This window comes from Prauserella endophytica (genome assembly GCF_005146945.1).
In the GTDB taxonomy this organism is placed as follows: Bacteria; Actinomycetota; Actinomycetes; order Mycobacteriales; family Pseudonocardiaceae; genus Prauserella_A; species Prauserella_A endophytica.
Genome location: NZ_SWMS01000003.1, coordinates 280,852 through 337,708, shown reverse-complemented (window position 1 = coordinate 337,708; position 56,857 = coordinate 280,852). Strand labels below are relative to the sequence as shown.

Here is a 56,857-nt window from a genome sequence, read left to right as displayed (position 1 = left end):
GGTTCCGCTCGGCGGCGGCAGGCACGCCGTGCTCCACTCCGGCAGGCTCGCGGTGCTCGACGAGGCCACGCGGTCGCTGACCCCGGTGGCGCCCGAGCTGACCGAGTGGGCCACCTCGCCCGCGGTGTTCGACGGCGGCGTCGTCGGGATCGCCGCCGGGCCCCGGCGGGACATCGCCGTGGTCCACGTCGACCTCGGCACGGGGACCGTCACCGACCTCACGCCGCAGCCACCGCTGCCGCCCGCCGGCTACCTGCCGGTTCCGCGGGCGCGGACGTTCCACACCGCGGACGGCGAGCCGGTGCCCGCCTACGTCTACCCGCCGGCGAACCCGGAGTTCACGGCGCCCCACGGTGAGCTGCCGCCTTACGTCGTGCACGCGCACGGCGGCCCGACCGGGCGGAACTACCCGGTGTTGTCGCTGGACTTCGCCTACTTCACGAGCCGCGGCATCGGAGTGGTCGCGGTCGACTACGGCGGCTCCACCGGCTACGGCAGGCAGTTCCGCGAGCGGCTGCGGGAACGCTGGGGCCTCGTTGACGTCGCCGACTGCGCCGCCGTGGCCGGGGCACTCGTCGCCGAGGGCACGGCCGACGGCGAGCGGATCGCGATCCGGGGCGGCAGCGCGGGCGGGTTCACCTCCGCGGCGTCGATGACGACGGTGCGCACGTACAGCGCGGCAACGATCAAGTTCCCGATCCTCGACCTGGAGCCGTGGACCGGCGACGGCGGCGAGACCCACGACTTCGAGTCCCGCTACCTCGACGGGCTGATCGGCCCGCTGCCGGAGACCGCCGAGCGCTACCTGAAACGCTCCCCCATCAACAACATCGGCGCCCTCGCGGGCCCGGTGCTGTTGCTGCAGGGGCTGGAGGACGAGATCTGCCCGCCCGAGCAGGCCGAGCGGTTCGTGGAGTCGCTGCGCGGCACCGGCATCCCGCACGCGCACCTGACGTTCGAGGGCGAGCAGCACGGGTTCCGCAAGGCGGACACGATCGTCACCGCGCTCGAGTCGGAGCTGGCGTTCTACGGTCAGGTGTTCGGTTTCGCCACGCCCGGCGTGCCGCCGGTGGACCTGCGGCGGTGAGGACGGCGCTGCGTCCGGGTGACACGGTCGCACTCGTCGCACCCGCCGGTCCGGTGCCCGCCGACCGGCTGGACGCCGGAGTCGCCGTACTGCAGACGTGGGACCTGCGGGTTCGATGCCTTCCCGGCGTGCGGGCGCGGCACCCGGAGCTGTCCTACCTCGCGGGAACCGATGTCCAGCGGGCGGCCGAGTTCCAGGAGGCGTGGCTCGATCCGGAGGTCGCGGCGGTGTTCGCCGCGCGGGGCGGCTACGGCTGCCAGCGCATGCTCGGCCTCGTCGACTGGGCGGCACTGCGCGCGGCGGGACCGACACTGTTCGCCGGCTCCAGCGACACCACCGCACTGCACGACGCGATCGGCGTCCACCTCGGGCTGCCGACGCTGTTCAGCCCGATGCCCGCGACCACGCATTTCGACGCCGTGGGCGCGGAGGGGCTGCGGGCGGCGCTGTTCACGCCCGCAGCCGGGCGCGTGCTCCGGGGGCCGGATGCGGAGACCCTCGTACCGGGTCGCGCACGCGGCACGCTGGTCGGCGGCAACCTCAGTCTGCTGGCCGCCGGCCTCGGCACGCCGGAGTGCCGGCCGGCGAGGGGTGGCATCGCGCTGCTGGAGGACGTCGGCGAGGAGCTCTACCGGATCGACCGCATGCTCACCCACCTGCTACGCGCGGGCTGGTTCGACGGCGTCCACGGCATCGCGCTCGGCTCGTGGAGCGGCTGCGCCTCGCCGGACTCCGTGCGTGCGCTGGTGCTGGACCGGCTCGGCCCGCTGGAGGTGCCGATGGTGTGGGACCTCGGTTTCGGCCATCACCCGGGTGCGCTGACCGTCCCACTGGGAGTGCCCGCGCAGCTCGACGCGGACGCCGCCAGCCTGGTGCTGGAGGGCTAGCCGACTGCAGTGAAGGCCACCTTCACTGCGTTGAACGCAGTGAAGGTGGCCTTCACTGCAGTCCGGGGAGGTGGGCTCCGCCTACCCTGAGTGGGTGCGGTTGGACGAGCGGGAGGCGCGGCGCCGGTTCGCCGCCGCGCGGGTGGCCAGGCTCGCCACGGTCGGACCGGAGGGCGCGCCGCACCTGGTGCCCGTGACCTTCGCGGTCGTGGGCGACACCGTCGCGTTCGTCATCGACGCCAAGCCGAAGAGCACCACGAACCTGCGCCGCCTGCGCAACATCGCCGCCAACCCCAACGTCTCGTTCCTCGTCGATCACTACGACGACGACTGGAACCGGTTGTGGTGGGTCCGCGCCGACGGCGCCGCGACCGTGGTGCCCGAGGACGCGCGGATGCTGGCCGCGTTGCGCGACAAGTACCCGCAGTACGTCGAGACTCCTCCGGAGGGGCCGCTCGTGCGGGCCGGGATCAGCGCGTGGCGGGGCTGGTCGGCTCGTCCATGACCGACGGCTCCGGCTCGGCGGGCCGCTTCGGCTCCCTGCGCCACGCGGCGATCAGGCCGAGCGGGTCGGGGCGCAGCAGCGACGCGGCGCCGTACAGGCTGGCCGCGATCACGATCGCGATGAACCACCAGTCGTAAAGGCTCTGCTCGCCGGTCGGGTAGTACACGAGCACGAGGAACATCGACACGCCGACCATCCCGGCCAGGTGCAGGCGCTTCCACGGGAACGCCGAGGCGATCACGAAGCCCCAGGTGAGGTACCACGGCAGCGTCGGAGGCGCGAGGATCGCGACGGCGAGCAGCGACAACGCCATCCGGAAGATCGCCTCGGTGCCGCCGTGCCGCGAGAGCCACCACTGCCGTACCAGGAACGCGGCGAGCACGACCCAGGCGATGCCGCGCGCCACGGTGACGAACGGCGACGCCTGCACGTCCACCACGACGTTGACGAGCGTGTAGAAGATCTCGCCGATGCCGGTGGGGAAGTTGAGCCAGTTCGCGATGATCTGCGGCGCCTGCAGTCCGGTCACCCAGCCGAGGTTGAACGACCCCAGCGACAACCAGGTGCCGACCACGAACACGGCGCCGAACGCGGCCAGCGACGGCACGACCGCCTTGACGAAGCGCCGGAACAGGCTCTCCTCCGCCGGCAGGTGGTTGGCCCACACCCACACCAGGAACGGCAGGGCGATCGCGGCGGTCGGCTTGATGAGCATGCCGATGGTCACGAGCACGACGGCGAGCAGGTGCCTGCGTTCCAGCGCGGCGAGCACGCCGAGGGTGAGCAACCCCAGCATCAGCAGGTCGTTGTGCGGACCGCCGACGAGGTGGATCACCATCATCGGGCTGGCAACCGCGAGCCACATCGTCACCGGCAGCTTGCCGCCGAGGTGCTTCACGAGCCTCGGCAGTGCCCACAGCATCGCGCCGAGCCCGACCAGCAGCACGAGCCGCGTCACGATGACGCCGAGGATCATGTTGTTGCCGGTGAAGGACACGATGCCCTTGGCGACCAACAGGAACAGCGGCCCGTACGGCGCGGGTGTGGTCTGCCACAGCGGGTGCACGTTCTGCACCACGTCCGGCAGCGTGTCCAGCGCGGCGGGGCCGTAGGCGTAGGGGTCGAGCCCGTGCAGCAGCTGCGCGCCCTGTCCCAGGTAGGAGAAGACGTCGCGCGTGAACAACGGCGGCGCGACGAGCAGCGGCACCATCCAGCACAGCGCGGCCACGACGACGGGCCTGGCCCCGATGCGCCCGGCGAGCGCGTGGCGGCCTAGCCTGACCCACGCCCACACGACCAGCCCGAAACCCGCGTAGAGCAGCACCGTGGCGAGCGCCTTGCCGTGGCCGTACCGGATCCACGACAGCGGGCCCGTGCCGAGCACGGGATCGCGGACGAGCACGCCGGCGGCGCCGAACGAGGCGAGCAGCACCAGGATGCTTCCCACGACGCCCATCGCGATCGTGCGGTACGGGAACCGCGACGGCTCACGAACATCGGCCAGCGCCGCTTCGGCAGCAGGCCGGTCCGCGTCGGTGCCTGGGTTGGGCACGGGGTCTGTGGTGGTGGCCATGTCGAGCTTCGAGGTTACACACCGCGTTCGGACGCACGCGCCGTACCCGTCGGCAGGGCGGCGAGCAAGGACTTCGTGTACTCGTGCCGCGGTTCGAGCAGCACCTGTTCCACCGGGCCCACCTCGACGAGCTCACCCCGGTACATCACGGCCACGCGGTCGGCGATGTTCCACGCGAGTCCGAGGTCGTGGGTGATGACGAGCGCGGCGAGCCCGAGTTCCCTGCGCAGGCGCAGCAGCAGCCCGAGGATCTCGCCCCGCACCGACGCGTCGAGCGAGGCCACCGGCTCGTCCGCCACCAGCACACTGGGCCGCAGCGCGAGGGCGCCCGCGATGACGACGCGCTGCCGCTGTCCGCCGGAGAGCTCGTGCGGCAACCGGGACAGGTATGTCTCCGCAGGTCGCAGCTCGGCCGCCGCGAGCGCCTCCAGCACGAGCGAGCGCTCGTCGCCGGTGAGCCCGTGGATGCGCGGGCCCTCGGCCACGGCCTCGTAGACGGTGTGGCGGGGGTTGAGCGCGCTCGCCGGGTCCTGGAGCACGAGCTGTACCTGGCGGCGGTACTCCTTCAGCCCCGCCGACGACGTGGGCACCAGCCTGCCGTCGTATAGCACGGAGCCCGCGGTGGGCCGTTGCAGGCCGAGCAGGGTCCGCGCGAGCGTGGTCTTGCCGGAGCCGGACTGGCCGACGAGCGCGACGATCTCGTCGCGGCGCACGTCGAGGTCGACTCCGGCGACGGCGTGGACGGCCTCGCCGCGCCGATCACGGAACGTGACCCTGAGATCCCGTGCGGCCAGCAGTCCGGGCGTCTCCTCGTCGGGTGTGGCCCGGTCCGGTTCGGGCGGCAGGGGGTTCGCGGTGGCGGGGGCGAACCGGGAGGCCGGGTCGCCGACCGTCGGGAACGCGGCCGCGAGCGCCCTGGTGTGCTCGTGCCGGGGCCGCGCCATCACCTCGTCGCCGGGTCCCTCCTCCACCACCTCGCCCCGGTACATCACGGCGATGCGCCGGCACGTCGCCGCGAGCACCGACAGGTCGTGGGTGATGAGCACGAGCCCGATGCCGCGCTCGGCGACGAGCTCGCCCAGCAACGCGAGCACCTGTGCCTGCACGATGACGTCGAGCGCCGTGGTCGGCTCGTCGGCGAGGATGAGCCTCGGTTCACACGCGAGCGCCATCGCGATCATCACGCGCTGCTTCTGCCCGCCGGAGAGCTCGTGCGGGTAGGACCGGGCCTTCTCCGATGGCAGGTCCACCTGCTCGAGCAGTTCGGTCACCCGCGCCCGCACCTTCGGTTCGGGCAGGTCGGTGTGCAGGCGGATGGGCTCTGCGATCTGCTCGCCGACGCGGCGCACCGGGTTCAGCGCGTGCATGGCGCCCTGGAACACGACCGAGGCCGACGACCAGCGCACCGCCCGCAGCCTGCCCCAGCGCATGGTGGTGACGTCCTCGCCGTCGAGCAGGATCTCGCCGGTGACGTTCGCGGACCTGGGCAGCAGCCGCAGCACGCTGAGCGCGACCGTGGACTTGCCGGAGCCCGACTCCCCCGCGATGCCCAGGGTCTCGCCGGGCGCAAGGGCCAGGTTCACGCCGCGGACGGCCTGCACCGCCTCGCCGCCGGTCGAGTATGTGACGCCGAGGTTGCGCAGTTCGAGCAGCTGACTCATCTTCCCGCCTTCAGGCGCGGGTTGAGCACCGTCTCCAGTGCCCGCCCGACGAGGGTGAACGACAGCACGATCACCACGATCGCCAGCCCCGGCGGGAGTAGGTACCACCAGGCGCCGGCGGTGACCGCGCCGGAGGACAGCGCCGTCTGCAGCATCGAGCCCCACGACACGGAGGTGGGGTCGCCGAGGCCGAGGAACGACAGCGTCGACTCCGCGATGATCGAGCTGCCGACGACGAGGGTGGTGTTGGCGAGCACGAGCGGCAGCACCGCCGGCAGCACGTGCTTGCCGATGAGGTGGGCGTGCCCGCCGCCGAGCGCCTTCGCGCGCTCGATGTAGGGCCTGCTCTCGATCGTCAGTGTCTGCGCCCGGACCAGCCGCGCCGTCGACGGCCACGACGTGACGCCGATGGCGAGCACGATGGTCCAGACGCCCTTGGTCAGCACGCTGGACAGCGCGATGGCCAGCACCAGCGAGGGCAGGACCAGGAAGAAGTCGGTGACGCGCAGCAGCACGGCGGATGGCCAGCCCTGGAAGTGCGCGGCAACGATGCCCACGAGTGTGCCGATGAACACCGACAGCACCGTCGCGGCGAAGCCCACGAGTAACGACACCCGCGCGCCCCAGAACGTCAGCAGCAGCACGGAGCGGCCGTCGACATCGGTGCCGAGCCAGTACTCGCCCGACGGTGGCTGGAGCGGGGTTCCGGTGGCGCTGATGACGTCGAGCCCGCTCTCGTCGGTGATGAGCGGGGCCAGGACGGCGAGCACGACGATCGCCGCGAGCACGCACAGTCCGACGAGCCCGCCGCGGTTGGTGCGGAACTCCCGCCAGAGGTCCCTCGCGGCGGTGCGCCGCCGCTGCCACGCCGGTGAGGTCATGCCGCACGCACCCGTGGGTCGAGCACGCGGTAGAGCAGCTCGGCGAGCAGGTTCATGACGATCACCGATCCGGCCAGCACCACGAACACTCCTTGCAGCAGCGGCAGATCCGGTCCCCGCAGCGCGTCGTAGGTGAGCAGTCCGAGCCCAGGCCACGAGAACACGGCCTCGACGGTCACCGTGCCGGACACGACCATTCCGAACTGCAGGAACACGAGCGTGACGGCGGGCAGCAGCGCGTTCGGCACGGCGTGGCGGCGCCGCACGAGGTCGTCGCGCAGGCCCTTGGCGCGCGCGGTGGTCAGGTATTCCGAGCCCATCTCCTCCAGCAGGGAGGAGCGCATCACGAGCATGTACTGGGCGTAGATCACCGCGAGCAGCGTCAGGCACGGCAGGGTCAGGTGCCAGGCGACGTCGAGGGTCTCGGCGAGGAAACCCTCCGGCAGGTCCGGCGAGCGCATGCCACGGCTGGGGAACAACCCCTGCGTGGCGATGAGCAGCAGCAGGCCGAGCCAGAACTGCGGCACGGACCAGAGCGTGAGCGCGACGCCGGTGTGCACGCGGTCGAACGTGCTGTCGCGCTTCCACGCGGCCCTGACGCCCAGCCACATGCCGAGCGCGACGGCGAGCACGGTCGCCGTGCCCACCAGCAGGATGGTGGGCCACAACCGTTCGCCGATCATCGTGGCGACCGGACGGTTGTACAGGTACGACGTGCCGAGGTCGCCGCGCAGCAGGCCGAGGGCGTAGTCGAGGAACTGCCGCCACAACGGCTCGTCCACGCCGAGTCGTTCGCGCAGCCGCGCGAGCTGCTCCGGGCTCGTCGGGCGGTCGCGCGTCATGGTGGCCACGGGGTCACCGGGGATCATGCGGAACAGCAGGAACCCGAGCACCACGACGAACACCAGGCTGGCGAGCGCGCCGCCGACCTTCCCCGCGACGAACCGGGACGTCGAGGTCCCGGCCCGGCGCTCGTCGAGGTCGGCGGCGGGCGGGCCGCCGGTCGTGCTGGTGGTCAAGGCCGGCTACTCCCGGTCCTCGGCGGGTGTCCTGCGGCGGGCGAGTGCCGTGCCGCCGCCGACGAGCAGCAGCGCCCCCGCACCGATCGCCACCCACGCGCCCGCGGGCAGTCCGCCGTCGTCACCGCCCCCGCCGCCCTCGACGGGCCGGGCGCCGTAGAAGCCCCAGTAGCCGGTCTGCTCCATGATCTGGCCCTCGCCGGCCGGCTGCCGGACGAAGCCGGTGAACCGGTCGGAGCGGTAGGCCTCCAGCACGTTGTCGTAGTCGAGCACGAGGCTCGGCGCCTGCTCGTAGTAGCGGGCCTGCGCCTGCCTGACCAGCTCCGCACGCTTGGTCCGGTCGGTCTCCGCGGCCTGCCGGGCGTAGAGGTCGTCGTAGACGGCGTCGCAGAAGAACGCGTTGCTACTGCTGCTGCCCGAGGTGGCGGGCAGGCTCGCGCAGGTCTGCTTGCCGAGGATGTAGTCCGGGTCGGGGTTGGTGCCCCAGCCCGACAGCGCGAGGTCGTAGTGGCCGGACGACGTGGTCTCGTCCACCTCGTTGTCGGAAACCAGGTGCTTGGTCACGGTGATGCCGATGTCGCCGAGCCAGCCGGCGATGTAGTCGCTGGCGCGCAGGCCGTAGTCCTCGCTGGAGCGCGCGGTGAGCCGGAACTCGAGCTTCCGGCCGTCGGGGCCGACGCGGACGCCGTCGGGGCCCTCGCGGTAGCCCGCGGCGTCGAGCTCACGGCCGGCCGCGGCGGGGTCGAACGTGTACTTCTCGCCGGCGGGCGGCGTGTAGTGGAAGTCGGAGTAGATCGGCGGGACGAGGCCGCCGGGCAGCTCGCCGTAGCCGCCGAGCACCTTGTCCACCAGCACCTGCGGGTCGATGGCCTTGGCGATGGCGCGCCGCACGCGGACGTCGCGCAGCGCGGGGTGGCCGTCGCCGATGGACTGGCCCTCGATGTTCTTGGCGCCGGGGTTCATCAGCAGCTCGCGGTAGCGGCGGCCGGAGGCCTGGTTGGTCTCGATGCCGTCCTCGCCCTTGAGGCTGTCGAACTGCGCCTGGGTGAGCCGGTTGACGAAGTCGATCTCGCCGTTCTTCAGCGCGGCGACGGCTGCGTCGGCGTTCTCGAACTTGACGAACTGCAGCTCGTCGATCCTCGGCGCGCCGCGCCAGTAGTCGGGGTTGGCCTTGAGGGTGACGATCTCGTTGGGCCGGTACTCGGAGATCAGGAACGGTCCGCTGCCGACGCCGACCACGTCGACGCTGTCGGTCTCCGGATCGGCCATGTCGTCGATACCGGACCAGACGTGCTCGGGCACGATCGGCACGTCGAGTGCCGTCATGCTGGCCTGCGGCTTCTTGATCTTGATGACGAGGGTGCGCGGATCGGGCGCGGTGACGCGTTCGAAGTTCTCCACGTAGCTGCCGTTGGCCTCGGCGGCCCTGGGGTCGCTCATGATCCGGTTGAAGGTGAACGCGGCGTCCTTGGCGGTCACCGGCTTGCCGTCGGACCACGTCATGCCCTCGCGGATGGTGAACGTCCACGTCAGCTTGTCGGGCGAGGTCTCCCAGCTCTCGGCGACTCCCCCGGTCGGCGTGGCGTCCTCGGCGGAGGGCAGCGTGAGGAACTCCCACGCGAAGCGGCCGATCATGGTGCTCGACGCGAAGCTCGCGGTGAACGGGTTCAGATGGTCGATCTCCTGGACGAGCGCGACGCGCAGCACCGTGTCGGACTGGGCCTGCGCCTGCGGCGATGGCGGCACGGCCACCAGGAGCGGAACCGCGAGCACGGCGAGCGCCGCTCTCGCCCTGCGGAGACGACTGAAACCCACTGTGCACCCCTCGTTGCTGTCCGAGATCCCGAAGCGGAAAAGTAACCACTTCCCGCTTCGTCGTGTCAACGATTTGCCGAACCGAATGCCAACCCGTGACCGACGCAGTAGGTTTGCCCCATGCGGATCATGGTCTCGGCGGACATGGAGGGCGCCACCGGAGTCACCTGGACCGACGACGTGGTGCCGGGAACGGAGCAGTGGCAACGGTTCCGCCGCCTGTTCACCGGCGACGTCAACGCCACGATCGCGGGACTGTGCGACGCGGGCGCCGACGACGTGCTCGTCAACGAGGCCCACTCCTCGCAGCGCAACCTCCTGCTCGAGGACCTGGATCCGCGGGCGCGCATGCTCACCGGGCGGCACAAGCCGCTGTCGATGATGGAGGGCATCGACTCCGGCGTCGACGGCGTGGTGTTCCTCGGCTACCACGCCGGCGCCGGCTGCGACGGCGTCCTGTCGCACACCTACCTGCCCAACCAGATCACCGGCGTGTGGCTCGATGGTGTGCCGGCGAGCGAGGGCAGGCTCAACGCGGCGCTGGCCGCCGAGTACGGCGTGCCCGTGCTCGTGGTGAGCGGCGACGACAAGACCGTCGAGGACGCCCGCGACTACGCATCGGACGCCGCGCTGGTGGCGGTGAAGCAGTGCGTGAGCCGCTACGCCGCGATCTGCAGCCCGCCCTCGGTCACGGCGGCGCTGCTGACCGAGGCCGCCGCGACGGGCATGAAGCGCGCGGGCCGTGTCGAGCCGGTGACCGGCCCGCACCGGATCGAGGTCGAGTTCGACGCCAGCCACCTCGCCCAGGCGGCCGCGGTGGTGCCGACAGTCGAGCAGACCGGGGTGCGCAGGGTGGGCTTCGACGCGCCCGGCATGACCGAGGCGATGAAGGCGTTCAAGGTGGTGACGGCCATCGCGGACGGCGCGGTGCAGGGCAAGTACGGCTGAGCGGGCGAGGCACGATGAACACCGACCTGACCGACCTGACCGACACCGTGGAACTGTGTGCGAGGCTGATCCGCTTCGACACCACCAACCACGGCAACGGGGACTCCGAGGGTGAGCGGGAGGCCGCCGAGTTCGTGGCCGAGGTGCTCGCCGCCGCGGGCGTCGAGTCGCACACGTACGAGTCGGCGCCGCGCAGGGCCAACGTCGTCGCGCGGGTGCCGGGTGAGGACCTGTCGCTGCCGGCGCTGCTGGTGCAGGGCCATCTAGACGTCGTGCCCGCCGACGCCGCCGACTGGAGCGTCCACCCGTTCTCCGGCGAGGTGCGCGACGGCTTCCTGTGGGGCAGGGGCGCCGTGGACATGAAGGACTTCTGCGCGATGGTGCTCTCCGTCGTGCACTCGCTCGCCGCCTCAGGGCGTCGCCCGCGCCGGGACCTCGTGCTCGCGTTCGTGGCCGACGAGGAGGACCAGGGCGGCTACGGCGCGCACTGGCTGACCGCGGAGCACCCGGAGCTGTTCGCCGACTGCGCCGCGGCGATCAGCGAGTCGGGCGCCTACAGCTACCACGTGCGCGCTGCCGACGGCACGCCCGTGCGCCTCTACCCCATCGGCACCGCGGAGCGCGGCACCGCCCACCTGCGGCTCACGGCGCGAGGGCGGGCCGGGCACGGTTCGCGCCGCAACGAGGAGAACGCCGTGGTGCGGCTGGTCAACGCGCTGCACGCGCTCGCGGCGCACACGTGGCCGGTGGTGCTCACGCCCTCGGTGCGGGCGTTCCTCGAGCGCACCGGCGAGGCGCTGGGCGTGGAGATCGACCTCGCCGATATCGACGGCACGCTGGCCCGGCTCGGCCCCGCGGCCGGGCTGGTGGAGTCGACGGTGCGCAACAGCACGACGCCGACGATGCTGCAGGCCGGGTACAAGGTCAACGTCATCCCCGGCATCGCGAACGCCCTGGTGGACACACGCGTGCTGCCGGGCACAGAGGAAGGGCTGCTCGCCCAGGTCGACGCGCTGCTCGGCCCTGGCGTGGAACGCGAGTTCGTGTCGCACCAGCCCGCCGTCGAGGCTCCGGTGGACTCGCCGTGGTTCGACGCGATGGCCGCGGCCCTGCGTGCCGAGGACCCGGAGGCCGTGGTGGTGCCGTACTGCATGGGCGGTGGCACCGACGCGAAGGCGTTCGCCCCGCTGGGCATCGACTGCTACGGCTTCGCCCCGTTGTGGCTGCCCGAGGGCTTCGCCTACCGGGCGATGGCGCACGGCGTGGACGAGCGGGTGCCCGTGGAGGGCCTGCGGTTCGGGACGCGCGTGCTGGAACGCCTGCTCGTGTCGGTCTGAGCGGTTCCCGCGATCGCCACTACGGTGACTGGCGTGGTGGCCACCGAGTTCTTCTCCTCGTTCGAGGACGGCGACCCACAACCGGGCACGGGCCAGCGCCTGCGCACCCACGTCGGAACCGGTCCCGTCCGGCCGCTCGCCGCGACGGCGGGCGCGGGATTCACCGGCACCAGGGCGCTGCACTACGCGACCGGCGTGGCCGGTCCGGCGCGGGCCGGCCTGTTCACGGTCGAGGTGCCGATCACCGAGCACACCGAACTGTCCTACGTGGTGTGCCCGGAATCGGACGGGACGCCGCCGAGCTACCGGAGCACCTTCGTGGGCGTGGATCTCGAGTTCGCCGACGGCACCACGCTCGGCGAGCTGGCCCCGCACACACGGGCCCGCGCGCGAGGCGAGTCGAAGGAGCTGTACGTCGACCAGTGGAACCTCGTGCGCGTGCCGGTGGGCGCGGTCGCCGCCGGCCGCACGGTGCGGGCGATCGTGCTCGTCACCGACGTGCCCGGTGAGGGTCCCGAGCTGACCGGCTGGCTCGACGACATCCGCCTCGCGGATCGCCCTTCCGTCGCCAGGGAGCCCGTCGAGCACGTCCGCACCACCAGGGGCACACACTCCAGCGCCCGCTTCTCGCGGGGCAACTGCCTGCCCGCGACCGCGCTGCCGCACGGCTTCAACCTGTGGACCCCGGTGACCGACGCCCGCGCGCTCGACTGGGTCTACGAGTACCACTCCGGGAGTCGCCCGGCATTGCAGGCGCTCGCGCTGAGCCACCAGCCGAGCCCGTGGGTCGGCGACCGGCACACGTTCCAGGTGATGCCGGGGATGGGCGAGGTGGTGACCGATCCGGCTGCGAGGGCGCTCGCGTTCTCGCACGACGACGAGATCGACCGGCCCCACCACTACGGCGTGCGGTTCGCGTGCGGCATCACCGCCGACATCGCACCCGCCGACCACGGCGCGATCCTGCGCTTCACGTTTCCCGGCGAGGGCGGCTGGCTGCTCTTCGACAACGTCCGCAACCGGGGCGGGCTGCGCGTCGACGTCACCAACCGCACGGTCACCGGCCACACGTGGGTGCGCAGCCGGTCGTCGGCGGGCGCGCGCCGCATGTTCGTGTACGCCACGTTCGACGAGCAGCCCAGCGGGGGCGGGCGGAACCGGAAGCCGTTCTGGCGGACCGTGACCGGCCACGTGCGGTTCACCGCCCGGGAGGTGACCATGCGCATGGCCACCTCGCTGATCAGCCTCGAGCAGGCCCGGCGGAACCTGGAGCTGGAGGTCGCCGCGCCGCTCACCTTCGCCGACGTGCGCGACCGGGCCCGCGAGGCGTGGGGGGAGCTGCTGGGCCGGGTCGAGGTCGAGGGCGCCACCGACGACCAGCTGGCCACCCTCTACTCCAGCCTGTACCGGCTGTTCCTCTACCCGAACTCCGGGCACGAGGACACCCCGCGCGGCGTGCGGCACGCGAGCCCGGTGGTGTGCCGCCGGTGGCCCAGCACTCGCACGCGCACCGGGGCGAAGGTGCTGCACGGGCCGATGTCGGTGAACAACGGCTTCTGGGACACCTACCGCACCACGTGGCCCGCGCTCGCCCTGCTCACCCCTCGCCGCTGCGGTGAGCTCATCGAGGGGTTCGTGCAGCAGTACCGCGAGGGCGGCTGGATCGCCCGCTGGTCGGCGCCCGGCTACGCGAACTCCATGGTCGGCACCAGCTCCGACGTCGCGTTCGCCGGGGCCTACCTCAAGGGCGTGCGCGGCTTCGACGTGCGCGCCGCGTACGAGGCGGCCCTGCGCAACGCCACCGTCGCCCCGCCGAACCGCGCCGTCGGCCGCAAGGGCCTCACCGAGTCGGTCTTCCTCGGCTACACGCCACTGTCCACGCGGGAGGGACTGTCGTGGGCCTTGGAGGGCTGCGTCAACGACTCCGGCATCGCCGCGCTCGCGAGGGCGCTCGGCGACGAGGACAACGCCGTCTACTTCGCGAGCAGGGCACGTAACTACGTGCACCACTTCGACGGCAGGACCGGGTTCTTCCAGGGCCGGAGAGCCGACGGCCGCTGGCGCCGCGACCCCGGCCACTACGACCCCGCCGAATGGGGTCACGACTACACCGAGACCAACGGCTGGAACACCGCGTTCTCCGCGCCGCACGACGGCGAGGGGCTCGCCGCGCTGCACGGCGGGCGCGCGCGTCTTGAGTCCATGTTGGACCGTTTCTTCGCGACACCGGAGACGGGGCTGCGCACCGGGTCTTACCACAAGGTGATCCACGAGATGACCGAGGCGCGCGACGTGCGGCTCGGCCAGTACGGTCACTCGAACCAGCCGTCCCACCACATCCCGTACGTCTACGCCCACGCCGGCGCGCCCGCGAAGACGCAGCGGATCGTGCGCGAGGTGCTGCGCCGCTGCTACCTCGGCGGCGAGATCGGCCAGGGCTACCCGGGCGACGAGGACAACGGCGAGCTGTCGGCGTGGTACCTGTTCAGCGCGCTGGGCTTCTACCCGCTGGACCCCGGGGGCACCCGGTACGTGCTCGGTTCTCCCCTGTTCCCCCGGACGGTCGTGCACCTGGAGAACGGCAACGACCTGGTGATCAACGCGCCCCGCGCGGGTGAGGGGGACGTCTACGTCCAGGGCCTGCGCATCGACGGCGAGCCGCACGACACACCATGGCTCGACCACGACGTGCTCACGGCGGGCGCGGTGCTGGACGTCCAGCTGGGCCCCGAGCCGAGCGACTGGGGTGTGCTGAGCACGGCACCGGAGCCACCGGCCCCGTTGCGTGACCTGCCGGGTCCGGCACACTGCCTCGACGGCACCGACGTGACCGCCCTGCGCGACGACACCAGCCGCACCGAGGTGACGTTCTCCTCCGCGACCCCGGTACTCGGCCACGTCGCACCCGCACCGGCGACGGTGCGCTGCTACACGCTGACCTCGGCCGGCCGCGAGGGCGACCCGTGCTCGTGGGTGCTGGAGGGCTCGGCCGACGGTACCGAGTGGACGGTGCTCGACGCGCGCCGCGACGAGATGTTCCCCTGGCGCAGGCAGACCCGCGCGTTCCGCGTGGCCGAGCCGAAGCCGTTCCTCCAACACCGGCTGCGGATCACGGAGGCACGCGGGGGCCTGCGGCTGGCCCAGTGGGAGCTGCTCGCATGATCGCCACCGCGCTCGACCGGCTGCGCGCCTCCGACCCCGGGCTCGTGCGGGTGCGGTCCGCCGCGTCGGCGGTGCTCGGCATCGGGATCGCGGCGGGCGCGCTCGTGGCCCTCGGCCAGCCGCTGACGGTCGTGCTCGTCGGCGCCATCGCGGCGATGATGTCGGCGTTCACGGTCACCGACCCCGAGCCGGGACAGCAGGCCGTGACACTGGCGCTGGGTTTCGCGGTCGGCGCCGCCGCGCTCACGGCGGCAAGCCTCGGCCAGGCCGCGCCGCCGCTGGACGGCATCGTGTTCGTGCTGCTCATCTTCGTGGCCGTGTACGCGCAGCGGTTCGGACCACGCGGGATCGCGCTGGGCTCGCTGGCGTTCTTCCTGTTCTTCTTCGCGATGTTCCTGCAGACCAGGGTCGGACAGGTGCCGGTGTTGCTGCTGGCGCTCGCGGTGGGACTCGGCGCGAACGCGCTCGTGCGGTTCGCGTTCCTGCCGCGCAGGCCGGAGCGGGAGCTGCTGAGCGTGCGCAGGGCATTCCGCGCCCGGCTCGGCGCGGTCGTGCGCGCGGCCATCGCCCACCTCGCCTCCGGCGGCTCGGCCCGCAGCGACAAGCAGCTGCGGCGCGCGGGCGACCGGCTCCACGAATGCGTGCTGCTGATCGAGGACACCGCCGAGGACGTGATCGACCCGGCCGCGGCCGCCCTCCTGCGCAGGCGCGCCATCGAGGTCGAGCTCGCCGTGCAGTGGCTCACGATCACCACCCGCCGCACGTGCGCCGACACCCTGGACGAGGCCGTGCGCGACGACCTGCTGGCCCGGCTGCGGCGGCTGGGCACGCTCATCGAACGCGATCCGCGCGAGCTGCCCGTGATCAGCGAGACCGACGAGTTCAGCAAACTGCTCGTCGAGGGCAGCAGGCTCAGCGATCAGCCCCGGCCCGGCGACGAGCTGCGCAGGGCCATGGCCGAGCTCGCGCTCGCCGACGTCAACGCTCAGCGCATCGCCGAGCGCGACTACTCCGCCGAGACCGAGCCACCCGAGCCGGAGGAGGCCGAGCGCACCCGGGTCTTCGCCTGGGACAACCGCACCCGCAGCGCGCTGCAGGCCGTGATCGGCGGCGGGCTCGCGGTCGTCGGCGGCGAGTTGGTGTCGCCCCAGCGGTGGTACTGGGCGGTGCTGACCGTGTTCGTCGTGTTCGTCGGCACGTCGAGTGCGGGCGCCACCCTGGTGAAGGGCGCCCGCCGGTTCGCGGGCACGCTGGTCGGGATCTTCGCCGGCGCCCTGTGCGCGCTGCTCGTCACCGGCAGCACCACGGCGACGATCGTGCTGATCCTCGTGTGCGTGTTCGGCACGGCGTTCGTCGCCAGGGTCTCGCAGACGGCGATGGCGTTCTTCATCACCACGACGCTGGGCCTGCTCTACAGCCTGCTGGGCACGTTCAGCCTTGAGGTGCTGGGCGTGCGGCTGGCCGAGACGGCCGTTGGCGCGCTCGCGGGCATCCTGGCCGCCGTGGTGATCGTGCCGGTGCGCACCAGGTCGGTGCTGCTCGAGGACGTCGCCGCAGCGCTGGAGGATCTCCGCGAGTTCGTGGTGCAGGCCGACGCGCTGCTGACCGGGCGGGAGAACGTCAACGTCATCGAGCTCTCCCGGCAGCTGGATCGGGCGGTGGAACGCCTGCGCGCGACCGTCGAACCGCTGACCCACCCGATCAACCTCCGCGGCGCGCGTCGCGACTACGGCTGGTACGTGCTGAACACGCTCGAGGCCATCGCCTTCCGTGCCCGCAACATCGCCGCCAGGGCTCAGCCCGGCCTGCTCGCGCTCGACGGGCGGCTGCCCGCGCTGATCGAACGGCTCACCGGCAACATCGACGTGCTGCTCGAGGTCGTCGGCGGCGGCACGGAGCAGCGGGCGCTTGCCGAGGCCGGGGGCGCGCCACCGGGCGACCTGGCAGACAGCGCGCAGGCCCGGACCGTGCTGTCGAGCCTGGGCAAGCTGGACGAGGCAGTGCTCGCGCTCGGCAGGGCCTTCGACGTGGAGACCTCCGCCGCTCAATCGGTACAGGTGAGGCGACGCACCCACCCATCCGGAGCAGCGGCCGATAACATCCCCGATACAAGAACAGAACCCGTCAGCAGGAGAACGTTATGACCCAAGCCCCTGTCAACGTCACCGTCACCGGCGCTGCCGGCCAGATCGGCTACGCGCTGCTGTTCCGCATCGCGTCCGGTCAGCTGCTGGGTCAGGACACTCCGGTGAAGCTGCGGCTGCTGGAGATCCCGCAGGCGGTGAAGGCGGCCGAGGGCACCGCACTGGAGCTGGAGGACTGCGCGTTCCCGCTGCTGGCCGGAGTCGACATCTTCGACGACGCGAAGCAGGCGTTCGAGGGCGTCAACGTGGCACTGCTGGTGGGCGCGCGCCCGCGCACGAAGGGCATGGAGCGCGGTGACCTGCTCGAGGCCAACGGCGGCATCTTCAAGCCGCAGGGCGAGGCCATCAACGCCGGCGCCGCCGACGACGTGAAGGTGCTCGTGGTGGGCAACCCGGCCAACACCAACGCCCTCATCGCGCAGTCGCACGCGCCCGACGTCCCGGCCGAGCGGTTCACCGCGATGACCCGCTTGGACCACAACCGCGCGATCGCGCAGCTCGCGAAGAAGCTGGGCGTCGCCGTTTCCGACGTGAAGAAACTGACCATCTGGGGCAACCACTCGGCGACCCAGTACCCGGACATCTTCCACGCCGAGGTGGGCGGCAAGAACGCGGCCGAGGCCGTGAACGACAAGGCGTGGCTGGCCGACGAGTTCATCCCCCGTGTGGCCAAGCGCGGCGCGGAGATCATCGAGGCCCGCGGCGCGTCGTCGGCGGCGTCCGCGGCGAACGCGGCCATCGACCACGTCTACGACTGGGTCAACGGCACCCCGGACGGCGACTGGGTCTCGATGGGCATCCCGTCGGACGGCTCCTACGGCGTCCCGGAGGGCATCATCTCGTCGTTCCCCGTCACCTGCAAGAACGGCAAGTACGAGATCGTCCAGGGCCTGCAGATCGACGACTTCTCCCGCGAGCGCATCGACGCCTCCGTGCGCGAGCTCACCGAGGAGCGCGACGCCGTCAAGCAGCTCGGCCTCGTCTGAGCGCTTCCCCATCCGCAGTGAAGGCCACCATGCCTGCGTTCAACGCAGTGATGGTGGCCTTCACTGCATTCTGGCTCAGGCGCCGGTGAGGCCCCGGCGCTTCAGCAGGGGTTCGATCTCGGGGTCGCGGCCGCGGAAGGCGCGGAACGCCTCCATCGCGTCCACGCTGCCACCCCTGGCGAGCAGCTCCCGGCGGTAGTGGTCGCCGTTCTCGCGGGTGAGCCCGCCGTTCTCGCGGAACCACTCCACCGAGTCGGCGTCCAGTACCTCGCTCCAGATGTAGGAGTAGTACCCCGCCGCGTACCCGGTGCTGAAGATGTGGGCGAAGTAGGTGCTGCGGTAGCGCGGCGGAACCGTCTCCAGCGCCACGCCCGCCTTCTCCAGCGCGTCCGCCTCGAACCGCCGCACGTCGCCGATGGCGGAGTCCGCGCCGATCAGGTGCCACGAGAGGTCCAGCAGCGCGGCCGCGAGGTACTCCGTGGTCGCGAAGCCCTCGCCGTACTGCCGTGACTCCTCCAGCCGCTCCACCAGCCGCGCGGGCAGCGGCTCGCCGGTGCGGTGGTGCCGGGCGTAGTTGGTCAGCACCTCCGGCCACAGCGCCCACATCTCGTTGACCTGCGAGGGGAACTCCACGAAGTCACGCGGCACACTCGTACCCGAGAACGTCGGGTACTCGACGTCGGAGAGCAGCCCGTGCAACGCGTGCCCGAACTCGTGGAACGCCGTGGTCACCTCGTCGTAGGTCAGCAGCGTCGGCTCCCCCGCCGGCGGCTTGGCGATGTTCAGGTTGTTCACCACCACCGGCCGCTCCCCCAGCAGGCGGGACTGGTCGACGAACGTGTTCATCCACGCGCCTCCGCGCTTGGAGTCCCGCGTGTAGTAGTCACCGAGGAAGAGCCCGAGCGGGCTGCCGTCGGCGTCGGTCACCTCGAACACGCGCACGTCCGGGTGGTACTTCGGCAGATCGTGGCGCTCGGTGAACGTGAGCCCGTACAGCCGGCTCGCCGCGTAGAACACACCGTCGACGAGCACCCGCTCCAGCTCGAAGTACGGCCGCAGCTCCGCGTCGTCGAGGTCGTAGCGGCGACGCCGCACGCGCTCGGCGTAGTACGCCCAGTCCCACGGCTGGAGGGTGAAGTCCTCGCCGGACGCAGTGTCGTTCTCGATCTCCTCCTGCAGCTCGGCAGCGTCGGCCTGCGCGTTGGCGACGGCCACGGGCGCGAGCCGCTGCAGGAGCGACAGCGCCGCGTCCGGGGTCTTCGCGGTCTGGTCCTCGATCACGTACGCGGCGTGGTGCGGGTGCCCCAGCAGCGCTGCCCGCTCGGCGCGCAGCGTGGCGATCCTCGCCAGCACCTCGGTGTTGTCGTACTCGTTGCCCCGGTTGCCGCGCGAGGTCGACGCGCGGAACACCCGCTCGCGCAGGCCGCGATCGTGCAGCGACGCCAGCGCGGGCTGAGCCGTCGGCAGGCCGAGCTTGATCAGGTACTTGCCGTCCTCACCGCGGGCGGTGGCCGCCGCGGCCGCCGCGGCGATCGCGTCCTCCGACAGCCCGGCCAGCTCGTCGCGTGTGGACACCACGACGGCGAGGTCGTTGGTGTCGCCGAGGAGGTTGTCCTGGAAGCGCGTGGACAGCGTGGACAGTTCCTCGTTCAGCGCGCGCAGCCGGGTCTGGCTCTCCTCGGGCAGCCCGGCGCCCGCCCGCTGGAAGTCCAGGTGGTAGCGCCGCAGCAGCCACGCCTGCTCCGCGCCGAGCCCGAGGGAGTCCCTGCGCTCGTAGAGGTCCTCGATGCGGGCGAACAGCTCCGGGTCGAGGTGGATGGCGTCGGAGTGGGCGGCCAGCTTCGGCGCGATCTCGGCCTGCACGGCCTGCAGCGTCTCGTTCGTGTTGGAGGCCGCGAGGTTGAAGAACACCGACGACACCCGGCCGAGCAGCCGGCCGGCCCGCTCCAGCGCCACGATCGTGTTCTCGAACGTCGGCGGCTCCGGGTTCGTCGCGATCGCGCGGACCTCCTGCGCGTGCTCGGCGATGCCGGCCTCGAACGCGGGCAGGTAGTGCTCGTCGGCGATGCGGTCGAACGGGGGCAGGCCGTAGGGCAGCTCGCTCGGCGCCAGCAGGGGGTTGTCGCGGCTTGTCACGATCGTTCCTTTCTTCCCGTCGACCCTCCGACCTCCGCGTCAGAGGACAGCTTCTTCGACCTGCGCCGTTTCTTGGGCTCCGGCGGCACGATCCCGCCGAGGTCACCGGCGAGGTCGTTGACGCGCAGCACGAACGGGCGCGTCTCGGTGTAGCGCACCACCGACAGGGATCCGGGGTCGACGACGATGCGCTGGAAGCCGTCGAGGTGCTGCCCGAGCGCGTCGGCGAGCAGCGCCTTGATCACGTCGCCGTGGCTGCACAGCAGCCACACCGCGTGGTCGCCGTGCTCGGCGCTGATGCGCGCGTCGTGCTCGCGGACGGCGGCGACGGCCCGCGACTGCACGCCCGCCAGGCCCTCCCCGCCGGGGAACACCGCGGCGGACGGGTGCGCCTGCACCACGCGCCACAGCGGTTCCTTCACCAGCGTCTTGAGCTCCTTGCCCGTCCACTCGCCGTAGTCCACTTCGGACAGCCGGGGTTCGGTGAGCCGGTCGAGCCCGCGCGCCGTCGCCAGCGGGCCGAGCGTCTGTTTGCACCGTAGCAGCGGCGAGGTGACGAGCGCCGCGAGCGGCACCGCCGCCAGCCGCTCGACCAGGCCCTCGGCCTGTGCCCGGCCCCGCTCGTCGAGACCGACCCGTGGGGTGCGGCCGGCCAGCACCCCGGAGCCGTTGGCCGTGGAGCGGCCGTGCCGCAGCAGAATCACAGTTGCCACACGGCCACCCTACGGGTTACCGGTGTGCTCTCCGGGGAGGTTGTCGCGTTCAGCCGGCGACCCAGCCAGTGCCAGGCCGGGCCGTCGAGGAATGTGATCAACCTCCCCGGACTGGGGGCACTAGGATTCGACCGGTCCCGCGTTGGGGTCGAGGACACCGGCGAAGACCAGCGCGAGCAGGATGAGGCCGAGCACCACGCGGTAGATCACGAACGGCAGGAAGCTGTTCTTCTTGATGTAGGCCATCAGCCAGGCGATCACCACGTAGCCGACGCCGAACGCCACCACCGTGGCCAGGATGGTCGGGCCCCACGCGGGTCCCTCACCGGCCGCGATGTCGGCGAGCTGGTAGAAGCCGGACGCCATGACGGCGGGCACAGCCAGCAGGAACGAGTACTCGGCGGCGTCCGCGCGCTTGTAGCCGAGGAAGAGCCCACCGGTGATCGTGCCACCCGAGCGCGAGACGCCGGGGATGAGCGCGAGCGCCTGGAAGAACCCGAACGCCAGGCCGTGCTTCACCGTGAGGTGGTCGAGGTCGCGCTGCTGCTGCCCGATCCGGTCGGCCAGCAGCAACAGCAGCCCGAACACGATCAGGGTGGTCGCCGTGATCCGCAGGTCGCGGAAGGTGTGCTCGATCTGGTCCTCGAACAGCAGTCCGAGCACCGCGATCGGCAGCGAGCCGACGATGATCAGCCAGCCCATCCTGGCGTGCGGGTCGTGTCGGTACTCACGGTTGTAGAGCGACTTGAACCAGTGGGAGATGATGCGGCCGATCTTGCGGCTGAAGTACAGCAGCACCGCCAGCTCGGTGCCGATCTGGGTCACCGCCGTGAACGCCGCGCCGGGGTCGTCCCAGCCCGCGAACGCGGCGGTGACCCGCAGGTGGGCGCTCGAGGAGATCGGCAGGAACTCCGTGAGGCCCTGGACGAGCCCGAGGACGAGTGCTTCGAACCAGCCCATCACGCGACTCCGGCCAGGTCCAGCGCCTCGGCCGCGGTACGCAGCGCGGCCGATCCCGCCTCTGCGTCGCCGACGTACATCGCGACGGTGAGGGTGGTGACGCCGGCCTCGGCGTAGGCGGCCATCCGCTCGGCGATCCGCTCCTTCGGGCCGAGCAGCGACGTCGCGTCGATGAACTCCAGCGGCACCGCGGCCATCGCGCCCGCGTAGTCCTTGGCGAGGTACTTCTCCTGCACCTCGGCGGCCTGAGCCTCGAAGCCCATCCGGCAGGCCAGCTGGTTGTAGAAGTTCTTCTCCCGGCTGCCCATACCGCCGAGGTACAGCGCCGCGTAGCCGCGCACGGCGTCGGCGCAGGTCCGCCAGTCAGCACCGGGCACGAGCGGGACGGTGGGAGCGATGTCGAAGCCCTCCAGCGTGCGGCCGGCCTTCTCGGCGCCGGCGCGCAGGTGGCCCAGCTGCTCGCCGGCGTGCTCGGGTGAGAAGAACACGGGGAGCCAGCCGTCGGCGATCTCGCCGGTCAGCTCCAGGTTGCGGGGCCCGATCGCGGCCAGGTACGTGGGGATGTGGTCCCGCACGGGGTGCACGGTGAGGGAGAGCACCTTGCCGGGCCCATCGGGCAGCGGCAGCTGGAAGTGCTTGCCGTCGTAGCGGACGCGTTCGCGGCGCAGCGCCATGCGCACGATGTCGACGTACTCGCGGGTGCGCCCGAGCGGCGAGCCGAACCGCACGCCGTGCCAGCCCTCGGAGACCTGGGGGCCCGAGACGCCGAGGCCCAGCCGGAACCGGCCGCCGGAGAGCGAGTCGAGGGTGGCGGCCGTCATCGCGGTGGCCGCGGGGGTCCGCGCCGGGATCTGCAGTACCGCGCTGCCGACGTCGATCCTCGACGTCTGTGCCGCGACGAACGCGAGCACGGTGGGGGCGTCCGAGCCGTACGCCTCCGCGGCCCAGACCACCGAGTAGTCCATGGTGTCGGCATGCTTGGCGAGCGCCAAGTTGGACGCGTCGTTACCCGCGCCCCAGTATCCGAGGTTCAATCCCAATCGCACGGTCGCCGACACTATCGGGCGGTTGATCGCGTCCACACTTGCCTTGGTCAAGAGCTCGGATGGCCGAACTATAGGGTGGGCAGTCATGGAAAGCCGTCCGCTCGGCACCTCCGGCCTGAAGGTGTCCCGCATGGCGCTGGGGACCATGTCCTGGGGTACCGCCACCGACTCGGAAGAGGCCGCCAGCCAGCTCGTCGCGTTCGTGGACGCGGGCGGCACGCTCGTCGACACCGCCGACATCTACGCCGAGGGTGAGTGTGAGCGCATCCTCGGCTCGCTACTCGCCGACCTGGTGCCGCGCGAGGACGTGGTGCTGGCGACCAAGGCGGTGGCCAGGCGCACCGACGGCCCCTTCGGCGGCGGCGCGTCCCGTGGGGCGCTGCTGACCGCGCTGGACGGCTCGCTGCGCAGGCTCGGTGTCGACCACGTCGACCTGTGGCAGCTGCACGCGTGGGACAGCACCGTGCCGCTCGAGGAGACCCTCTCCGCGCTCGACTTCGCCGTCAGCAGCGGCAAGGTCCGCTACGCCGGCGTGTCGAACTACTGCGGCTGGCAGCTCGCGACGGCCGCCGCGCTACGGCCGCGCCTGCTCGTCTCCACCCAGGTCGAGTACTCGCTGCTGGAGCGCGGCGTGGAGCGGGAGGTGGTGCCCGCCGCGGCGCATCACGGCATCGGCCTGCTGCCGTGGGCTCCGCTCGGCCGGGGTGTGCTGACCGGCAAGTACCGCACGGGCACGCCCGCCGACTCGCGCGGCGCCTCGGCCACCTACGCCGGCTACGTCGAGCAGCACCGCACCGAGCGCGCGAGCCGCATCGTGGAGGCGGTCGCCACCGCCGCCGAGGGCCTCGGCACCTCGCCACTCGCCGTGGCCCTGGCGTGGATCCGTGACCGGCCCGGCGTGGTCGCCCCCGTGGTCGGCGCACGCGACACCGGCCAGCTCTCCGGCTCGCTCGCGGCCGAGGAGCTGACGCTGCCGACCGCCATCCGCGCCGCACTCGACGACGTGTCGTCGATCGAGTTCGGCTACCCGGAACGGTGGCCGAGGTAACGGCCACGTGACGCCACCACCAAGCTGCGGGATGCTGTAGGTAACCGTGTTCTTCTCATCCGGAGGCTGTGTGTTCCCTGCCCCCTTGCGGCGGCCCACCCCTGGTGTGCGCCGGGTCGCCGTCGTTGCCGTTGTCGGGACGCTGCTCCTCAGCGGCTGCACGTCCGCAGGCGGAGGTGGGGACGAGCTACAGGTCGTTGCCAACCCGACGGCCGCCGTCGCGGCCACGTCGCCGGAGCGCTCGGCGGAGCCCGCGGGCCGGGTGCTCGAACAGCGCGCCGAGGTGACGACCATGGTCGCCTCCGGCAGTACGCTCGCCGTCGCGCTGGCCGAGCCCGCGTCGGTGCTGCTCTACGACCTCGACGACCTCACCGCCAGGCCGCGGTCGGTCGAGTTGCCCGCCCCTGCCGAGGAGCTGACCGCCGCCGACGGCGAGCTGCTGGCGAGCCTGCCCTCCGCGCACCGGCTAGCGCGCATCGCACTGCCGTCCGGAGAGGTGCGCACCGTCGACGTCAAGGGCAAGCCCGCCGGCACGGCGGTCAGGGACGGGCAGACGCTGGTGGCCGTGCGCGACCGCAAGGCCATCGAGGTGCTCGACGGCGACCGGGTCGCCGAGACGATCACCGGCGACCTCTACAGCGCCGACGACGTGCTCGTGGCGGGCGACACGACCATCGTGCTCGACCGGCTCCGCACGGCCGTGTTCACCGTGGACGTGGCTGGCGGCTCGATCGACGAGGGCCTGCGGGCCGGTGACGGCGCCACCAACGCGGTCGTCGACTCCTACGGGCGGGTGCTCGTCGCCGACACGCGCGGCGACAGCCTGCTCGCCTTCGGGACCGATCCCCTGCTGCTGCGCCAGCGCTATCCGGTGCCCGGCGGTATATACGGGATCGCCTACGACGCGAAACGCCACGTCGTGTGGGTGACCCTGACCGAGCGCAACGAGGTCGTGGGCTTCGACGTACGGGGTGGTGAGCCCACGGAGAAGTTCCGGCTCCCCACCGTTCGGCAGCCGAATTCGGTTACGGTCGACGAACGGACGTCACGGGTCGTCGTCGGCTCGGCAGCCGGAGAAGGGATCCAGGTGATCGCTCTATGACACAAGCGGAAGCGGTGGTCGACGAGGACTGGGAGTATCGCCGGGTGCAGCTGCCCCCGGGCCTCTCCCGAGTCACCGCCGCCGTCCAGCTCTCGATCCAGGCCGAGTTCTCCGGGTGGGAGCTGTCGAACGTGCGGCTCTACGCGGACGGTACCCGCAGGGTGTGGCTGCGCAGGCGGCGCAGCCGGGCGGGGGTAGGCCTGCCCGGCCTCATGACGTAGCCCGCCCGTCCTCGCCCGCGGCCGCACCCTTCAGCAGCCGCGCCCCCGTCTCGCGCAGGTACTCGCGCAGCTCCGGCGGGCCCACGACCTCGAAGTCCGCCCCGATCGCAGCCAGCACGAGCACCGGCCATTCGAAGCTGTCGACTTTCATCGTCAGGCGGCACGACTCCGCGCCTGCCGGCTCCACCACGCCCCAGCGCTGCACGGTCCGGGCCACGTGCTCCGCCGGCGCCCGCACCAGCAGTACGGCCTCGTACTGCGTCGGCACCACGTTCACCTGCTGTCGCACGAACTCGGCGGCGTCTCCTCCGGGCAGCTCCCGCTGCCGGAACCGCGCCCCCGTCGTTCTCGGCTCGGAGAGCCGGTCGACGCGGAAAGTCCGCCACCCGTGCTTCTCGGCGTCCCACGCCACGAGATACCAGCGGCGGCCCAGTGACACCAGCCGGTGCGGCTCCACCAGCCGGGACGTCCGTTCGCCGTCGCGCGCCGTGTAGGAGAACCGCATGCGCTCGTCGTCGCGGCACGCCTGGGCGAGCACCGTGAGCGCCGCGGCGTCGACCGTGGGACCGCCGGTGAACGTCGCGGGAACGGTGAACGCCTGCAGCGCGTCGACCCGGCGCCGCAGCCGGGGCGGCATCACCTGGATGACCTTGCTCAGCGCACGGACCGAGATCTCCTCGATGCCGTCGATGGCGCCGCCCGCGGCCGTGCGCAGTCCGACGGCGATCGCGACGGCCTCCTCGTCGTCGACGAGCAGCGGCGGCATCGCGGCCCCTGACCTCAGCTGGTAGCCGCCCGCGACACCCCGGCTGGCGTCGACCGGGTAGCCGAGCTCGCGCAGCCGGTCGATGTCGCGGCGCAGGGTCCGTTCGCTGACCTCCAGCCGTTCGGCGAGCTCGCTGCCGGGCCAGTACCGATGGGTCTGCAGCAGCGACAGCAGCCGCAGCATCCGTCCACTCGTGTTCGCCATGGCTCCAGGTTCGCCTTTATTGCGGTCAGAAAGTGGCCGGAGTGCACTCTAGCGTAGTTTCCATGGCTTCCACCATGATCCGCACAAGCGGACTGACCAGGCACTTCACCGTCAAGAAGCGGACCGTCGAGGCGGTACGCGGGCTCGACCTGAACGTCGAGGAAGGCGAGCTGGTGGCACTGCTCGGGCCCAACGGCGCCGGGAAGTCCACCACGCTGCGAATGCTCACGACGCTGCTGCGGCCGACGTCCGGTACCGCCGAGGTCGCCGGCCGTGACGTGACCCGCGACCCGCGTGGCGTGCGCTCCCGCATCGGCTACATCGGCCAGGGCAACGGCGCGGGGCACAGCCAGCGGGCCCGTGACGAGCTGCTCAGCCAGGGCCGGGCGTACGGCATGACCGTGGCCGCCGCACGAGCCCGCGCGGACGAGCTGGTCGACTCGCTCGACCTCGGCGCCGTCGCCGACCGCGTCGTGTCCTCGCTCTCGGGCGGGCAGCGCAGGCGCCTCGACATCGCGATGGGTCTCATCCACGCGCCGGAGCTGTTGTTCCTCGACGAGCCGTCGACCGGACTGGATCCGCAGAACCGCGCGAACCTCGCAGAGCACGTGCGGCGGCTGCGCGCGGAGCACGGCACCACGATGGTGCTCACGACGCACTACCTTGAGGAGGCCGACCAGCTCGCCGAGCGGGTGGTGGTGATCGACCACGGCCGGGTCATCGCCGACGACACCCCGGCGCGCCTCAAGGCGGCACACGCGGGCGACCGGATCGACCTCGAGTTCGACCACGAGCACGACGCCGAGCGCGCCGAGGCGCGGGCACTGGGGATCGCCGAGGGCGCGGAGACCAAGCGCACCGGCACCCGGCTGGAGATCCGGATCGACGGCGGCGCCCAGCTGACCCCGAAGCTGCTGCGCGGCTTCGATGAGGCCCACATCCCCGTCGCGAGCGTCGAGGTCGCCAGGCCGACGCTCGACGACGTCTTCCTCAACCTCACCGGGCGCAGCCTCCGCGAGGAAATCACCGGTGCCGACAGCCGGGAGCGTGCGGCATGACCACCTTCGCCACCGACACCGCGACGGTCTTCAGCCGGGAGCTGCGGCCCGTGCTGCGAGACCCGTTCTCAGTGATCTTCTCGATGCTGCAGCCGTTGCTGTTCCTCGCGCTGTTCGCACCGCTCCTGCCCGACACCGGTGACGGCTCGGCGCTGCAGTGGTTCGTGCCCGGGATCGTGGTGATGTCGTGCCTGTTCGGCACGTCGGCGACCGGAGCGAACCTGCTGTTCGAGATCCAGACCGGTTCGCACGAGCGGATGCTCGTCTCGCCGCTGAGCAGACCGGCGCTGATCGTGGGCCGTGCGCTCAAGGAGATCGTGCCGATGTTCGCGCAGGCCGTGATCATCGTGCTGGTCACGATCCCGTTCGGCTTCGAGCTGCACGTCGGCGGCGCGCTGGTCGCACTGGTGATCCTGGCCCTGTTCTGCGTCGGGCTCGGCTCGCTCTCCTACACGCTGGCGCTCGCGGCGCGGAACAAGGAGTGGACGTTCTGGGCGGTGCAGCAGACGTTGTTGTTCCCGCTGCTGCTGCTCGCCGGGATCCTGCTGCCGATCGACAACGCGCCGGAGTGGTTGCGCGTGGCCTCGCACCTCAACCCGCTGACCTACGTGGTGGACGCGGAGCGCGCGCTCTTCAACGGCGAGCTGGTGTCGGCCACCGTGGGCTACGGGTTACTGGCGGCCGCGGTGGTCGGCGTGCTGGGCCTGTGGATCGGCACGAAGGTCATGCGCAGGGCGAGCGCCTGACTCGGCGGGTGGCGTCCGATCGGTGTTGACCTCCAGTTAGGTCCAGCTACTAGCGTGGCTGTGGCTCACGGAGACGACCACCGAAAGGCGTTGGCAGATGGCGAAGCTGGACCTCGGCGAGCTGGGGCGCGTCGGAGTGACCCTGGACGTGCGCGCCGACGGCGGTCACCTCGACGACGCCGCCCTGCTGGAGAAGCTGGGCTACTCCACGATCTGGATCGCGGGCGGGCAGCTGGCGACGCTCGACCCGCTGCGGGACGTGGTGCGAGCCACCGACGCGATCCCCGTCGGCAGCGCGATCATCCCCGTCCAGCGCTACGCCGCCCAGGACGTGATCGCGTTCCGGCGGGACCTCGAGGTTACCGCGCCAGGACGGTTGATCACCGGACTGGGCGGAGCGCATGGCGCGCGCCCGCTGCGCACCATGAACGCCTACCTCGACAGCTTGGACAGTTTCGACGCCGCCGACCCGCCCGTGCCGGCCGGCGCGCGCATGCTCTCGGCGCTGGGGCCCCGGATGCTGGAACTGTCCCGCGACCGCGCGGCCGGTGCGGTGCCGCTACTCGTCACACCCGAGTACACGGCGCAGGCCAGGGAGACACTGGGCGAGCAGCCGACGCTGGCCGTGATGGAGTACGTGGTGCTGGAGCGCGACCCTCGGCTGGCGAGAGACACCGTCCGCGAGCCCATCCGGTTTCTGACCAGGGTCGGTGGCTACGCGCAGAACCTGCGCCGGATGGGCTTCACCGACGAGGACATCGCGGTGACGAGCGACCGCCTGCTCGACGGGCTGGTCGCCTGGGGCGACATCGACGCCGTCGCGGCCCGGGTGAGAAGGCACCTCGACGCGGGCGCCGACCAGGTGGTGCTCGTGGTCCAGCCGACGGACCCGGACGCCGTGCTTCACGGGGAGTGGCGGGCGCTCGCCGAGGCGCTCCTCGCCTAGGAGCCTGCCGAAAGCGCTCGCCCTCGCCCCGGTAACGCCTCGAATGCAGTGAAGGCCACCATGCCTGCGTTCAACGCAGTGAAGGTGGCCTTCACTGCGGCTGTCCTAGACGGTTTTGGTCACCTCGCCGAGGACCAGCTCGAACCCGTCGGGCGTGGTGAAGTTGGCCATGTCGGCCGTGCCGGCTTCGCCCTCCGGCGAGGCGAACGCGGCGAGCGCCTCCTCCTTGGTGTCCCAGTCGAGCGTCGCGACCATGAAGTGCCGCGGCCTGGAGCCGTCCGGGCTCTCCGCGACGGCCCACTCGTAGGCACGCAGCCCCGGCAGTTTCGCCGCCAGCGGGGCGTGCACCTCGCGGTAGTGCCGCAGGAACTCCTCCGGGTCGGCGGGATGGTGGTAGGTGACGGTCATGCGGTACACGGCAGCTCCTCTCCTCAGTGCCCCTCGAGGTAGGCGTTCACGTGCCTGGTCACGTAGTCGAGGCCCTCCGCGCTGCCCGGCAGCACGTTGACCATCGTGAAGAACCCGTGCATCTGGCCCTCGAACAGTCGCTCGTGCACGGTCACCCCGGCTTCCCGCAGCCGCTGTGCGTAGGCGGCGCCCTCGTCGCGCAGCACGTCGTGCTCGGCGACCAGCACCACGGCCGGTGGCAAACCGCTGAGGTCCCGGCAGCGCAACGGCGACGCGTCCTCGTTCCGCCGGGCCTGCGGGTCGGCGGCGTAGTGGTCCCAGAACATGATCATCGTCTCGCGCGAGAGCATGAGCTGGTTGGCCGGATCGGTGTAGGAGGCGTTGTCGAGATCGCAGTCGGTCACCGGGTACACCAGCACCTGCAGCAGGATCTCCGGGCCGCCCTCCCGCCGCGCGCGGCGGGTGACGATCGCCGACAGGTTCCCGCCCGCGCTGTCACCGGCGACGACCAGCGGCAGCCGGGAGCCCAGCAGCGTCTCCCGCTGAGCGTCCAGCCAGCGCAGCGCCGCCCACGCGTCCTCGGCCGCCGTGGGGTACGGATGCTCCGGCGCGAGCCGGTAGTCCACCAGCGCCACCGCGCAACCGGTGCGCTCGGCCAGCTGCCTGCCCAGCGTGTCGAACTCGTCGAGCGCGCCCAGCACCCAGCCGCCGCCGTGGTAGTACACCATCAGCCCGCGTGGGCTGGAGTTGGGCACCAGCAGCCGGATCCCCACCGATCCACCATCCTCAGTGGACACGATGTGTTCCTCGATCCGCGCCATGTCGGGGCCGGGGCCGTAAAGGTCCTTGAGCCCGGCGCTGACCTCGCGTGCCTCTGCGGGGCTCAGCTCGTGCAGTGGTTTCGCGCCGGTCTCGGCCATCTTGGCCAGGAAGTCCGCGGTCGCTTCGTCGAGAGCCATCGGCCACCCTTCTACTTGAGCACGAAGCCGCGGTAGTCCTGCTCCGCCACCTCGTCGCACTGCTTTTCGTACGTCGCGAAACCGCCCGCGTAGGGCATGAAGATCCGAGGCTTGCCGGGCACGTTCGCACCGAGGTACCACGACGCGGCCTTCGGGAACAACGTCATCGACGCGACCTCGTTGACGTGGTCGACCCAGCCGTCCTCGGCCTCGACGGTGGGCTCGATCGTGCGGTAGCCGTGCGTGCGCAGGTGCTCGATGCACCGGCCCGTCCACTCGACGTGCTGCTCGATCGCGGTGACCATGTTCGTCAGCACAGAGGGGCTGCCCGGTCCGGCCAGCAGAAACAGGTTCGGGAAGCCGGCGGTGGCGAGACCGAGGTAGGTCCTCGGGCCCGCGCCCCACTTCTCGGCCAGCGCGGCGCCGTCGCGGCCACGGATGTCGATCCGGTTGACCGCACCCGTCATCGCGTCGAAGCCGGTGGCGAGCACGAGGCAGTCGAGCTCCACCTCGCCCCGCGCGGTGCGGACCCCGTTCTCCGTCACCGTCTCCAGCGCGTCGCGGCGCAGGTCCACGAGGGTCACGTTGTCGCGGTTGAACGTCTCGTAGTAGTCGGTGTCGACACAGATGCGCTTGGTGCCCAGCGGGTACTCCCACGGCAGCAGCCGCTCGGCCACCTCCGGGTCGGTCACCCGCTCGCGGATCTTCTGCCGCACGAAGTCCGACACCGTGTCGTTGGCCCGTTGGTCGGCCATCAGGTCCGCGTACGCGCCGAGAATGCCGAACCCGCCCTTGGTGTAGCGGGTCTCGTACTCCCGCTGCCGCTGCTCGTCGTCCACGTCGTGGGCCGACTGCGGGTTGTCGCCGCGCACGAGGCCGGCCTCCGAGGCGCGGTTCTGCCTGCGCCGCTCGGCGTAGTCGGCCTTGATCTCGCGCTCCCATTCGGGGTCGAGCGGGCCGTTGAACGCGGGGACCGAGAACGCGGGCGTGCGCTGGAACACCGTGAGGTGGCCGGCCTGCTGGGCGATCACCGGGATCGCCTGCACACCCGAGGACCCGGTACCGAAGACACCGACGCGTTTGCCACTGAAGTCCACATCGGACTCTGGCCAGGTGGCGGTGTGGTAGACCGGGCCGCGAAAGTCTTCGAGGCCCGGTATCTCGGGAGCCTTCGGAACCGAGAGACAGCCGGTGGCCAGAATGCAGTACCTGGCCGTGAGCCGGTCACCGGCCTCGGTGCGGACCGTCCACGTGGCACTGGGCGGGTCGTAGTGGGCGGCCACCACCCTGGTGTCGAACGTGATGTCCTTGCGCAGGCCGAAGCGGTCGGCCACGTGGGCGAGGTAACGCTGGATCTCCGGCTGCGCCGGGTAGCGTTCGGTCCACTTCCACTCCTGCTGCAGGTCCTCGTCGAACGAGTACGAGTAGTCGAGGCTCTCCACGTCGCAGCGCGCGCCCGGATACCGGTTCCAGTACCAGGTGCCGCCCACGTCGGAGCCGGCCTCGAGCACCCGCGCGGTCAGTCCGCGCCTGCGCAGCTCGTAGAGCATGTACAGGCCGGAGAACCCGGCCCCGACGACGATCGCGTCGAACTCGGTGGTCGTGTCTGACATCGACGTGCCTTCTCCCGGTTTTTCAGCGCAGCCTGCGCTCGGTGGCGATGTAGGTGACGGACGCGGTGGCGTCGCACGCGGTGGGCTCGGACAGCTCGCGCCAGGCCCTGGGATCGCGGGCCGGCGCGGCGCGCAGCGCGCCGAGGTCGGCGAACCAGAGTTCGCGCACCGCGTCGAAGGCGGGCTCCCCGGCGGCGTAGCTTTCCGGGATGCTCCTGGAGCGCACGTGCCGCAGAGCGCCAACGGCGCGGCCGCGTTCCACGTCGCGGTCGTCGCTCCACACCGCGTCGAACGCGGCCTGGTCGAGGCCGGGTGCTCGGCGCAGCAGCCGGATCAGCTTGACACCCCGCGCGTCACCGGGCCCCGCGGAGCCGTCGACGGCCTCCTCGGTGGTGAGCAGGAACGCGAGCTTGGGGATGTCCATGAAGTGGACCTGGTCGGCCTCCGCCTCGGCGTACGCGGGGTCGTCCTGCAGCTTGAGCGCCGACTCCACGTCGTCGAGCCACACCTCGGGAATGCCGTGGTACGGCGCGTCGATGAGGTCGTCGGCAGCCGCGAGCCGCGCGTTCTGCACCGCGTGGCGAATCACCGAGATGGCGAGGGTGAGCGGGTCGCCGTGGGGTTCGTGCCAGTGCGCGTCGAACTGCTCCAGCGACAGCTCCGGCAGCTTGGTCAGCAAGGCCATCGTCTTGATCAAGGGGGCTCCTCGTCGTCGAGTAGCGGCGGGAAATGCTCAGGCGTACTGGATGAGCTTGGTCTCCAGGTAGGCGGAGAGGCCCTCGACGTTGCCCTCCCGGCCGAGGCCGGACTGCTTGTAGCCGCCGAAGGGCTGCACCACGCACATGCCCCAGCTGTTGATGGAGATCTGGCCGGTGCGGATGCGGCGGGCCACCTGCTCGGCGAGCGCGGTGTCGCGCGCGTACACCGCGCCGGAGAGCCCGTAGTCGGAGTCGTTGGCGATCTCGACGGCCTCGTCGACAGAGTCGAACGGGATCACGCACACGACGGGGCCGAAGATCTCCTCACGGGCGATGCGCATGTCGTTGCGGACGTCGGCGAAGAGCGTCGGCTGGACGTACCAGCCCCGGTCGAGTCCCTCGGGCCTGCCGCCGCCGGTCACCAGCCGGGCGCCCTCGTCGAGTCCGATCCTGATGTAGTTCTCGACGCGCTCGCGCTGGTGCTCCGCCGCGAGCGGGCCGAGCACGGTGTCGGCCTCCAGCGGGTCGCCGACCTTGAGCGCTTCGAGGGCGGGCACCATGGCGTCGAGCAGTTCCTGCTGCCGATCGCGGGGCACGAGGATGCGGGTGAGCGCGGCGCAGACCTGTCCGGAGTGGCCGATGCCCGCGAAGAGCAGCGTCGGCAGTACGTCTCCGAGCGGGATGTCGTCGGCGATGATCCCGGCTGATTTGCCGCCGAGCTCCAGCGTGACCCTGGTGACGCGTTCGCCGCACAGGCTCATGATCCGCCTGCCCGCGGCGGTGCTGCCGGTGAAGGCGACCTTGTCGACGCCGGGGTGGCGAACGAGGTACTCCCCCACCTCGCGGCCCGCTGGTAACACGCTGACCACGCCCTCGGGCAGGCCGGCGGCCTCGAGCGCCTCCGCCAGCAGCATGACGCTGACCGGACCTTCCGGTGCGGGTTTGAGCACCACGGTGCAGCCGGCGGCCAGCGCGGGGCCGATCTTGAGCGACGCGGTGGCGACGGGGCCGTTCCAGGGGATGATCGTGGCGACCACGCCCACCGGCTCGTGCACGAGCTTGCCGCTGCCGTCGGCCCAGGAGCGCTCCTCCTCGAACGCGAACCGCTCGTGCAGGGTGGACACGTCGTCCCACATCTTCAGCGCGTTCTGGTGGAACGCCGTGCTGACGGGGGTCGGGGCGCCGATCTCTGCGGTGAACGCTGCGACCATCTCGTCGAAGCGCTTCTCCACCTCCTTGCCGACACGGGCGAGGATCGCGCCGCGCTCGGCGGGGGTCATTCGTGGCCAGGGTCCCTCGTCGAAGGCCTTCCTGGCGGCGGCCACCGCGGCGTCCACATCCGCTTCCCTCGCCTCGGGAACCGCGGCCAGCACCTCTTCGGTGCTGGGCGAGACCACGTCGATGACGTGCTCGCTGGACGGCTCGACCCACCTGCCCCCGATGAACAGCCGGCGGTAGCTCCTGATCACGATCAGCTCCTCGTCGTTCTCACGTCGTGACGGGTGACACACACATTGAGGTCAGGCTAAGATCAAGTCAAGGATTTCCCTGATATTCATAGCAAGCAATTAGGAGAACCACTCAACCGGTGAGCGCGGCGTCGCCGAGGAAGGCCCGCACCACGGACGAATGCGAACGGGCCTCGGCCGCCGACCCGTGGAACACGGCCTCGCCACGGGCCAGCACGACGACGTCGTCGGCGATCTCGAGGCCCAGCTCGGCGTTCTGCTCCACGACGAGCAGGGCGATGCCGGAGTCGGCCATCTCCCGCACGGCGCCGAGCACCGACTCGACCATCGCGGGCGCCAGGCCCATCGACGGCTCGTCGAGCAGCATCACCCTCGGCGAGGACATCAGCGCCCTGCCGAACGCGAGCATCTGCTGCTCGCCACCGGACAGCAGCCCGGCCGCGCCCCGCCGTCGCTCGCGCAGCACCGGAAACATGGTGTAGACCTGCTCCAGCGTCCGCTGTGCCTGCGCGCGCGGCGCGGTGTAGCCGCCGAGCACGAGGTTCTCCTCCACGGTCAGCGGCGCGAACACGCGCCTGCCCTCCGGCACGAGCACGAGCCCGTCGCGCACGGTCTTGTGCGGCGCCCTGCCGACGATCGAGGCGCCGCCGAGGCGGACCTCTCCGGAACGCACGGGCACGAGCCCGCAGACCGCACGCAGCGTGGTGCTCTTGCCGGCCCCGTTCGCCCCGAGCACCAGCGTCACGCGGCCCTCGCTCGCCCGTGCGCTGACGCCGCGGACCGCCTCCACCGAGCCGTAGCTGACCCGCAGGTCCTCGATCTCAAGCATGGGCACGCCACCTCTTTCCCAGGTAGGCCCGCTGAACGTCGGGGTTGGTGACCACCTCGGAGGGGCTGCCGTGTGCCACCACGGCGCCGAAGTTCATGGCCACGAGGTCGTCGCAGGTGTCGATCATCATCTGCACGTCGTGCTCCACCAGCAGCTGCGTCAGGCCCTCGTCGCGCAGCCTGCGCAGCAGCTCCGAGATCTCCTGCCGCTCGGCCTGGTTCATCCCGGCCGTCGGCTCGTCCAGCAGCAGCAGGCGCGGTGAGGTCGCCAGGGCGCGGGCGATCTCGACTCGTCTGGACATGCCGTAGGACAGCTCACCCGGCCTTGCCCGCACGACCTCGCCGAGACCGGTGCGCTCGATCGCGTCGTCGACGATCCCGGCCGGTGGCCGCCTGCGCAGATCCGCGCCGAGCCGCACGTTCTCGGCCACCGTGAGGTCCGGCAGCAGGCGCACGGTCTGGAACGTGCGGGCGACCCCTCGGCGAGCGAGGCTCGCCGGGGCCGCGTTCTGGTACTCGACGCCGTCCAGCAGCAGCGTGCCTCGCGTCAGCGGGACGAGCCGGGTCAGCGCCGCCAGCAGGGTGCTCTTGCCCGACCCGTTGGGCCCGAGCAGCCCGCAGATCCGCCCGGCCTCCAGCGCGAGGTCGACGCCGTCGACCGCTTTGATGCCGCCGTAGTGCACGGCGACGTCGCGTGCCTCGATCACCGTCATGACCGGCCTCCCTGGAGCGCGGGGCGGCGCAGCCGCCGCACGAAGTCCTGTGCCAGCCCGAGGATCCCGGTCGGCACGAAGATCGCCGCGACGGCGACCACCACGCCGTAGACCAGCGTCTGCCACTCGCCGACGAACGCGAGCACCGTCGGCAGCCACGTGAAGACGACGGCGCCGATCAGCGCGCCCGCCCACGACCGTGAGCCGCCCACGATGATCATCGTCAGCGCCAGCACCACGAGATGGAACCCGACCTCCTCCGGGGTGACCGTGGTGCGCAGCAACGTGTTCATGGCACCGGCGCACGCCCCGAGGAGCCCGCCGACGACGAACGACAGCTGCCGGATCGCCGCTACGGGAACGCCGACCGACACGGCCAGCTCGGGGTCCTCGCGCACGGTGTCGATCCACCGGCCGAGCCTGCCCCGCTCGGACAGCGCCAGCAGCGCCACCGCCGCAACGGCGACGGCCACCACGTGCCCCGTCTGCAGGTCGCTGACGGCGCCGAACAGCCCCTGCGCGCCCCCGGTGAGCTCGCCGCCGTTGATCACGACGACGGAGAGGATGAGGCTGTAGGCGATCGTGGCCATGCCGAGGTAGAGGCCCGAGAGCCGCGCGAGCACGAGCGCCAGCAGGTAGGCGATCACCGCCGCCAGCAGCATCCCGGCCCCGATCGCGGCGAACGGCGGCCACCCGAGCTGCAGGGTCACGATCGCGGCGGTGTAGGCGCCGACGCCGTAGCTGCCGATGCCGGCGAGGGAGAACACCCCCGCCCGGAACGGCACCTGGATGCTCAGTGCCAGCAGCAGGCTGATGAACATGGACTGGATCAGCACCACGTTCGCCTCGTACCAGGCGATCATGTGCGACGCACCTCCTTGCGCCCGAAGAGACCGCGCGGCCGCAGCACGAGCACGGCGAAGATCAGCCCGAACGACACCGCGTCGACCCACATGCCCGAGGTCTGGGTGAGCACGACGGTCTCGGCGAGCGCGAGGATCATCGCCCCGGCCACCGCGCCGCCGATCGAGCCGATCCCGCCGAGCACGATCGCGGCGAACGCCTTGATGAGGAAGCTGTCGCCGCTCTCCGCTGCGATCGAACCGAGGTAGTAGGTGAGCAGCACGCCCGCGATGCCCGCGAGAGCGCCGGCGACCGCCATCGTCGCCATGGCCAGGCCCCGGCGGTTGACGCCCATCATCGTGGCGACCTCGGCGTCGACGCCGATCGAGCGCAATGCCAGGCCGGTGCGGGCGGAGCGCAGCCACCAGGCGAGCACCCCCGTCAGCACCGCGGCGGCGCCGAGGATCACCAGCTGCACATTGGTGAGCTGCACCGGGCCGAGCCGGTACACCTCCACCTGGAACGTGCTGCCGGTGAACCCGAACGGCACGCTCTTGGTGGCGTGCTGGGCGATCGCGAGCGGGATCGTCGCGATGCCGATACCGCCGACCAGGATCTGCAGCTCGGCGCGTCGGTGGTCACGCGCCCTGCGCTGGATGGGCTCGAAGGCGAGCACCTGCGCCAGCACCGACAGCGCCGCGCCCACCGCCGTGCCGATGAGCAGCACCACCGGCAGCGGCAGCGCGACCTGCTGCACCAACAGGTGCCCGGTGAACGCGGCGAACATGAAGATCGAGCCGTGGGCGAAGTTGAGGATGCCGATCGTGCCCCACGCGAGGCTCATGCCGAGCGCGAAGAGCAGGTACAGCGAGCCCAGCGTCAGCGCGTTGAGCAGGTTCTGCGCCATGGCTCACGACGCCCCACGGGAGACGAGGATCTCGCCGCTGCCGTCCCAGCCCGCGAGCACGCCCTCGACGCGCAGGTCGTTGCCCTCGAAGCGGAGCTTGCCCTCGGCGCCCTCGAAGCCCTGCTTCGCCACCGCCGCCAGGCCCTGCTGGATCGCGGTGCGGTCGGCGCTGCCCGCCTCCTTGATCCCCCTGGCGAGGAACCACGCGGCGTCGTAGGCCTCGGCGGCGTAGTTGTTGGGCAGCTCGCCGTTGTACTTCGCCTGGTAGGCCTTGACGAACTCCTGGACGCTTGGCGCTTCGGCGTGCGGGCTGAAGTCGCTCGGCCACACCGTGCCCTTGGCCTGCTGCCCGGCCGGCTTCAGGTTGCCCGCGCCCATCGAGGTCATGCCGACGATCTCACCGGAGTAGCCGTTCTGCTTGAGCTGCGTGATCGCGGCGGGGTTCTGCGGGCCCTGCAACAGCACGAACACGGCGTCGGGCTTCGCGCGGGCGATCTTGGCCCCGGCGTTGGTGAAGTCCTGCGCGGTGAGCTGGACGCCGTCGGAGCTGCTCACCGAGAAGCCGTACTCCTTCGCCAGCTCCGGCACGGTCCGCTGGCCCAGCTCGGCGAGCGTCGGGTTGCCGCTGTTGTAGAGCACGGCGGCGGTCTTGGCGCCCTTGCTCTTGAGGTATTCGCCGGCGTGGTGGAAGTAGGAGCTCGCCGGAGCGGTGACGCGGAAGGTGTAGTCGCCGACGAGCACGCCGTCGCTGCCGGCCTGGGTGTAGATCACCGGGATCTTCGCCTTGTCCGCGATGGGCGAGACGGCGGCGGCCTGCGAGCTGGACGCTGGCCCGAGGAGCGCGGAGTACGACTGGTCGGACACCGCCTGCGTCGCGAAGCTCGCTGCCTCCTGGACGCTCGCGGCGCTGTCGTGCAAATCGATCTCGAGTTTCGTGTCGCCGAGGAACTTTCGCTGGTTGATCTGCTCGACCGCGAGGTCGATGCCGCGCGTGGCGTGTGTGCCAGCGAACGCGACCGGCCCCGTCATCTCCTTGATCGACATGATCTTGACGGTCCCGGGCAGCCCCTCTCCCCCACTGCCGCCCGTTCCCGACGAGGTCGCACACGCCGTTGTCAACACGGCCGCCGCGCCCACGACCAGGGCACACCGGACCCGATTTCCCGTACGCATCTTCACTGACGCCTCCGTGGGGACCGAATCTATGATTATGATTCGTATGAGTTTCCACACGGTAAGCCGCGGCGCCGTCGTTGTCCAGCCCTTCGGTGCAGCTGCTTGACACTGGCTCAATTGGAGATAACGATTAACATCAATATGGATGGCAAAGTCGCCCTGGTGACCGGCGGCGGCAGTGGCATGGGCAGGGCGACCGTGCTCGCTTTCGCCCGCGCCGGCGCACAGGTCGTGGTCGCCGACGTCGACACCGAGGCAGGCCGCCACGCCGCGGCCGAGGCGGGCGGCTGTTTCGTCGAGACCGACGTGAGCAGGCCGGAGGACGCCGAGGCCATGGTCGCCACCGCGGTCGAGCGCTTCGGCAGGCTCGACTTCGCGGTGAACAACGCGGCGCTCACCCCCGACCGGGCCGGGATCGTCGACACCGACCTCGGCGAGTGGCACCGCCTGCTCGCCGTCAACCTCACCGGCGTGCTGCTGTGCCTCAAGTACGAGCTCGCCTGGCTGCGGCGGCAGGGCGAGGGCGGCGCGATCGTCAACGTCGGCTCGGTCCGCTCGCTGCGCGCCAAGGCAGGCTCCCCGGCCTACACGGCCGCCAAGCACGGCGTGCTCGGCCTGACCCGGACGGCCGCGCTGGAGCACGCGAGCGAGGGCATCCGCGTCAACGCCGTGTGCCCCGGCGCGATCGACACGCCCATGGCGCGGGAGGCCAGGGCCGCCCGCGGCGAGAGCGAGGCGGCGATGGCGGCGCGGCTGAGCCCGCTGGGCAGGCTCGGCACGGCCGAGGAGATCGCCGAGACCAACGTCTGGCTGTGCTCACCCACGTGCGAGCTGATCACCGGACAGGCGATCGTCGCCGACGGTGGCTACCTGGCGCAATGAACGACCGAGAGAGGCGGGACCCGTGATCATCGACGCGCACACGCACATCTGGCCAGACCGCATCGCCGAGAAGGCGCTGACGGCCAACCGGCTGCCAGGGCTGACCGCCGTCGGCGACGGAAAGGCAGGCACACTCGCGGCGCAGATGGCGGGCGGCGAGGTCGGGCACAGCGTCGCACTCGGCGTCGCCGGCCAGGCCCGCCACGTCGACGCGACCAACGCGTTCATGGCCTCGCTCGACCGCGCCAGTTTCACGCCGTTCGGCACCGTGCACGTGGACCTCTCCGTGGAGGAGAACCTGGCGAGTCTGCGCAGGCACGGGATCCACGGCGTGAAGGTGCACCCGCTGTTCCAGGGCTTCGGGCTGATGCACGAGCGCCTGTGGGAGCTGTTCGAGGCGTTCGGCAGCGACATTCCGGTGATCACGCACGTCGGCGCGGGCGGCAGCGGCGAGGTGAACTCGCTGAGCAACCCGAGGATGCTGCGCGAGATCGTCACGACGTTCCCCGACCTGCGGCTCGTCGCGTGTCACTTCGGCGGCTACCACATGCTCGCCGAGGCCGAGGAGGAGCTGCGCGGCCTGCCGATCGTGCTGGAGACCTCCTGGCCCCCGTCGGTCGCGAACGTCGATCCGGACACGGTGCGGCGGTTCATCACCCGGCACGGCACCGAGCGGGTGGTGTTCGGCTCGGACTGGCCGATGACCGACCCGGCCGCCGAGATCGCCGCGATCCGGCGGCTCGGGCTCGGCGACGCCGCCGAGGAGGCCATCCTCGGCGGCAACCTCGCGCGGGTGCTCGGTCTGGCCGTCTGACCAGGCGGCAGCGCCGGTCAGCGCCGTTCAGCGCCAGTCCACGACCTCGTTCATGAGCTGCGGTTCGCGCCGGGCCACGGTCTTGGCGTACTCGCTCATGTGCTCGTGCATGAGCCGCTCGGCCACCTCCGCGTCACCCGCGATGATCGCGTCGGCGATCTCGGCGTGCACCCGGCGGACATGCCCGCGCTTGCGCGCGACGTACACGCCGGACGCCCGCTCGGTGAAGATGTCCTTCATCGCGCGGGCGAAGATGTCGAGCAGTCCGTTGCCGGACATCGACAGCACCTTCGCGTGGAACGCGTTGCTCGCGACCAGCCACTCGGCGTCGGTGCTCGCCTCGAAGCCCTGCTTGACGATCGCGCGCAACTCGTCGTTGTCGTCCGGGTCGTGCCGCTGCGCGGCCAGCCGGGCGATGAGCGGCTCGATGATCAGCCGGGCCTCCACCAGCTCGCTGAACTGGATGCCGAGCACCTGGAAGAACAGCGTGGCCATCCGCCCGAACTCGCGACTGTCCACTTCCGACACCACGGGGCCGCCGCCGGGGCCGGGCTTCATCCGGACGAGCCCGTGGGTCTCCAGTACGCGCAGCGCCTCCCGCAGCGAGGCGCGCGCCACCTGGTAGCGCTGGAGCATGACGCTTTCCGACTCCAGCATGTCGCCGGGCTTGAGATCGCGCTTGGCGATGTCGCGCACGATCTCCCTGGCGATGATGGCCGAAACCTTCTCGCTCCGGCGTTCCCATGCCGCGCCGGACGCCGCATTGTCAGTCATAATGAATCGCAGCATACCGGCGTGACCGGCGGCAGGCGGCGCAGGCGCCCCGGCGAGTGTCGCGACCTATTTGGTCAAGCGTTTTACGAGTTGCTTGGCGAGTGAGTCGAGGATGACCTCCGTGGACCCCTCGTAGATGCGCATCGGCCGCGCCTCGCGGTACAGGCGTTCGATTTTGCTGCCGCGCACGAGCCCGAACCGGCCCATCGTCTGCACGCACCGGTCCACCACCCGCGCCGCCGCCTCCGTCGCGGCGACCTTCGCCATCGAGGACAGGTGCAGGTTGCCGAGCGGGTCACGGGCCGCGGCGGCCGCTGCACGGTAGGTGAGCGTTCGCGCGCCCTCGATGTCGGTCCACGAAAGAGCGAGGTTGCCGGGAACCGAGCCGAGCCGCGCGAGGCTCACGCCGAACTGCTCGCGGCCCGCCGCGTGCGGGACGGCTTCCTCCAGCGCCGCCTGTGCGAGCCCCACCGCGGCGCCCGCCACCGAGACCCGGAACGTCGCGAGCGTGGCGAGCACCAGCGAGAAGCCCTTGCCCGGCTCCCCCAGCCGGTTGCCCGCCGGCACCCGCACGTCGTGGAGGAGCACGTCGCCGAGCACGTGCGGCGCGATGATCTGGTGCGCCTTCTCCACCGAGACGCCGGGCGCCGCGGCCGGCACCAGCACGAGCGAGTAGCCCTCGCCCTCGCGGGCGAGCACGCAGTAGAAGTCCGCGTCGCCGGCGTTGGTGATGAAGGACTTGTGGCCGTTGACCACCAGCTCGCCGTCACGCTCGGTGACCGATGTGGACAGTGCCTTGAGGTCGGAGCCGACCCCGGGCTCGGTCAGCGCCAGCGCGGCGATGGCCTCCAGCCTGGCGACCTTCGGCAGCCACTCCTCGCGCAACTGGCGGCTGCCGCCCTTGCCGATGGCGTAGCTGCCGATGCCCTGCATGCCGAGCAGCGAGTCGAGGTGCGCGCTCTCCGCGGCGAACGCCTCGCGCACCACGGTCACCGCCAGGGAGTCGACCTCCGCGTGGCGGCCGCCGAACTCGGCCGGGACCATGATCGAGGCCAGCCCCGTCTCCGCCAGCCGCTTGCGCATCTCCGGGTCGATGTCGTCGGCCTCGTCGGCCCGCTCCGCGATATCGCGTACCGATGCGGCGAACCCCCTCGCCTCGTCCTGCAGCGCGCGGTACGGCGCAGGGAGCTCGAACAGGGGTTGCTCGTGCGTCTCGCCCACCGGTACTCCTTCGTCCTCGGCTTCACTTCGCGACTATCTATGATTACCATAACAAGGAATACATTCAAGAGGAGGCTTCGTGACGTTCGATCCGACGACGGCGTTCGACCTGACCGGCAGGGTCGCGCTGGTGACCGGCGGCAGCAGGGGCCTCGGCAGGGCGATGGTGTTCGGCCTCGCCCGAGCGGGAGCCGACGTGGTGATCGCCAGCCGCAACCTCGACTCGTGCGAGCGGACCGCCGCCGAGGTGGAGCGTGAGACCGGACGCGCCGCCCTGCCCGTGAGCGCGCACGTCGGGCGCTGGGGCGGGCTGGAGGCCCTGGTCGACGCCGCCTACGACCGGTTCGGCCACGTCGACGTGCTCGTCAACAACGCGGGCATGTCGCCGCTCTACGACAGCCTCGACGGCGTGAGCGAGGAGCTGTTCGACAAGGTCCTCGGCGTCAACCTCAAGGGCCCGTTCCGGCTGTCCGCGCTGGTGGGCACCCGCATGGCGCGGGGAAGCGGCGGCTCCATCATCAACATCAGCAGCGCCGCCGCCGCGCACCCCCGGCCCGCCGTGGTGCCCTACGCCGCCGCCAAGGCCGGCCTCAACGCCGTCACCATCGGCTTCGCCCACGCATTCGGCCCCTCGGTGCGCTGCAACGCGATCATGGCGGGCACGTTCCACACCGACGTCAGCGCGTCGTGGGACCCCGAGACATTCGCCCAGCGGGCGCAGGGCTTCGCGCTGCGCCGCGGCGGCCAGCCCGACGAGATCGTCGGCATGGCCGTCTACCTGGCCAGCGACGCCTCCAGCTACACCACGGGCGCCGTGCTCACCGTGGACGGCGGCCAGCCCTGACCGTGGCGCGCCGGGGCCACCGCACGGCCCCGGCGCGCCACCGGGTCAGCTGGTGACGACGCCCTCCGCGCCGAGCGTGGCCAGCTCGCCCTCACCGAGGCCGAGCCGCCCGCCGAGCACCTCCCGTGTGTGCTGCCCCACGGTCGGCACGCCGTCGTAGCCGGGACCGTCGTAGCTGGCCAGGTGCAGCACCGGCCCTGGCATGAGCACCGAGCCGAGACCGTGCTCGCCGGTGATGCCCACCAGCGTGCGCTCGAGGAAGTGCGGGTCGGTGACGATGTCGGAGGCGTCGTTGACGGGCGCGTTGACCACGTCGTGCTCCTCCAGGATCCGCAGCGCCTCCGCCCTCGGCAGCGACCGCACCCAGTCGGCCACGTGCTTCTGCACCAGCTCGTTGTTCGCCAGTCGCGCCGAGTTGGTGGCGAAGCGGGGGTCCTCGACCAGCTCGGGCTGCCCCATCGCCGCGAACAGGCGCGCGGCGATCGCCTGGTTGGACGCGGCGATCGACAGGTACTTGCCGTCCGCGGCCTGGTAGATGCCGCGGGGCGAGGCCGCGCCGGTGTCGTTGCCGATGCGGCCCTGCACCTCACCGAGCGAGGTGTACTTGAGCATCATGTCGCCGATGATGAACATCAGCGGCTCGTACAGTGCCACGTCCACCACGTCGCCCTCACCGGTGCGCTCGCGGCGGAACAGCGACATCGCCGTGCCCATGGCCGCCGAGATGCCCGCGATCGAGTCGGCGAAGCCGAACGGCGGCGCCGTGGGCGGCAGCTCGGGCCAGCCGTTGATCTGGGCGAACCCGCTGGAGGTCTCCGCCACGGTGCCGAAGCCCGGCCGGGAGCGGTACGGGCCGGTCTGGCCGAAGCCGGAGACCCGCGTCAGCACCAGGCCGGGGTTGTCCGCGCTGAGGACGTCGTAGCCGAGCCCCCAGCCCTCGAGCCTGCCCGGCCGGAACGACTCCACGACGACGTCCACAGTGGACGCCAGTCGCCGCACCACGTCGCGCCCCTTCTCCGAGCGCAGGTCGATGCCCACCGACCGTTTGCCGGCGTTGAGCCTGCAGAAGCCGAGTGAGAGCCCGTCCTTCTGCGGCACCCACTGCCGCGCGTAGTCCCCGTTGCCCGGATCCTCGGCCTTGACCACGTCAGCGCCGAAGTCGCGCAGCATCCGGCCCGTGGTCGGCGCGGCGTATCCGGCGCCGAGCTCGAGCACCCGCACGCCCGCGAGCGGCCCCGCGCCTGTGGATCTGGTCGCTGCCATGCTCCCCTACTTTCGTGCTCTCGGACTCGCGGTGCCTAGACGCGCCATTGGATGTGCCGCGGTTCCAGGTATTCGTGGATGCCCCACTCACCGATCTCCCTGCCGATGCCGGAGCGGCCTGACCCGCCGAACGGCGCGTCGGGGCGCATGGCGCCACCGCCGTTGATCCAGACGGTGCCCGCCCGCAGGCGTTCGGCGACCCGGCGGCCCTCGCCGAGATCTGGCGCCCACACGTTCGCCGCGAGGCCGAACGCCGTGTCGTTGGCGAGCCGGATCGCCTCGTCGGTGTCGCGGAAGGGCAGGATCACGGCCACGGGGCCGAAGATCTCCTGCTGCACGGCCCTCGCCGTGTGCGGCAGGCCACCCAGCAGCACCGGGTTGATGAAGTAGCCCTTGTCCGGCACCGGGGTGCCGACCGAAAGCAGCACCTCGCCGCCGTCGGCGAGTGAGGCGTCGATGAAGCCCTGCACGCGCTCGCGGTGGTCGGGCCGGATCATCGGGCCGATGTTGGTCGCCGGGTCCCAGGGGTCGCCGACCTTCATCTGGTCGAACGCGGCCGCGCCCGCTTCGAGGAACCGGTCGTACAGGCTCTCGTGCACGAGCAGCCGGGCCAGCGCCGCGCAGCCCTGCCCGCCGTTGCGCGACCAGCGCAGGTGCATCTCCACGGCGAAGTCCTCGACGTCGCAGCCGGGCAGCACGATGTTGGCCGACTTGCCGCCGAGCTCCAGCGTGACGCCGGACAGGTTCGCCGCGGCCTGCTCCATGATCTTGGCGCCGACCGTGTCGGAGCCGGTGAACGACACCTTGTCCACGCCGGGGTGCGACGAGAGCAGCTGCCCGACGTCGGCGCCGCCGATGATCACGTTGAACACGCCGTCGGGCAGCCCGGCCTCGCGGGAGAGATCACCGAAGAACAGCGTGGTCAGCGGCGTCCGCGGCGAGGGCAGCAGCACCACGGTGCAGCCGGCCGCGAGCGCGGCGCCGAACTTGAAGATCGCGAGATTGAGCGGGTAGTTGTAGCCGGTGATCGCGGCGACGACACCCACCGGGTAGTGGGTCACGTCGCTCATCGTCGGCACCGGCACGTCGTAGGCGCCGAGGTGCTGCGTACGGTCCTTCTTCGCCGCGTCCGCCTGCCAGCGCAGGTGCCCGAGCCCCATCTTGACCTGCATGAACTCGGCGAGCGACACCGGCGTGCCCACCTCGTTGACGATCGAGGCCAGCAGCTGGTCGGTCCTCGACTCCAGCACGTCGGCGAGCCGGTGGATCGCGGCGGAGCGCTCCTCACCGGAGAGCGCGGCCCAGCCGTCGAACGCGTCCCGCGCCGCGCGGACGGCCTGGTCGACCTGGTCCGCCGACGCGCCCCCGACGGTGGCGATGACCTCCTCGGTCGCCGGGTTGGCGACGTCCCACCGGTCACCGGCCGGCTCGACCGGCTTGTTCCCGATGGTCAGCGTGCGCACGTCCGGCACGAAGTCCCGTTCCATCAGACACCTTCCTTCGGCTTCTTGAGCATCAGACCGACGCGGCGCATCTCGCAGACCAGCACGTCGTTCTGGTTGTATCCCCGGTGCTCGAACCAGACGACCCCGGAGTCGTCGCGGCTCCTGGACTCTCGTTTGTCCACAATGGTCGTCTCAGCCCGCAGGGTGTCGCCGTGGAACACCGGGTGCGGGAACGTGATCCTGTCGTAGCCGAGGTTGCCCAGCGTGGTTCCCATGGTCAGCTCGGGCACGTGGAACGCGCCGATGAGCGCCACGGTGAACAGGCTGTTGAGCACCCGCGCGCCGTGCACCGTCGTCTTCGCGTACTCCTCGTCGAGGTGCAGCGGTGCGACGTTCATGGTCAGCGAGGTGAACATGACGTTGTCCATCTCGGTGATCGTGCGGCGGAACGCGTGTTTGTACTCCGCGCCGATCTCGAACTCCTCGAAGTAGAGGCCGCGCATGTCAGTCACCGCTCTTCTCGTTCGAGGCGATGGCCTCCGCGCGTGCCAGCCAGTCCACCGCCTTGTCGTAGTGGGCCCTGTCGATGTGCACGCCGCGGTAGCGCAGCGCGCCCGTGCCCTCGGCGGCGGCCTTCTCGTAGGCCTCGACGAGTCCTGAGTAGAACTCGACGTCGGCCGCCGACGGAGAGAACACGTCGTTGATCACGGGCACGTGGCTCGGGTGGATCGCGATCATGCCGCGGAAGCCGAGCTGCCTGCCCCCGCGGGCGAACTCGCGCAGCCCGTCGAGATCGGCCAGGTCCTCCCACAGCCCCGTCAGCGCGTGGATGCCCGCCTCGCGGCAGGCGAGCAGGATGCGGCTGCGGTGGTAGAGGGTCTCGGTGCCCTCCGGGGTCCACTCGTAACCCACCGCGCGCGCGATGTCGGCGTGCTCGGCGGTGGGGCCGATCATCGCGCCGACCCTCGCCGAGGCCGTTGCGACCTCGCGGCAGTTGTGGATGGCGCCGACCGTCTCCACCGGCACGATGTACTCCAGCCCGGAAACCCCGTTGCGGGTCTCGAAGTGGTCGAGCAGCGCGTCGTACCGCAGCACGTCGGTGGCCCGCTCGATCTTGGGCGCGAAGACGCCCGTGAGGCCGGGTACGACCACGGCTTCGAGGTCGCCGCCGGTGAGCTTCGTGTCGAGCGGGTTGACGCGCACGAACACGCCCACGTCCGCGTGTGTCTCGCGGATGCGCCCGATCGACTCCGCGACCGTGGCCCTCGCGGCCTCCTTCTCCCCCGCGGGCACCGAGTCCTCGAGGTCGAGCACCAGCGCGTCCGCGCCTGCCGCGAGCGCCTTGCCCACCCACGACGGGCGGTGGCCTGGGAGGAACAGCACGGAACGGTAGGGCCGCATCAGTAGCTCCTCGGCAGGCCGAGCACGTGCTCGGCCACGTAGTTCAGCACCATCTCCTGGCTGATCGGCGCGATGCGCATCAGCCGCGCCTCCCGGAAGTAGCGCTCGATGTGGTACTCCTTCGAGTACCCGTACCCGCCGTGCGCACTCAGCGCCGCGTCGGCGGCGAAGAACCCGGCCTCGGCGGCGAGGAACTTCGCCTCGTTGGACTCCTTGCCCGCCGAGTGACCGTGGTCGAGCAGCCACGCCGCCTGCTTGCACATGAGGTCAGCGGCGTCGAGCTGCACGAGCGCCCTCGCCAAGGGGTGTGAGATGGCCTGGTTCTGCCCGATGGGCCTGCCGAACACGGTGCGCTCGGACGCGTAGGCCGTGGCCCTGCGCAACGCCGCCCTGCCGATACCGATCGCCGCGTTGGCCGAGATCACGCGCTCGGCGTTGAGCCCGGCGAGGATCGCCTTGAACCCGCCGCCGACCTCGCCGACGACGTCCGAGGCGGGCACGAACAGCTCGTCGATGAACAGCTCGTTGGTGTCGATGGCGTTGCGCCCCATCTTCGGGATCTTGCGCACGGTCACGCGATCGCGGTCCAGCGGCGCGAAGAACAGCGTCATCCCCGCGGTGCGCTTGGGACTGGCCGAGCGCGGCGCCGTGCGGCACAGGATGAGCATGCGCTCGGCCTCCTGTGCCTTGGTGATCCACACCTTCTTGCCGGAGATCGACCAGCCGCCGTCCACCTTCCTGGCGAACGTGGAGATGTTGGTGGTGTCGGTGCCCGCGTCGGGCTCGGTCACCGCGAACGACGTGTGCAGGTCGCCCTCGACGAGCCTTGGCAGGAACCGCCGCTTCAGCTCCTCGCTGCCGTGCCGGATGATCGGCTCGAATCCGAAGATCCCGATGTGGACGGCGCTGCAGCCGTTCATGCCCGCGCCCGACGCGGCGATCTCCTGTTCGACGATCGCGGCCTCGGTGACGCCCAGCCCGCCGCCGCCGTACTCGGCGGGCACGGTGAGCCCGAGCCAGCCGCCCTTCACCACGGCGTTGTAGAAGTCCCACGGGAACTCCTGGGTCTGGTCGTGCTCTGCCCAGTAGTCGTCGGGGAAGTCGGAGCACAGCGCGCGCACGGTGGCGCGGATGTCGTCGTGGGTGGTGTCAGCGCTGAAGTCCATGCACCTTCTCCTGCCGGTCGAACGTGTCGGCGGTGATGCCCGACTCGCGCAGCGCGGCCTTGCGTACCTTCTCCGACGGAGTCTTGGGGAGCGCGTCGACGAACCGCACGAACCTGGGGATGGCGAACTCGGGGATGCGGCCCCGGCACCACTCCAGGATCTCGGCCGGGTCGCACGGCTGCGAGGTGACGACCACGGCGAGCACCTCGTCCTCACCCGCGTCCACCCCGGCCGGAACACCGATCACGGCGCACTCGGTGACCGCCGGGTGCCCGAGCACCGCCTGCTCCACCTCGTAGGAGCTGATGTTCTCGCCGCGACGGCGCAGCGCGTCCTTGTAGCGGTCGACGAAGTAGAACCAGCCGTCGGCGTCCTTGCGCAGTGCGTCACCGGTGTGGAACCACAGGTTGCGCCACGCCTCGACGGTCTTCTCCGGCATCCCGTAGTAGCCCATGCTGCACGTCCATGGCTGTTTGGGCCGCACCACCAGCTCGCCGATCTCGCCGACCGGCACCTCGCGATCGGTCTCCGGGTCGACGAGCCGGATGTCGAACCAGTCCGCGGCCTGGAGTCCCGCCGCGCCCGCGGGCCGGTCGACGCCGTAGGGCGACATGATCGGCGCGCACGTCTCGGTGAGCCCGAAGGCGTCGACGAAAGCCTCGATGCCGTAGCGCTTCTTGAACTGCTCGACGATCGAGCTGGCCGTGGGCGCCGCGTAGACGCAGCGCAGCCGGTTGTCGAGGTCGTTGTCGCGTGGTGGCTGTTTCCACGCGAAGTCCATCATCACGCCGACGAAGTTGGTCACCGTCACGCCGGAGTCGCGGACGTGGTCGATCCACCGGCTCGCGCTGAACTTGGGCCGCACCACCGCCCTCGCGCCGGCCACCAGCGCCGGGTAGACCGCCATGAACTGGGCGTTGCCGTGGAACAGCGGCGTGGTGGTGAGGTAGGTGTCCTCGTGGGTCAGCCGCGTCAGTGACACCACGATCTGGGCGAAGAAGTACAGCTGCGAGTGGGGCATGGCCACGCCCTTGGACGGGCCCGTGGTGCCGGAGGTGAAGAAGATCGCGCCCAGCTCCTCGGGCCTCGGCGCGGACCGCTGGAGCACGGGCCCCTCTTCGAGCGCGTCCCACGGCTCGGCGCTCCAGCCGTTGCGCCGCAACAGCTCGACGGCCTCGGCCCCGTGGCCGGTGTCGATCACCCAGAACTTCTCGATGCCGCGGGCGTGCTCGGCGATCGCGACGAACCGCTCGGCGAAGGTGTCGTCGATGACGGCCCACCTCGCGCCGACGGTCACCACCTGGTGGCGCAGGAACTCGCCCTCGTAGTTGGTGTTGATGGGCACCTCGACCTGCCCGCCGACGGCGGTGCCGAACCAGCTGCGCACCAGGCGCGACGAGTTGAGCGCCATGATGATCACCCGGTCGCCCTGCTCGGCTCCGGCCTTGCCCAGCGCGCCCGCGATCCGCTCGGCCGAGCCGAGGATCTCCGCGTACGTCCACTCCAGACCCTCCTCGGGGGTCATGAGGAACGTGGAGTCCCCGCGGACGGACGCATGGTGGCGCAGCACGGTGTTCAGCGTCCAGTCGTGCGGGTCGCTGAACGTGGGCACGAGATCGCGGTACACCTGGGTCATGACGCCCGCTCCCCGGCGAGTGCGGGGATGTCGCTGCGCGGCGTGATCGCCGTGATGGCGGGCACCACGTCGCGGCCGAGGCGCTCGATGGTCGCCACGGTCTCGGCGCCGTCCATGCTGGGCCACTGTGGACGGACGAGCAACGGGTCGACGGGCAGCGTGGTGACCAGCTCGGTCAGCTGCTTCACCACCTCCTCCGGTGAGCCGAGCACGGCGTGCCCGGCGACGGTCTCGGCGAACGAGTCCTCCAGCTCCTGCTTGCCCATCAGGTCGAAGCCCTTGCTGGCATAGCTGAGGTACTTGCCCTTGGCGACGCGGGCGTACTCGGCGATGGCCTGCTCGCGGCTGTCGGCCACGAGCACGTTGCGGCGCAGCGGCTGCGGGCCGAACTCCTTGCCGCGGGCGGCGAAGCGGTCGCGGACGATGCGGTAGCGCTCCGCGGCCTCGTCGCGGGATGCCTCCGGCGGGCATGCGTAGGCGTCACCGAGCCGCCCCGCGCGCTCGACGCCGGGCTTCTTCTGGGCGCCGATCCAGATCGGCGGGTGCGGCCGCTGCACGGGGCGGATGTGCGGGGCGACGCCGTCGAGCCGCCAGTGCCTGCCGCGGTGCGTCACCTCGTCCTCGGTCCACAGGCGCGTGATCACCTCCAGCGCCTCGTCCATCCGGGACGCCCGCTCCTTGAACGGGATGCCGAGGTAGCCGAACTCCTCGGGCCGGTATCCGATCCCGGCGCCGAAGACGAGCCTTCCCTCGGTGACCACGTCGAGGGTGGCGAGCTCCTCGGCCAGGATCACCGGGTGGTAGAGCGGGGCGATCATGATCTGGGTGACGAGCTTGACGTGCGGGTCGACCTCGGCGGCCAGGCGCGCGAGCAGCGGCACGGGCTGCAGCCAGCGCAGCTCTCCGTAGAGGAAGTGCTGCCCGATGGCGATGTAGGTGAAGCCGTTGCGCTGCGCCGTTTCCACGATCCGCAGCACGTCGTCGAACTGCTGTGCCGGTGGTACGTCCTTCGGCACGTCGCTGAGCAGGAGACCGACCTGGACCATGGGGACCTACCTACTTCGCGGTCAGGCCGCCGTCGACCGGGATGGTGACCCCGGTGACGTAGCTGGCGTCGTCGCTGGCGAGGAACGCGATGACCGAGGCGATCTCCTCGGGCTGGGCGCCGCGGCCCAGCGGGATCCCGGAGACGAAGTTCTTGGTCAGCTCCGAGACGTCCGCACCTGGCTCGCGGCCGAAGAACTGCGCGAGCATGGGGGTGTGCACCGTGCCGGGACACACGACGTTCACCCGCACGCCGTCGGGCGCGCCGACCAGCGCGAGCGAGCGGGTGAACGGAACGAGCGAGCCCTTGGTGAGCGAGTAGATGGGGCTGAAGGGCGAGCCGACCAGCGCCGACGTCGAGGAGGTCAGCGTGATGGAGCCCTTGCCGCCCGCTGCCTTGAGCAGGTCGAAGCCGAGCGTGCAGGTGTAGTAGGCGCTCTTGACGTTGACGTCGATGTTCTTGGCCCACTCCTCGTCGCTGACCTCGAGGCCGGCCGGGCCGGGCATGCCGACCTGGGCGTGCAGGGCGTGCAGTACCCCGTGCTCGGTGCGGATGCGGTCGAACAGGGCGGTGAGGCTGGTGTTGTCGGTGGCGTCGACCTGCTGCGGGGTGGCGCTGCCACCGGCGGCCACGATCTCCTTCGCCACGCCTTCGGCGGCGTCGGCGGCCAGGTCGGCCACGTAGACGTGGGCTCCCTCCGACGCCAGGCGCAGGGAGATGGACCGGCCCATGCCCGATCCACCGCCGACGACAGCGACGATGCGGTCTTCGAAGCGGCGTGTCATGTGTTTCCCTTCCAGGTGAGCCGGTCAGCGGCGTTGGTCGAACGAGCGGCCGAGCAGTTCGGAGACGATGCGGATGCGCTGCATCGCCGGGGTACCCCCGGCGAGGGCCCACCCGTGCGAGTCGCGGTGCAGGCGTTCGAGCCCGAACTCCTCGGTGTAGCCGTTGCCGCCGTGCAGCTGCATCGCCAGGTCGGTGACCTTCTTGGCCATCTCGTTGGCGGTGCACTTGGCGAGCGAGACCTCAAGGGAGTTCGGCAGGCCGTCGCCGAAGTCGGCCGCGGCGCGCCGGATCAGCAGCCGCGCGGCATCCACCTGCAGCACCATGTCGGCGAGGCTCATCTGCACGCTCTGGAACTCCACCAGCGGCTTGCCGAACTGGGTGCGTTCCTGCACGTAGCGCACCGTGCGGTCGAGCGCGGCCTGACCGATCGCGAGGCTCATGGTGGCGTTGCCGAGTCGCTCGATGGAGAACGCGCCGAAGAGCTCGCGGAACCGGCCGGGGCCGAGCACGACGTTCCCGGCGGGGACCACGACGTCGTCGAAGAGCACGTCGGCCGAGGGGATGCCCCGGAAGCCCATCAGCTTCTCGCGCTGACCGAAGCTCACGCCGGGCCGGTCGGCCTCGACGAGCACCGCGCCGATCCCCTTCGAGCCGGGCTCGTCGTTCATCCGCGCGTAGACGAGGTAGTGGTCGGCCTCGCTGCCGTTGGAGATCCAGCGCTTGCCGCCGGTGATCCTGACCTTGTCGCCCTCGGGCACCGCCTTGGTCTTCAGGTCGGTCGCGGCCGAGCCCGCGTCGGGCTCCGAGATCGCGACGGCCAGCGTGGCGTCTCCCCGGATGATCGGCGGCAGGAAGCGCTCGCGCTGCTCCTCGGTGCCGAGCCGGGCCACCACCTGCGCGGGGCCGGTGTTGGACTCGAACACCTGGAACGCGGCGGGGCGGCACTCCTTCGCCAGCTCCTCGATCACGGTCAGCGCGTGCTGCAGCGGCGCCCCGCCCCCTCCGTAGCGCTCCGGCAGCGCGATGCCGAGGAAGCCGAGTTCACCCAGATAGCGGCGTTCGTCGTGGGGGAAAGCCGTGCGCGAACGGTCCCATTCCTCCGCGTGCGGCGCGTACCGTTCCAGGGCGACCTTGGCGGCGACCTCCTTGAGTGCGCGCTGTTCGTCAGCGTCGATCACCTGTGTCACGAGGACTCCGTTCCTGCCTACGTTTTCGTAGTAATCATCATCATAGTCTTGCCGCGAATGGGGTCAAGCTTGCTTCATCCTTGCCATCCTGGGCAAGATGGATTCTGGTTATCATCATCATAGATTTGAGGAGGCGCAATGGGCCGGGCCGTCATCGTGGACGCCGTCCGCTCCCCCATGGGACGCGGCAAGAAGTCAGGTGCGCTCGCCGGCGTCCACCCGGTCGACCTCCTGGCTCAGGTGCTGACGGCACTCGTGGCCCGCAACGACCTCGACCCGGCCACCATCGACGACGTGCTCGTCGGCTGCGTCGGCCAGGCCGGTGAGCAGTCGGCGACGCCCGGTCGCCAGGCCGTGCTCGCCGCCGGGTTCCCCACCCACGTCCCGTCCACCACCATCGAGCGCAAATGCGGCTCCGGCCAGCAGGCCGTGGACTTCGCCGTGCAGGGCGTGGTGGCCGGGGCCTACGACATCGCGATCGCCGCGGGCGTCGAGTCGATGAGCCGCGTCCCGATGGGCTCTGCCCGCATGGACGCCGACCCGTTCGGCCCCTCGGTGCGCGCCCGATTCCCAGACCTGGTGCCGCAGGGCGTCTCGGCCGAGCTGGTCGCCAGGAAATGGAAGCTGACCCGCGCCGAGCTGGACGAGTACTCCGCCCGCTCGCACGCGCGCGCCGCGGCCGTGCGGGCGAACGGCGGTTTCGACGGTGAGATCGTGCCGATCACCACTCCGGACGGCACCACGGTGACCAGCGACGAGAGCATCCGGGAGGGCACCACGCCCGAGCGGCTCGCCGAGCTGGCGCCCGCATTCGCCCGCGAGCCGTACCTGAGCCGGTTCCCCGAGCTGGAGTGGCTGATCACGGCGGGCAACTCCTCGCAGATCACCGACGGCGCGAGCGCGCTGCTCGTCATGTCGGAGGAGCAGGCGAAGGCACTGGGCCTGCGCCCCAGGGCCGCGATCGTCGCGAGCGCCGTGGTCGGCGACGACCCGACGCTGATGCTCACCGGGCCGATCCCGGCCACGCACAAGGTGCTCGCCAGATCGGGCATCGGACTCGACCGGATCGACGCCGTCGAGGTGAACGAGGCGTTCGCGCCGGTGCCGCTCGCCTGGCAGCGGGAGTTCGGCGTGCCCGACGACCGGCTCAACCCGGCAGGCGGCGCGATCGCGCTCGGGCACCCGCTCGGCGCGTCCGGCTGCCGGCTGATGACCACGATGATCAACCACCTGGAACGCGCCGGCGGGCGCTACGGCCTGCAGACCATGTGCGAGGCGGGCGGCATGGCCAACGCCGCGATCGTCGAGAACCTGAGCGCGTAGAGGAGAGAGATGAAGCTGGACAACTCCGCCGCCGTCGTCACCGGTGGGGCCTCGGGGCTGGGCCTCGCGACCGTGCGCCGCTTCGTGGAGCGCGGCGTGCCCACCGTGATCGTCGACCTGCCCACGTCCGACGGCGAGCGGATCGCCAAGGAGCTGGGCGAGCTGGTGCGCTTCGGCGCCGCCGACGTCGCCGACGCCGGCGCCGTGTCGGAGGCGCTCGACCTCGCGCGGGGCCCGATCCGTGCCCTCGTGCACTGCGCGGGCCGCGGCGGCACCGTTCGCGTCGTGGAGCGCGACGGCTCCCCCGGCTCGCTGGAGACCTACGAGTCGATCGTGCGGACCAACCTGATCGGCACCTTCAACGTGCTGCGGCTGACCGCGGCGCGGATGGTGACCAACGAGCCCGTCGACGGCGAGCGCGGCGTGTGCGTGCTGACCGCGTCGGTGGCCGCGTGGGAAGGACAGATCGGACAGATACCCTACGCGTCGGCCAAATCCGGCGTGGTCGGCATGACGCTGGTCGCCGCCCGGGACCTGGCCCGCAAGCTCGTGCGCGTGTGCTCCATCGCGCCCGGTACGTTCGACACCCCGATCCTGTCCCGGTTCTCCGACGAGATCCGCGACGGCCTCGCCAAGCAGACCCCGCACCCCCAGCGGCTCGGCGACCCGGACGAGTTCGCCGCGCTGGCCCACCACATCGTCGACAACCCGATGCTCAACGGCGAGACGATCCGCCTCGACGGCGCGATCCGCATGCCCCCGAAGTAGCCGCGAGTCCCCCGCTCAGAACCACGAGTTCTGCGTTCCCGACCACGAGTTCTGCGTTCCCGTAAGGAGAGCACCGTGTCCGACCCCGTTGTCCTGACCGAGCAGATCGACGGCGTGCAGGTCGTCACCCTCAACCGGCCTGCCGCCCGCAACGCGATCAACACCGCCGCCGCCGAGGCGATCGCCGCCGCGATGGACGAGCTGGACGAGCGTGACGACCTGGTCGCGGGCGTGATCACGGGCGCGGGGTCGACGTTCTGCGCCGGGATGGACCTCAAGGCGTTCCTCGCCGGAGAGCGGCCGTCCGTGCCCGGCCGGGGCTTCGCGGGCATCGTCGAGCAGCCGCCGGCGAAGCCGGTGATCGCGGCCGTGGAGGGACACGCGATCGCGGGCGGGTTCGAGATCGTGCTCGCGTGCGACCTGATCGTCGCCGCGGACAACGCCGTGTTCGGCCTGCCCGAGGTCAAGCGCGGGCTCGTCGCCGCGGGCGGCGGGCTGCTGCGGCTGCCCGAGCGCGTGCCGTACCACCTCGCCGTCGAGTGGGCGCTGACCGGCGAGTTCGTGCCCGCGAAGCTCGCCCACGAGGTGCACCTGGTCAGCAGGCTGACCGAGCCGGGCTCCGCCCGCGACTCCGCGCTCGACCTGGCACGGGCGATCGCCCGCAACGGTCCACTGGCTGTGCGGGCCACCAAGGAGATCATCAAGGCCGCCCGAGACTGGCCGTCGGGCGAGGCGTTCGCCCTGCAGCAGGAACTCGTCGAGCCGGTGCGCTCGTCGGCCGACGCCAAGGAGGGCGCGCTGGCCTTCAAGGAGAAGCGGGCTCCGGTCTGGCAGGGCCGCTGACGCGATAGTCTGATCACGGCTCCTCGACCAGTGCAGCCTGCTGCGCGCCGGGGCGGCGGCAAGAGCGTACGCCCCGACGCGGTTTCGTCAGAACCGATCCGAGGAGTCTTCGCGTGTCAGCCCCTTCTCTCGTCATGTCCCGGCGCTCCCGTGGCGTCACCCGCTCGCCCGTTCGCGACCTGCTCTCGCTGACCCAGCGGCCAGAGGTGATCTCCTTCGCCGGTGGCCTGCCCGCGCCCGAGCTGTTCGATCTCGACGGCTGGCGGACGGCGTTCGACAGCGCCCTCTCCAAGGACACGGACGGGCGCAGCCTCCAGTACGCGCCCACCGAGGGCAACGCCGCGCTACGGGCCGCCGTCGCCGAGCGGATGACCCGGCGAGGACTGCCCACCGGCGAGGCCGACCTGCTGATCACCACCGGCTCCCAGCAGGCGCTCAGCCTCGTGGCCGGAGTCTTGCTCGACCCCGGCGCCGTCGTCGCCGTCGAGGAGCCCACCTACCTCGCCGCGCTGCAGGCGTTCCAGTCGGCGGGCGCACGGGTGGTCGCCGTGCCGGGCGACGCCGAGGGCATCGACCCCACCGCACTGGCCGACCTGCTCGAACGCGAGCGGCCCGCCCTGCTGTACCTGGTGCCGACCTTCGCCAACCCCACGGGCCGCACCCTCGGCGCCGACCGCAGGCAGGCCATCGCCGAGCTCACGGCCGCGCACGGGGTGTGGGTGGTGGAGGACGACCCGTACGGCGAGCTGCGCTACCGGGGCGAGGCCGTCCCACCGCTGGCGGCCTCGGCCGGGGACCACGTGCTCTACCTCGGCAGCTTCTCGAAGATCGGCGCACCCGGGCTGCGGCTCGGCTGGCTGCGGGCACCCGAGTCGATCCGCTCGACGCTGGTGG

The 56,857-nt window shown here is 71.2% G+C and carries 52 protein-coding genes (2 of these 52 running past the window's edge); 21 read left to right on the top strand and 31 right to left on the bottom strand.

Features of this window, described 5'->3' with window-relative positions:
• From FCN18_RS08705 to FCN18_RS08695, 3 genes are all read left to right on the top strand, one after another.
• Positions 1–1,087, top strand: partial view of a dipeptidyl-peptidase 5 gene (locus FCN18_RS08705; RefSeq protein WP_137094308.1) — the 3' portion only. 842 nt of this gene lie to the left of the window's left edge; 1,087 of the gene's 1,929 nt are visible here — the last part of the coding sequence; its start codon lies beyond the left edge, outside the window; it ends in the stop codon at positions 1,085–1,087.
• Positions 1,084–1,974 (top strand): S66 peptidase family protein, encoded by an 891-nt coding sequence (locus FCN18_RS08700; protein ID WP_112270495.1) that lies wholly within the window; start codon positions 1,084–1,086, stop codon positions 1,972–1,974. Before FCN18_RS08705 ends, FCN18_RS08700 begins: the two co-directional genes overlap by 4 nt.
• Positions 1,975–2,068: 94 nt before the next feature.
• Positions 2,069–2,479 carry a TIGR03668 family PPOX class F420-dependent oxidoreductase gene (locus FCN18_RS08695; RefSeq protein ID WP_137094305.1) on the top strand — a complete coding sequence of 137 codons (411 nt, stop codon included), beginning with the start codon at positions 2,069–2,071 and terminating at the stop codon, positions 2,477–2,479.
• On the opposite strand, the gene mptB is transcribed toward FCN18_RS08695, so the two are convergent.
• From mptB to FCN18_RS08670, 5 genes are read right to left on the bottom strand one after another with little or no spacing between them, the layout of a single operon-like run.
• The gene (mptB, locus tag FCN18_RS08690; RefSeq protein ID WP_112270497.1) at positions 2,445–4,052 is read right to left on the bottom strand and encodes a polyprenol phosphomannose-dependent alpha 1,6 mannosyltransferase MptB; all 1,608 of its coding nucleotides are present in this window, start codon (positions 4,050–4,052) and stop codon (positions 2,445–2,447) included. The genes FCN18_RS08695 and mptB overlap by 35 nt on opposite strands.
• 14 nt (positions 4,053–4,066) lie before the next feature.
• Entirely contained in the window at positions 4,067–5,713 is a 1,647-nt protein-coding gene (locus FCN18_RS08685) for a dipeptide ABC transporter ATP-binding protein (RefSeq protein WP_137094303.1), read from the bottom strand.
• On the bottom strand, positions 5,710–6,594 hold the full coding sequence (locus tag FCN18_RS08680) for an ABC transporter permease (protein ID WP_113642065.1): 885 nt from the start codon (positions 6,592–6,594) through the stop codon (positions 5,710–5,712). The genes FCN18_RS08685 and FCN18_RS08680 overlap by 4 nt, the downstream gene beginning before the upstream one ends.
• Entirely contained in the window at positions 6,591–7,613 is a 1,023-nt protein-coding gene (locus FCN18_RS08675) for an ABC transporter permease (protein WP_137094300.1), read from the bottom strand. Before FCN18_RS08675 ends, FCN18_RS08680 begins: the two co-directional genes overlap by 4 nt.
• Positions 7,614–7,619: 6 nt before the next feature.
• Entirely contained in the window at positions 7,620–9,428 is a 1,809-nt protein-coding gene (locus tag FCN18_RS08670; RefSeq protein ID WP_137094299.1) for an ABC transporter substrate-binding protein, read from the bottom strand.
• A gap of 120 nt (positions 9,429–9,548) precedes the next feature.
• Here FCN18_RS08670 and FCN18_RS08665 point away from each other — a divergent pair, with 120 nt between their 5' ends.
• From FCN18_RS08665 to FCN18_RS08645, 5 genes are read left to right on the top strand one after another with little or no spacing between them, the layout of a single operon-like run.
• Entirely contained in the window at positions 9,549–10,376 is an 828-nt protein-coding gene (locus FCN18_RS08665; protein WP_112270505.1) for a M55 family metallopeptidase, read from the top strand.
• 14 nt (positions 10,377–10,390) lie between these two features.
• Complete coding sequence (locus FCN18_RS08660; RefSeq protein ID WP_137094297.1) at positions 10,391–11,713, top strand: M20/M25/M40 family metallo-hydrolase; 1,323 nt, start codon at positions 10,391–10,393, stop codon at positions 11,711–11,713.
• A 33-nt stretch (positions 11,714–11,746) separates the two neighbouring features.
• The gene (locus FCN18_RS08655; protein WP_137094294.1) at positions 11,747–14,875 is read left to right on the top strand and encodes a GH92 family glycosyl hydrolase; all 3,129 of its coding nucleotides are present in this window, start codon (positions 11,747–11,749) and stop codon (positions 14,873–14,875) included.
• Entirely contained in the window at positions 14,872–17,019 is a 2,148-nt protein-coding gene (locus FCN18_RS08650) for an FUSC family protein (protein WP_112270511.1), read from the top strand. Before FCN18_RS08655 ends, FCN18_RS08650 begins: the two co-directional genes overlap by 4 nt.
• Entirely contained in the window at positions 17,016–18,005 is a 990-nt protein-coding gene (locus tag FCN18_RS08645; protein WP_137094292.1) for a malate dehydrogenase, read from the top strand. Before FCN18_RS08650 ends, FCN18_RS08645 begins: the two co-directional genes overlap by 4 nt.
• A gap of 75 nt (positions 18,006–18,080) precedes the next feature.
• On the opposite strand, the gene FCN18_RS08640 is transcribed toward FCN18_RS08645, so the two are convergent.
• The 4 genes from FCN18_RS08640 to FCN18_RS08625 form a co-directional block, all read right to left on the bottom strand.
• Positions 18,081–20,141, bottom strand: a complete 2,061-nt coding sequence (locus FCN18_RS08640; protein ID WP_137094289.1) for a M3 family metallopeptidase — start codon at positions 20,139–20,141, stop codon at positions 18,081–18,083.
• Positions 20,138–20,854 carry a histidine phosphatase family protein gene (locus FCN18_RS08635; protein ID WP_112270517.1) on the bottom strand — a complete coding sequence of 239 codons (717 nt, stop codon included), beginning with the start codon at positions 20,852–20,854 and terminating at the stop codon, positions 20,138–20,140. Before FCN18_RS08635 ends, FCN18_RS08640 begins: the two co-directional genes overlap by 4 nt.
• Positions 20,855–20,974: 120 nt before the next feature.
• Positions 20,975–21,814 (bottom strand): undecaprenyl-diphosphate phosphatase, encoded by an 840-nt coding sequence (locus FCN18_RS08630; RefSeq protein WP_112270519.1) that lies wholly within the window; start codon positions 21,812–21,814, stop codon positions 20,975–20,977.
• Entirely contained in the window at positions 21,814–22,860 is a 1,047-nt protein-coding gene (locus FCN18_RS08625) for an LLM class F420-dependent oxidoreductase (protein ID WP_137094287.1), read from the bottom strand. The genes FCN18_RS08630 and FCN18_RS08625 overlap by 1 nt, the downstream gene beginning before the upstream one ends.
• An 85-nt stretch (positions 22,861–22,945) precedes the next feature.
• Here FCN18_RS08625 and FCN18_RS08620 point away from each other — a divergent pair, with 85 nt between their 5' ends.
• The 3 genes from FCN18_RS08620 to FCN18_RS08610 all read left to right on the top strand — a co-directional run bounded on the left by FCN18_RS08620 (position 22,946) and on the right by FCN18_RS08610 (position 25,231).
• Complete coding sequence (locus FCN18_RS08620) at positions 22,946–23,908, top strand: aldo/keto reductase (RefSeq protein ID WP_170200522.1); 963 nt, start codon at positions 22,946–22,948, stop codon at positions 23,906–23,908.
• An 85-nt stretch (positions 23,909–23,993) separates the two neighbouring features.
• Positions 23,994–25,010: a YncE family protein gene (locus tag FCN18_RS08615; protein WP_228713774.1), complete on the top strand. Its 1,017-nt coding sequence runs from the start codon at positions 23,994–23,996 to the stop codon at positions 25,008–25,010.
• Entirely contained in the window at positions 25,007–25,231 is a 225-nt protein-coding gene (locus tag FCN18_RS08610; RefSeq protein WP_112270523.1) for a DUF5703 family protein, read from the top strand. The genes FCN18_RS08615 and FCN18_RS08610 overlap by 4 nt, the downstream gene beginning before the upstream one ends.
• On the opposite strand, the gene FCN18_RS08605 is transcribed toward FCN18_RS08610, so the two are convergent.
• Positions 25,221–26,201, bottom strand: coding sequence for a helix-turn-helix transcriptional regulator (locus FCN18_RS08605; protein WP_206077836.1), 981 nt, complete (start codon positions 26,199–26,201; stop codon positions 25,221–25,223). The two genes, FCN18_RS08610 and FCN18_RS08605, sit on opposite strands and share 11 nt — an antisense overlap.
• Positions 26,202–26,275: 74 nt before the next feature.
• Between FCN18_RS08605 and FCN18_RS08600 the strand changes: the two genes are divergently transcribed.
• From FCN18_RS08600 to FCN18_RS08590, 3 genes are all read left to right on the top strand, one after another.
• Positions 26,276–27,259, top strand: coding sequence for an ATP-binding cassette domain-containing protein (locus FCN18_RS08600; protein ID WP_112270527.1), 984 nt, complete (start codon positions 26,276–26,278; stop codon positions 27,257–27,259).
• Positions 27,256–28,005: an ABC transporter permease gene (locus FCN18_RS08595; protein WP_137094285.1), complete on the top strand. Its 750-nt coding sequence runs from the start codon at positions 27,256–27,258 to the stop codon at positions 28,003–28,005. The genes FCN18_RS08600 and FCN18_RS08595 overlap by 4 nt, the downstream gene beginning before the upstream one ends.
• A 97-nt stretch (positions 28,006–28,102) precedes the next feature.
• Complete coding sequence (locus FCN18_RS08590; RefSeq protein WP_137094283.1) at positions 28,103–28,951, top strand: TIGR03620 family F420-dependent LLM class oxidoreductase; 849 nt, start codon at positions 28,103–28,105, stop codon at positions 28,949–28,951.
• A 105-nt stretch (positions 28,952–29,056) separates the two neighbouring features.
• On the opposite strand, the gene FCN18_RS08585 is transcribed toward FCN18_RS08590, so the two are convergent.
• The 10 genes from FCN18_RS08585 to FCN18_RS08540 all read right to left on the bottom strand — a co-directional run bounded on the left by FCN18_RS08585 (position 29,057) and on the right by FCN18_RS08540 (position 38,433).
• Positions 29,057–29,359: an EthD family reductase gene (locus tag FCN18_RS08585; protein WP_206077843.1), complete on the bottom strand. Its 303-nt coding sequence runs from the start codon at positions 29,357–29,359 to the stop codon at positions 29,057–29,059.
• A 23-nt stretch (positions 29,360–29,382) separates the two neighbouring features.
• Complete coding sequence (locus FCN18_RS08580; RefSeq protein WP_112270535.1) at positions 29,383–30,318, bottom strand: alpha/beta hydrolase; 936 nt, start codon at positions 30,316–30,318, stop codon at positions 29,383–29,385.
• A gap of 11 nt (positions 30,319–30,329) precedes the next feature.
• Positions 30,330–31,931: a flavin-containing monooxygenase gene (locus FCN18_RS08575; RefSeq protein ID WP_137094280.1), complete on the bottom strand. Its 1,602-nt coding sequence runs from the start codon at positions 31,929–31,931 to the stop codon at positions 30,330–30,332.
• A 22-nt stretch (positions 31,932–31,953) separates the two neighbouring features.
• Positions 31,954–32,628, bottom strand: coding sequence for an EthD domain-containing protein (locus FCN18_RS08570; RefSeq protein WP_113642077.1), 675 nt, complete (start codon positions 32,626–32,628; stop codon positions 31,954–31,956).
• A 36-nt stretch (positions 32,629–32,664) separates the two neighbouring features.
• Positions 32,665–34,098 (bottom strand): aldehyde dehydrogenase, encoded by a 1,434-nt coding sequence (locus FCN18_RS08565; RefSeq protein ID WP_323808349.1) that lies wholly within the window; start codon positions 34,096–34,098, stop codon positions 32,665–32,667.
• Positions 34,099–34,210: 112 nt separating this feature from the next.
• A complete protein-coding gene (locus FCN18_RS08560) occupies positions 34,211–34,927 on the bottom strand; it encodes an ABC transporter ATP-binding protein (protein WP_137094278.1) in 717 nt (238 codons plus the stop codon).
• Positions 34,920–35,639 carry an ABC transporter ATP-binding protein gene (locus FCN18_RS08555; protein ID WP_113642079.1) on the bottom strand — a complete coding sequence of 240 codons (720 nt, stop codon included), beginning with the start codon at positions 35,637–35,639 and terminating at the stop codon, positions 34,920–34,922. The genes FCN18_RS08560 and FCN18_RS08555 overlap by 8 nt, the downstream gene beginning before the upstream one ends.
• Complete coding sequence (locus FCN18_RS08550; RefSeq protein WP_112270542.1) at positions 35,636–36,502, bottom strand: branched-chain amino acid ABC transporter permease; 867 nt, start codon at positions 36,500–36,502, stop codon at positions 35,636–35,638. Before FCN18_RS08550 ends, FCN18_RS08555 begins: the two co-directional genes overlap by 4 nt.
• Positions 36,499–37,389: a branched-chain amino acid ABC transporter permease gene (locus FCN18_RS08545; protein ID WP_112270543.1), complete on the bottom strand. Its 891-nt coding sequence runs from the start codon at positions 37,387–37,389 to the stop codon at positions 36,499–36,501. The genes FCN18_RS08550 and FCN18_RS08545 overlap by 4 nt, the downstream gene beginning before the upstream one ends.
• Positions 37,390–37,392: 3 nt before the next feature.
• Positions 37,393–38,433, bottom strand: coding sequence for an ABC transporter substrate-binding protein (locus FCN18_RS08540; RefSeq protein WP_199542735.1), 1,041 nt, complete (start codon positions 38,431–38,433; stop codon positions 37,393–37,395).
• A 273-nt stretch (positions 38,434–38,706) separates the two neighbouring features.
• On the opposite strand from FCN18_RS08540, the gene FCN18_RS08535 reads away from it, so the two are divergent.
• On the top strand, positions 38,707–39,447 hold the full coding sequence (locus tag FCN18_RS08535) for an SDR family NAD(P)-dependent oxidoreductase (RefSeq protein WP_137094276.1): 741 nt from the start codon (positions 38,707–38,709) through the stop codon (positions 39,445–39,447).
• A 22-nt stretch (positions 39,448–39,469) separates the two neighbouring features.
• The gene (locus FCN18_RS08530) at positions 39,470–40,261 is read left to right on the top strand and encodes an amidohydrolase family protein (RefSeq protein ID WP_112270545.1); all 792 of its coding nucleotides are present in this window, start codon (positions 39,470–39,472) and stop codon (positions 40,259–40,261) included.
• A 27-nt stretch (positions 40,262–40,288) separates the two neighbouring features.
• Here the strand turns inward: FCN18_RS08530 and FCN18_RS08525 are convergent, their stop codons facing one another.
• Together FCN18_RS08525 and FCN18_RS08520 are read right to left on the bottom strand one after the other, a co-directional pair.
• Positions 40,289–41,035: a FadR/GntR family transcriptional regulator gene (locus FCN18_RS08525; RefSeq protein ID WP_199542737.1), complete on the bottom strand. Its 747-nt coding sequence runs from the start codon at positions 41,033–41,035 to the stop codon at positions 40,289–40,291.
• Positions 41,036–41,101: 66 nt separating this feature from the next.
• The gene (locus tag FCN18_RS08520; protein WP_228713773.1) at positions 41,102–42,256 is read right to left on the bottom strand and encodes an acyl-CoA dehydrogenase family protein; all 1,155 of its coding nucleotides are present in this window, start codon (positions 42,254–42,256) and stop codon (positions 41,102–41,104) included.
• A 79-nt stretch (positions 42,257–42,335) separates the two neighbouring features.
• Here FCN18_RS08520 and FCN18_RS08515 point away from each other — a divergent pair, with 79 nt between their 5' ends.
• Positions 42,336–43,100, top strand: a complete 765-nt coding sequence (locus FCN18_RS08515) for an SDR family NAD(P)-dependent oxidoreductase (protein ID WP_137094274.1) — start codon at positions 42,336–42,338, stop codon at positions 43,098–43,100.
• Between the two features lie 45 nt (positions 43,101–43,145).
• Here FCN18_RS08515 and FCN18_RS08510 read toward each other — a convergent pair whose 3' ends face one another.
• From FCN18_RS08510 to FCN18_RS08470, 9 genes are read right to left on the bottom strand one after another with little or no spacing between them, the layout of a single operon-like run.
• Entirely contained in the window at positions 43,146–44,363 is a 1,218-nt protein-coding gene (locus tag FCN18_RS08510; RefSeq protein WP_112270547.1) for a CaiB/BaiF CoA transferase family protein, read from the bottom strand.
• 35 nt (positions 44,364–44,398) lie between these two features.
• On the bottom strand, positions 44,399–45,850 hold the full coding sequence (locus FCN18_RS08505) for an aldehyde dehydrogenase family protein (RefSeq protein WP_137094272.1): 1,452 nt from the start codon (positions 45,848–45,850) through the stop codon (positions 44,399–44,401).
• The gene (locus tag FCN18_RS08500) at positions 45,850–46,311 is read right to left on the bottom strand and encodes a MaoC family dehydratase (protein ID WP_112270549.1); all 462 of its coding nucleotides are present in this window, start codon (positions 46,309–46,311) and stop codon (positions 45,850–45,852) included. The genes FCN18_RS08505 and FCN18_RS08500 overlap by 1 nt, the downstream gene beginning before the upstream one ends.
• Position 46,312: 1 nt before the next feature.
• Positions 46,313–47,209, bottom strand: a complete 897-nt coding sequence (locus FCN18_RS08495) for an HpcH/HpaI aldolase/citrate lyase family protein (protein WP_112270550.1) — start codon at positions 47,207–47,209, stop codon at positions 46,313–46,315.
• Positions 47,209–48,375, bottom strand: a complete 1,167-nt coding sequence (locus FCN18_RS08490; protein ID WP_137094270.1) for an acyl-CoA dehydrogenase family protein — start codon at positions 48,373–48,375, stop codon at positions 47,209–47,211. The genes FCN18_RS08495 and FCN18_RS08490 overlap by 1 nt, the downstream gene beginning before the upstream one ends.
• On the bottom strand, positions 48,359–50,011 hold the full coding sequence (locus tag FCN18_RS08485; protein ID WP_137094267.1) for an AMP-binding protein: 1,653 nt from the start codon (positions 50,009–50,011) through the stop codon (positions 48,359–48,361). The genes FCN18_RS08490 and FCN18_RS08485 overlap by 17 nt, the downstream gene beginning before the upstream one ends.
• The gene (locus FCN18_RS08480) at positions 50,008–51,057 is read right to left on the bottom strand and encodes an LLM class flavin-dependent oxidoreductase (protein ID WP_112270554.1); all 1,050 of its coding nucleotides are present in this window, start codon (positions 51,055–51,057) and stop codon (positions 50,008–50,010) included. The genes FCN18_RS08485 and FCN18_RS08480 overlap by 4 nt, the downstream gene beginning before the upstream one ends.
• A 10-nt stretch (positions 51,058–51,067) precedes the next feature.
• Positions 51,068–51,841, bottom strand: a complete 774-nt coding sequence (locus FCN18_RS08475; protein WP_112270556.1) for an SDR family NAD(P)-dependent oxidoreductase — start codon at positions 51,839–51,841, stop codon at positions 51,068–51,070.
• A 24-nt stretch (positions 51,842–51,865) separates the two neighbouring features.
• A complete protein-coding gene (locus FCN18_RS08470) occupies positions 51,866–53,029 on the bottom strand; it encodes an acyl-CoA dehydrogenase family protein (protein WP_228713772.1) in 1,164 nt (387 codons plus the stop codon).
• Positions 53,030–53,167: 138 nt separating this feature from the next.
• Here FCN18_RS08470 and FCN18_RS08465 point away from each other — a divergent pair, with 138 nt between their 5' ends.
• From FCN18_RS08465 to FCN18_RS08450, 4 genes are all read left to right on the top strand, one after another.
• Positions 53,168–54,352 carry a thiolase family protein gene (locus FCN18_RS08465; protein WP_137094265.1) on the top strand — a complete coding sequence of 395 codons (1,185 nt, stop codon included), beginning with the start codon at positions 53,168–53,170 and terminating at the stop codon, positions 54,350–54,352.
• A gap of 9 nt (positions 54,353–54,361) precedes the next feature.
• On the top strand, positions 54,362–55,120 hold the full coding sequence (locus FCN18_RS08460) for an SDR family NAD(P)-dependent oxidoreductase (RefSeq protein ID WP_137094263.1): 759 nt from the start codon (positions 54,362–54,364) through the stop codon (positions 55,118–55,120).
• Between the two features lie 75 nt (positions 55,121–55,195).
• Entirely contained in the window at positions 55,196–55,963 is a 768-nt protein-coding gene (locus FCN18_RS08455) for a crotonase/enoyl-CoA hydratase family protein (protein ID WP_137094261.1), read from the top strand.
• 113 nt (positions 55,964–56,076) lie between these two features.
• Positions 56,077–56,857, top strand: partial view of an aminotransferase-like domain-containing protein gene (locus tag FCN18_RS08450; protein ID WP_228713770.1) — the 5' portion only. It continues 401 nt past the right edge of the window; the window shows 781 of its 1,182 coding nt (coding positions 1–781); it begins with the start codon at positions 56,077–56,079; its stop codon lies off the right edge, out of view.

Bases quoted from the DNA above. Each gene is read 5' to 3' on its own strand.
- FCN18_RS08535 (WP_137094276.1), top strand. From the start codon at position 38,707: ATGGATGGCAAAGTCGCCCTGGTGACCGGCGGCGGCAGTGGCATGGGC.
- FCN18_RS08545 (WP_112270543.1), bottom strand. From the start codon at position 37,389: ATGGCGCAGAACCTGCTCAACGCGCTGACGCTGGGCTCGCTGTACCTG.
- FCN18_RS08490 (WP_137094270.1), bottom strand. From the start codon at position 48,375: ATGGACTTCAGCGCTGACACCACCCACGACGACATCCGCGCCACCGTG.
- FCN18_RS08685 (WP_137094303.1), bottom strand. From the start codon at position 5,713: ATGAGTCAGCTGCTCGAACTGCGCAACCTCGGCGTCACATACTCGACC.
- FCN18_RS08500 (WP_112270549.1), bottom strand. From the start codon at position 46,311: ATGCGCGGCCTCTACTTCGAGGAGTTCGAGATCGGCGCGGAGTACAAA.
- FCN18_RS08505 (WP_137094272.1), bottom strand. From the start codon at position 45,850: ATGGAACGGGACTTCGTGCCGGACGTGCGCACGCTGACCATCGGGAAC.
- FCN18_RS08510 (WP_112270547.1), bottom strand. From the start codon at position 44,363: ATGGCAGCGACCAGATCCACAGGCGCGGGGCCGCTCGCGGGCGTGCGG.
- FCN18_RS08475 (WP_112270556.1), bottom strand. From the start codon at position 51,841: ATGACACGCCGCTTCGAAGACCGCATCGTCGCTGTCGTCGGCGGTGGA.
- FCN18_RS08540 (WP_199542735.1), bottom strand. From the start codon at position 38,433: ATGTCGATCAAGGAGATGACGGGGCCGGTCGCGTTCGCTGGCACACAC.
- FCN18_RS08650 (WP_112270511.1), top strand. From the start codon at position 14,872: ATGATCGCCACCGCGCTCGACCGGCTGCGCGCCTCCGACCCCGGGCTC.
- FCN18_RS08665 (WP_112270505.1), top strand. From the start codon at position 9,549: ATGCGGATCATGGTCTCGGCGGACATGGAGGGCGCCACCGGAGTCACC.
- FCN18_RS08600 (WP_112270527.1), top strand. From the start codon at position 26,276: ATGATCCGCACAAGCGGACTGACCAGGCACTTCACCGTCAAGAAGCGG.
- FCN18_RS08680 (WP_113642065.1), bottom strand. From the start codon at position 6,594: ATGACCTCACCGGCGTGGCAGCGGCGGCGCACCGCCGCGAGGGACCTC.
- FCN18_RS08480 (WP_112270554.1), bottom strand. From the start codon at position 51,057: ATGGTCCAGGTCGGTCTCCTGCTCAGCGACGTGCCGAAGGACGTACCA.
- FCN18_RS08630 (WP_112270519.1), bottom strand. From the start codon at position 21,814: ATGGGCTGGTTCGAAGCACTCGTCCTCGGGCTCGTCCAGGGCCTCACG.
- FCN18_RS08660 (WP_137094297.1), top strand. From the start codon at position 10,391: ATGAACACCGACCTGACCGACCTGACCGACACCGTGGAACTGTGTGCG.
- FCN18_RS08550 (WP_112270542.1), bottom strand. From the start codon at position 36,502: ATGATCGCCTGGTACGAGGCGAACGTGGTGCTGATCCAGTCCATGTTC.
- FCN18_RS08465 (WP_137094265.1), top strand. From the start codon at position 53,168: ATGGGCCGGGCCGTCATCGTGGACGCCGTCCGCTCCCCCATGGGACGC.
- FCN18_RS08620 (WP_170200522.1), top strand. From the start codon at position 22,946: ATGGAAAGCCGTCCGCTCGGCACCTCCGGCCTGAAGGTGTCCCGCATG.
- FCN18_RS08595 (WP_137094285.1), top strand. From the start codon at position 27,256: ATGACCACCTTCGCCACCGACACCGCGACGGTCTTCAGCCGGGAGCTG.
- FCN18_RS08645 (WP_137094292.1), top strand. From the start codon at position 17,016: ATGACCCAAGCCCCTGTCAACGTCACCGTCACCGGCGCTGCCGGCCAG.
- FCN18_RS08610 (WP_112270523.1), top strand. From the start codon at position 25,007: ATGACACAAGCGGAAGCGGTGGTCGACGAGGACTGGGAGTATCGCCGG.
- FCN18_RS08575 (WP_137094280.1), bottom strand. From the start codon at position 31,931: ATGTCAGACACGACCACCGAGTTCGACGCGATCGTCGTCGGGGCCGGG.
- FCN18_RS08580 (WP_112270535.1), bottom strand. From the start codon at position 30,318: ATGGCTCTCGACGAAGCGACCGCGGACTTCCTGGCCAAGATGGCCGAG.
- FCN18_RS08605 (WP_206077836.1), bottom strand. From the start codon at position 26,201: ATGGCGAACACGAGTGGACGGATGCTGCGGCTGCTGTCGCTGCTGCAG.
- FCN18_RS08460 (WP_137094263.1), top strand. From the start codon at position 54,362: ATGAAGCTGGACAACTCCGCCGCCGTCGTCACCGGTGGGGCCTCGGGG.
- mptB (WP_112270497.1), bottom strand. From the start codon at position 4,052: ATGGCCACCACCACAGACCCCGTGCCCAACCCAGGCACCGACGCGGAC.
- FCN18_RS08560 (WP_137094278.1), bottom strand. From the start codon at position 34,927: ATGCTTGAGATCGAGGACCTGCGGGTCAGCTACGGCTCGGTGGAGGCG.
- FCN18_RS08525 (WP_199542737.1), bottom strand. From the start codon at position 41,035: ATGACTGACAATGCGGCGTCCGGCGCGGCATGGGAACGCCGGAGCGAG.
- FCN18_RS08485 (WP_137094267.1), bottom strand. From the start codon at position 50,011: ATGACCCAGGTGTACCGCGATCTCGTGCCCACGTTCAGCGACCCGCAC.
- FCN18_RS08555 (WP_113642079.1), bottom strand. From the start codon at position 35,639: ATGACGGTGATCGAGGCACGCGACGTCGCCGTGCACTACGGCGGCATC.
- FCN18_RS08590 (WP_137094283.1), top strand. From the start codon at position 28,103: ATGGCGAAGCTGGACCTCGGCGAGCTGGGGCGCGTCGGAGTGACCCTG.
- FCN18_RS08585 (WP_206077843.1), bottom strand. From the start codon at position 29,359: ATGACCGTCACCTACCACCATCCCGCCGACCCGGAGGAGTTCCTGCGG.
- FCN18_RS08495 (WP_112270550.1), bottom strand. From the start codon at position 47,209: ATGCGGCCCTACCGTTCCGTGCTGTTCCTCCCAGGCCACCGCCCGTCG.